This is a genomic window from Bacillus sp. UMB0893 (assembly GCF_002858905.1).
Classification (GTDB): Bacteria; Bacillota; Bacilli; order Bacillales; family Bacillaceae; genus Bacillus_P.
In genome coordinates, this window is sequence record NZ_PKLB01000009.1 from 112,628 (window position 1) to 170,298 (window position 57,671).

Below are 57,671 nucleotides of genomic sequence, written 5' to 3' on the forward strand. Positions count from 1 at the left end.
TCAACCTGTGTGAAGAAAGCATATCCCCCAATTTTATGGCCTTCATTTGATAGATTTTCTCCGTACAAATCAAAAAGAGTGATCTCGTGTCCATCATCATCTACTCCTGCATGCTCTTCAAAGTCCAATTGCTCATAGGAATCTTCAAATGCACAATCAGTGACTGATACCGCCTCATTTTCTAAAGCAAAAGAAATCTTAAGCTCTTTTTCTATTGGAAAGTATTCTTCGCCAAAACTGTTCATATATGAGAAATCAGTTATAATTTCGTCTTCCTTTACGATTTCATCGTAATATACAAGCCTGAAATTTTGTTGATTCGTTTGTTCGTTAAAATCAAGACCCATGACATCATGGTCTCCTGCAAGAAAAAATTGCAGCATCCCTTTTAATGGCATATCTATTAATTTATTAGGAAGTTCTTCACAATTGATCTGTGCTAATAGTTTCATATATTTTCCTACTTCATCTCTTGGGTGCTCAGAAGCTTTAGGCAAATAGGGGTTGCCTGCAAATTTACTTTGAAACAAAGTCGGCGTATTCGTTGTTGCCGAGATTTTAATCGTAGGCTGCAGAGTTGCTTCAATGTCTTTCTTGAATCTCTCTAATTCTTTAGGTAAAGATAAATGCTGCATATTGGTTGACTCCCTTTCAAACTATTATTTTGTTGTACAAGGGGTGTATAACAAGAAGATGCTGAATTCCAAATGAGGAAGTCTCTTATTAACTTTTTAAAAACAATATATTCTAAAAGTGCAACATAGGGAGCTGTTAGCCGTTTTTCTATGTATAAATAGTGTCAGATAAATGATGCCTTAGGGCCATCCGTTAATCTAAATTCTTCGACCATGGTATATCCCCCTCGTAACATAAAAAAGAAATCAGGCAGCCTACAGAAGCCCTCGATCCAATTTCAAACTAAAAAATTCCTACCTATTCATTTCTTTTATTGCATAACCTAAAGCATCCCAAATGATTTCTACATCGTTCTCGTCCGTACGCCAATTACTGAATGCTGCACGGACAGCAGGGGTTCCTTGATAGATGGTTGGTGTCATAAATACACGCCCATCCTGTTTTAATGATTGGAGATATTTCTTAATATCTTCCATCGTTACCCCTTCATATGCTAGAGTAAAGCAAACGACATTAAGTCTCGTTGGAGCAACCAATCGTAAAAATGGACTTTGTTCCAATCGATTAGAAAGTAATTGAGCCATTTCTGCGTTTCGTTCAACGACTTCCTTATATCCTTCCTTCCCATATGCTTTTAATGTAAACCATGCAGGCAAAGCACGAAAACGTCTTGAATTTTCAGGTGTTAAATGAATAAATTCCGGATTTTGAATTGAACTTCCCAGATAAGCGGCATTATTTTGAAACACCTCAACTTGTAATTGCTTATGACGGGTAAACTGCATGGCAGAATCATACGGAACATTGAGCCATTTATGTGCATCGATCGTGATTGAGTCAGCTTGATCCATACCCTGTACCAATTCTTTGTATTTTGGGGAGCAAGCGGCAAATCCGCCAAAGGCTGCATCGACATGAAGCCAAAAAGAGTATTTATCCTTTAGCTTAATTACTTCTCTTAGATCATCAAAATCTACTGTATTGACTGTACCTGCATTAGCTACGACGATACAAGGCTCACCTTGATTTTTTCTTAGAAACTCCCGAAGTTTTGATATATCAATAGCTTCTCTGTCTGACAAAAGTGGAATCGTTTGAACAGACTCTCTTCCCATACCAAGCATTGATAGAGCTTTATAGATGCTGGAGTGCAGAGAACCGCCAACCACATTCATTCTCGGAAGACTGTAAAGGCCTTGTTGTGAGATATTAATCCCATGCTGATGCGCCACCCATTGCCTTGCTAAAGCAAGACCAACAAAATTCGCCATTGTGGCTCCGCTGACAAAAGCTCCGCTATATTCATCAGGAAGATGAAATAATTCCTTCAACATGTCAATAGTCTTCATCTCTAGGTTGACAGCAACTGAGTCTTCTTTAACGACAACATTTTGATCATATACACTAACAAGCCAATCTCCTGCTATGGCCGCTGGTGTTGAGCCGCCTGTTACAAAACCCAAATAACGGGAACCAGCACTTCCACTAAGATAAGGAGCATAGATTTCCTTGAAGGTTTCTAATGCAGATATAGCCCCAAGGCCTTCAGAAGGAAGTCGATCCCTTTGAAAAAGTGGCGGCTGGACAGCTGCTGATCGAAATTCAAGCCCCTTAAGAAAACTCGTAGATTCTTCAGTAACCTGCTGTAATATGTTTTTAATATCTTCAAAATCATCTTTCATTTTTCTCACCATGGCTTCTATCCTCACATCAGATGATAATTCATCGATCCTTCTCTACTTTTTTCTATTATTTTACTATTTATTTTTTAAAAATGGAACATGGTTCCTATATAACACCCTCTCCAAATCCAAACCTATCTTCATTCGAAATGAAGTTCAATCTAGACATATAGATAGAAAAAAACTTATGACTGTTTAATTTCATTGCATTTTTAAAGTCCTCTTGAATTCCTCTTCAAGCTCAGTTAATGTCAGTTCAAATAAATGCAGATCATTTTTTTTGTAAATGCCATTGCTTAACAGCTTACTGATTAAATGACTCTTTCTTTTTTCAATAGCCTGCCGAATAATAGTTCCCATTTCGCGCACCCCTTTATCATGTTTTCAAATGAAGGGTTTTTATCAGTAAAAAACCCCTTCCGTCTTTAAGAAGAGGTTTCATAGCTTTCCAGCATACCTCTTCTCATCTTCCAAGCATCATGCTTGATGGATTTAGCACAGTCTTCTAGTGATAGAATCTGCTGCTGAGGTTTCATCGGGCCATTCCCTCCGCCTCTCTTGATAAGAAGAAATTCAATTTAATTGTAAATAGATCTCCATTCTATCTTACTGGTAATCCAGAAAAATATTCCTATAAATATACTCGTATTAAATGTCATCCATTAAATAAAAATACTCGGTACTATCTAATTGGGTAATTTCCCCATTATAAAACGTGATGATTAATGATCCATCTTTTATTTTATTTATTAATTCAAGTACCTGATAAATCGTTTCATTCTGGTCCTTATCCAACTGCTAACACCTCCTTTTGAATAAAAAAGCTCATACCTTTTGAGGGTATGAGCTTTCGGATGACCGATCAGCAAAATCATGAATCCATCTTATCAAAATTGAATTTGTTATGAATCAATCATCCTCTTAATCTCGGTTGAAATCGAATTCCACGAACGATTGGAGAAACAAATAGGAATTGATTTTTCCTGAGCTTTCTTTTTTACCACCCTGGAAAGATTATGATTAATATAATCAGTGATGATTAAAACGATGTCCACTTTACTTGGTATTTCCTTTAATACAAGTTTCGGTTTTCTTCCGTCAATGTGAGTTACGACTTTAACTCCATGCTGCTCCAGCCGCATACTGATTTTCTCAATATTATCTCCTCCGGCAATTAACAAAGATCTCATAAGATATTTTCCTCCCTTTGTGATATGCGAAGAGGCTCTAACTCTGCTCATTGATTGAACAAAATTAAAGCCTCTAGTGATCTAGTCGACGTGTATATATAATATAATTATTTTATTCTGATTATTCAGATTAGTCAAGGTGGATTTAAAATAATTCCAACTTGACTAATCTGAATACTAAATATTATGATGATTATAATAAATAAAATAATTGAGCCGATCAGTCAACCGAAGGCCCTGTCTTTTAGTAATTTCATTTGCTAATGGATAGGGCCTTTCCTGTTTCTGCGGCAAAGGAAGTGATCTACCAAATTAGCTGTCAGATTATCACATCATAAATGGGGGAATGAAAATGAGTTCTAATAAGTACACTTTTAATCTATTTATCTTCATATTTATCTTTGCAATTCTTGCAGGCTGCCAATCCGAATCAGCGAATTCAGCTGACAAGAAAGATGAGGTAACCGTCAACATTGGGATTCAGCAAAGCATTTGGCCAATTTTAATCGCTAAGCAAAAAGGGTGGTTTGAAGAAGAATTTGAAAAAGCAGGTGCTAAAGTCAACTGGGTTGAATTTCAAAGCGGCCCTTCCTATTTTGAGGCCATTGCATCGAACCGGCTTGATTTTGGACGTGTCGGAAATATCCCTGTCCTTTCCGGTCAAGGTGCAGGTATTTCTTTTACTGAAATTGCAACGGCAAGCACTGGCGAAAAAGGAGATGCTATTCTTGTTCCTAAGGATAGTTCCATCACATCTCCTAAAGATCTAAAAGGAAAGAAAATAGCTGTTGCAAAAGGAAGCAGTGCTTTCGGTCTTTTGTATCGCTTATTGGAAAAGGAAAACATCAAGCCTGCAGAAGTTGAAATTATTCAGCTTCAGCCAGATGAAGCACAGGCTGCCTATGAGACAAAGTCAGTGGATGCATGGGCGATTTGGGAGCCTTATCAATCCATTCAAGTTGTAAACAATGAAGCAAAGATTATTTCAAATGGAGAAGCGATCGGAACCTTCAGTCCAGGCTTCCAAATCGTCAGAACTCAATTTGCTGAGGAACACCCTGAATTAGTTGAGCTTTATTTAAAAGTAACTGAAAAAGCAACAAGATGGCAAAATGAAAATAAAGATGAAGCGATTGCTATCTATTCAGAGCTTAAAAAGACTGATAAGGAAGTAATTCGTAAAGTATTAGAGAACTCTGTTCCAGTAAATACTCCAATTGAGAAGAAAATCGTTAATGAACAGCAAAACACAGCAAATCTTCTGTTAGACCTTGGCGGACTTAAAAAGGAATTGGATGTAACTGAAGTGGTGGATAATTCATATATTGAGAAGGTTTTGAAGGAATATGAGTAAAAATTAATATGAAATAACCTCCTTATTTCAACTTAGAGGAGGTTTTTTCAAAGAATGTTTCATTTTAGAGTACTCGAGTGATGATACCGCCTTCCTCCAAATATACTCTGCCAAAGATTACAAATGCAGAAATCTATTAATATACATAAGATATCTTTCATTAACCCACCTTAAGTAGTCCTAATCAAAAAAAGAGAGGATGCTGAAATAAGCATCTTCTTTTAATCTGCCAGAATAATTCTCATTTGTTATCCTTTTTTAAAGCTTGTTCAACAAACCGGTTTTCTATCACTTTAGAAGTATCAATTTCTTTCGTAATCCCACCTGCTTCATACAGAAAATCAGCTTGTTCTTGGTGAGCCTTTTTAAATTCGTCTGTTGTTGGGGATAAAATTGCTGTTGTATTAGTTAAGACCGTTTTAATAATATCCACTTCTACATGTTCAGAATCAGCAATTTCTTTTGATACTTCATCTATGTTTTCAACAAAGTGCTTCCTAACCTCTTCATAAGTTTTTAAAAAAAGGACAGTCAGCTCCGGATTCTCTTCTGTAAATTTCGTTCGTGCAATAAGAAAACCTGGCGCATTAATATTCACGTCTTCCCCGCTGACCAAGACTTCTGCTCCAGTTTGGAAGACCGCAGTTGTGACATAAGGCTCCCATGTTGACCAAGCATCGATTGATCCGTTATCTAAAGCAGGTCTTGCCTCATCTGGCTGCAGCTGAACAATTTTAATATCTTCATCTGTTAGTCCTGCCCGTTCAAGCGCCATATACAGAAAATTATACGCACTGCTTCCTTTAGCTACTGCTAATTTCTTTCCTTTTAAATCCTTTAAATCTTTTATAGTGCTTCCTTTTGGAACTACAATCGAGTTTCCTTTTTTACCGTCTGTTGTAACAGCAATTGCCTTAAAATCGACTCCGCCAGATTGTCCTGCAATTAAAGGGGTTCCACCCGTTGCTCCAAAATCAAGCCTGCCAGACGCTAATGCTTCAAAATGGGGCGGCCCGCTAGCAAACTCATGCCACTTTACTTCAGCACCAGCCTTCTCAAATGCTTTTTCAAACGACTTTTTCTCTCGTGCGTATGGCAAGACTCCAGTGCTTCCCTGAACACCTATATGAACTGTTATTTTACCTTTAGGAGATTCAGCTTCCTTTCCAGCAGAACTTGTTTGAGCTCCGCATCCTGACAACATGACTTGAATGAGCAGCACTAGGCTTATGACTCCTATTGGTTTTGATTTGCGAGCTGATATCATAATTGGTCCCCCTTTTTTTCCTAGTTAAGGACTTTTGTTTTTTCACCGGGAACCGAGAGACCAAGATTTCCTCGAAGTGTATCACTTGTATACTCATTTCGAAACAGTCCTCGGCGCTGGAGTTCAGGTATCACCAATTGAATAAAATCATCAAAGCCTTCGCTCATAAGCTGAGGCATAATGTTAAATCCATCTGCTGCACCATTTTTAAACCACAATTCAAGTTCATCCGCTATTTGGTTTGGCGTACCCGCTATTGTGAAATGGCCGCGGCCTCCTGCAAGACGGATGAGAAGCTGCCTTATCGTTAATTGTTCCTTATTTGCAAGATCTCGGATGAGCTTCGTTCTGCTTTGATGGCCTTTGACTTCTTTCATTTCAGGCAGCTCTGGCAGCGGACCATTCAGCGGATATGATGTCAAATCAATGCCGATACGATTAGAAAGCTGCAGAAGGCTGTATTCAGGATTGGTTAATTCATGAAGTTTTGCCTCTTTTTCTTTAGCTTCCTCTTCCGTTTCCCCTATGATTGGGCAAATTCCAGGCAGGATGATGACTTCTTCTGCAGATCGACCATATTTTAGTGCCCTGGATTTCAAAGTCTGATAAAAAACTTGAGCATCTTCTAATGACTGCTGAGCTGTAAAAATCACTTCCGCAAATTGAGCAGCAAAATCAATTCCATTTGTTGAAGAGCCCGCCTGAACAATAACAGGATGACCTTGTGGAGATCTTGCACTGTTCAGCGGTCCTTTGACAGAGTAATACTTGCCTTTATGATTTATTTCATGCACTTTATTGTTTTCTGCATAAATTCCTGATGATTTATCTTTTACAAGAGCACCTTCTTCCCAGCTGTCCCATAGTTTTTTCGTCACTTCTACAAACTCTTTAGCACGTTTATACCGGTCTTCGTGTGCCGGAATTTGCTCGAGATTAAAGTTGCGAGCTTCTTCATCTGTTCCAGAAGTGATGACATTCCACCCTGCTCTCCCTTTGCTTAAGTGATCGAGAGATGAAAATCTTCTGGCGACATTATACGGTTCATTAAAAGACGTAGATAATGTTGCAATCAGACCGATTTTCTTAGTAACGACAGATAATGCAGACAGGAGAGTAACAGGCTCTAATCCACCTCCTCCAAGTTCTCCATATCTAACGGCTTTTTTTGAAACCGAATATCGATCCGCGAGAAAAATAGAGTCTAATTTAGCAGCTTCTGCTTTTTGTACAATTTCTTGAAAATAACGAAAGTCGAGCGCACTTTCTACATCTGATGACGGATGTCGCCATGCAGCCTCGTGATGACCCATGCTAGTCAAAAATAAATTCAAGTGCAGCAACCGTTTTTTTTGATCCATACTCTTTAGCCTCCGTATTTAGCCTTTATAGCTATCCCGCCATTTCAGCAATCTTCTCTCAAAGAACCTAACAAACGAATCTGATGCTTTCCCGAATACTGCAAAAATAATGATCCCCACAAACACGACAGTAGTCTGGGAGAATTGTCTGGCGTCTGTAATCAAATAACCGATTCCTTCACTTGAACCCATGAGCTCGGCTGCTACCAAAGCCAGCCAAGCAGCTCCTAGTGCAAGGCGTAAACCGAGCAAAATGTTAGGAAGGGCTGATGGAAGAATTAAATTTTTTATTTGCTTCCATTTGCTGAATTCCAACACCTTAGCTACTTCAAACATTTTTGTATCTACGCTGCGTATGCCAAGAAATGCGTTGACATAGAGAGGAAAGAAAGCTCCCTTTGCAATGAGCAGCAATTTTGATACTTCACCGAAGCCAAACCATAAGATAAATAACGGAATAACCGCCAAAGTCGGGATTGTTCTAAGCATTTGCATAGTTGGATCGAGCGTTTGCTCTGCTTTACTGGAAAACCCAACTGCCAGGCCTGCAATTAATCCAAGAGTTCCCCCAATCAGAAATCCGCCTAAAGCACGGAGAAAACTGACTTGAAAATGATAGAGCAAATTTCCTGCAGTAACCAAATCAACAAACGTGAGGAAAATGCTGCTCGGTCTTGGAAGCAGGGTATCTGAAATCAAACTGAAATATCCTGCTAATTCCCAGATTGTTAAAACGATAAGAGGGAAAATCATACCTCTGATAAAAACACTTACTTTATCATTTTGTTTCACTCGTTTTATTTTTTGTTTTTTTATGTCTTTTTCATGATCAAGTGATGGAGAATAAATCCATTCTGCTTTATTGCTCAACGATTTCACCTCCGCTAAATTCCTGCGCTATTAACCAGTTCTAATTCGTCTGTCTTTTCAAACTCATTCAGAATGAGATGACGATACTCTTGAAAGGTTTTATTTGATTTTTTTCTTGGATGCTGTAATTCAATATTAACGATTTTCCGAATCGAGCCAGGTCTTGCATTCATGATTACCACTCGTCCCCCAAGATATATGGCCTCATCGATATCATGTGTCACAAAAAGCATCGTTGTCCGGTTCTTCTGCCAGATATTAAGGAGTACTTCCTGCATGTGGGATCTAGTAAATGCATCAAGAGCGCCAAACGGTTCATCAAGCAGCAGGACCTTAGGATTCCGCAGCAGGGCTCGTGCTATCGCAACTCGTTGGGCCATCCCTCCTGATAGCTCTTTCGGATATGCTTTAGCAAATCCATCTAACTTAACAAGCTGAATCAATTCATCCACTTTATCCCTAATCACTTTGTCACGGAGAGAGTAGTTTGCTGCTATATTTCTCTCAACGGTATACCATGGAAAAAGTCTTGGTTCTTGAAAAATAAATCCTTTATCAATGGTCGGCCCTTCCACTTCTTCACCGTCAATTCTGACGCTTCCAGATAACTCAACATCTAATCCTGCAATAATTTTTAATAACGTGCTCTTCCCGCACCCGCTCGGACCGATAATGGTGATAAACTCTCCATTGCTAACGGCCAGTTCAATATCTTTTAACGCATGAGTCTGTCCTTTTTCCGAATCAAACCTTTTGTTTAAGCCATTTATTTCTAAAAGAGCCATATATATCTCCTTTCCATTAAATATTTTGAATTACATTTGCTTTTTCTTTAAGTTTTTCTTTCACAAGCGGTAAAAGAAGCTTTCCTGTTCTTTCAGCTTCTTCTAAATTGGGATATCTAGATAGGATAAAAGAAGAAATGCCAAGGTCTGCATATTCTAATATTCGATCAGAAACCTGGTCAGGTGTACCCACGAGTAAAAGTGAACCGCCTCCTCTTACAGTCGATAGTCCGGCCCATAAATTCGGACCAGCAAAGTAATCCTGGTTTTCAGATTGTTTTCTGAGCTGATTCTGTCTTTTTTGATTTGTAGCATCTGTTCTCGAGAAGCGCTGATTCGATAAACTAATAGCTTGTTTATCTACTTTACTGATGATTTCCCATGCAGCCTCATATGCCTTATCTTCTGTCTCGCGGACCAATACTTGGGCTCTAAGTCCAAATCTGAGGCTGCGATTCAACCCCTTTTCCTCATTCACCTCTTTTACAATTTGATTGACTTCATTTATCTGTTCTTTTATCCAATCCAGAGGTTCAGCCCACATGAGGTAAACATCAGCTGATTCTGCAGCAGTCCTCTTCCCTGCTCTCGAATTTCCGCCAAAATAGATCGGGGGATACGGTTTTTGAATCGGGGCAGGATGGCTCGCACCGTTTTCGATCGCGTAATATTCACCTTTGAAAAATATTCCTTTTTCGGTTCCGCTGCTATTGCGGGCACCTAAAAACTCATTGTCATTCACACTCGCATTGGTGTTCCACAAGCTTTTAACAATTTCTAAAAACTCCAATGTCCGGTCATAGCGCTTATCATGATGTTCCGCAAGCGGGTCACCCGTTGCCTTTAAATCATCAGGCGAACCGCCCGTTACAACATTGATCAAAGCCCTGCCTTCAGAAATTACATCAAGAGTGGCTGCCATTCTTGCAGCTAAAACCGATGCGATTAAACCTGGCCGCATCGCCACCAGCGGTTTCAGAATACTAGTATGTGAGGCAATAACAGACCCAACAATCCAGGCATCCAGGCAAGATCCTCCTGTAGGGATAAGGGCAAAGGTAAAACCAGCTTTCTCAGCCTCCTTTGCTACTTGAATCATGTATGCTGAAGTTGACTCTCTTTCTGGTGCTACACCAATATATTTGCCATCACCAGTTGTTGGAATAAACCAGCCGAATTCTACATTTTGATAAGTTTGACTCACTATCATCCATCCCTTCGCTATTTTTTATAAAAAAAAGACACGTTCTATTAAATAGAAATCGTGTCTTCTCCGGGTGACCGGTCGAATGACTGTCAGCTGCTTAATCTTAGATATTTCATTTGAGTGCGGCTGTCTTTGGTTTTGTAAACCGATTTTTTTCTGTGCTATCCAGCTGCGTAATTTCCCCCTCATGGATCGTGATAAGGACAGAGCCATAATTAATTTTCTTTAAAGCTGTTAAAATTTGCTGGACTTTCGTTTCATTTAAGTTTGCCATCTTCATGCCCTCCAAATAAATTTACTCAAACCGTGATCCTGCTAAGTTTTTTTGTGATACCCAGAAATTGTTCTAATTGAGCGGAAACTTTTGATTGAACCTCTTCATCTTGAATAGGTTTTTCAATGTTGCCTTTATCAACGTATTTATCAATGAGATAAACGCCCTTTAAAATGGTCTGTGCACTTAAAGCAGTCAAAAGCGGTTTTAGAGAATAATCAATGGTCAGTAAATGCACAGGACTTCCTCCAACCATTAAGGGATAAACAGGTTTATCTTTAAATGCATCCTGAGGCAGGATATCAAGCAATGTTTTCAGAGCCCCAGAGTATGCTGCTTTATATACCGGAGATACAATCACAATCCCCGCTTGCTCCTTTAATTTCCTCTGACAGCTCTGCGATCGAAGGATGATTATATTGTCCTTGAATTAAAACTTCTGGCTGAAAATCAAGAACTGATACCTCTTGTACACGAATTCCTTCTTTTTCAATCTCGCTCTTTAAATAGCTTACAAGAATCGAAGATCTAGACTCACTTGAGGGACTTCCTGATATCGCAACAATGTAACTCAATCTTACTCACCATTTCTTTAAAATAAAGAAGGCTCCAATTCCTACTTGACAGTAAGATCTGGAGCCTTCGGTTTTCCGATTAGCTTTTTTCTAAGTATTAACATTTTCTTAATTGTCTGTATTTTAATATACATTAATCCGATAAGTCAACTAGGTTTAACGAAAAAATTTCTTTTTCCTAAGGATCTAATCGAAGAATGAATAAGTTGAGTTTGATTCCTAGTCCCTATAATCCTGTTGTCCACACCTAAAGCATTGTCTCTTACACCATTTTTAATGGCTTAATGATGAAAATGATAATCTGTCAAAGATTTGACTTAGTTAGTACAAATCCTGTAATAATTTCATTAAATGAGTTCCACTTCTTTGTAGGGAGCTGGTGGTTTTCATTTGTAAACAAAAAGAATTCTGCATGTTTGCATATTTTTTTATAATAGTTTAAATAATGTTTTGTCCAGTCACCTTCTCCTCCATACATAAACAATGTAGGCATTGTTAAATGATGAAGCTGGTCTAAACAGCTATATTGCAATGATTGGAAATAATACTGACTCCATACATTTTTGTCTGCTTTTTTCATATGAACCGCAAGAGTCTTTCTAACATTTTTATCTTTTGTATGGCTTTTAGAAATGATTTTTATTAATAAATTCAGATGATTTTGCACCATATATATTCCCAGGTTATGCAGCAATTGGCCAGAGAAATCTTTCACTAAAGGATAAGCTCCTGATAAAATGAGCAATTCTATTCTATTTGGGTGACAAATAGCAAGATGCTGTGCAATTAAGCATCCTGCTGAGTAACCGCATAATACGGCTTTTTTTAGATTTAAAGCATCCATAAAATCTAAAATTTCATTTGCATAATACGGAATCGATACTCCTTGTTCTGAAGGATTACTTTCTCCGTGACCGCTTAAGTCAGGTAAAATGACTCTCAAATGCTTGGATAAAGCGTGCTGATAATAGAACACCTTATTTCCCATGCCAGGCGGATGAATAAATATGATTGGTATACCTTGGCCAAACTCTTCAAAATGTAAGTATTTCTGGCTATTTAACTTGATTAAAGGCATTATAGATTCTCACTCCAAAATCATTTAAAACCAGCTGTTTAAACAGTTAAAGGTTTTTCACTTACTTTTCCCTTTATAAAACTCCCTTATTCTTTTTTGTTAAACCATCATAAACCTTTATTTTTTCGACTTCCGATAATGAATGCGAAGCAATTGTAGATAATAAGGATAACTTATAAAACGAAGGTGGTGTCCCGAATGAATTATCGTTTTATTGCTCTTTTATCCATTTCAATCATATTGATTATTAGCTGCACGAATGATAAAAAAGAGGAAACCTCTCCAATCGTTATGCATACAAGTGATTCCCCTTCGCCAAAAGTAATCCTTCTTGTGGTTGACTCGTTAATGGACAAACCATTAAAAAAAGCTATACAAGATGATAAAGCTCCAGCCTTGGAATTTTTTCTAAAGCATGGTCAATACAGTAATGAATTGGTAAGCTCTTATCCTACAATGTCTGTTACAATAGACAGTACTTTACTTACAGGAACAAATCCTGACCGGCATAAGATTCCCGGTCTTGTTTGGTATAAGGAAGATGAAAAGCAGATTATCAGCTACGGGAATGGTTTTTTAGAAACCCTGAAGTATGGAGTTACTAACATGGCACAAAACAGCCTATCCCAATATAATAATGCAGATCTTGATAAAAATGTTAAAACGATTCATGAAGAATTAGACGAGAATGGAAAACAAACGGCATCTATAAATGCTGTCATTTACAGGGGAAATTATAAACATATCCTTAAAATTCCTAAGATCTTAGCGAAAACGACTTCCTTGCCTGCTCAATACAAAACGAATGGACCTGAAATTTTATCTCTAGGAGATTTTATCAGTTTGGATCCTGAAAACAACCATGTGATAAATCGATTAGGACTTAATGATGCATTCGCAGCTCAAGAACTAAAGTATCTATTAATAAACGATTTGCTTCCTGAATTTACAATCTTGTATATGCCGGAAAATGATCATACCGTTCATAGAAAGGGACCTATGGCAACGAAAGGAATTGAAAAGCTGGATAAACACCTTCAGGAAGTACTGAATGTTTATCCAAGCTGGGAAGACGCCCTTGATAATGTGATATGGATCGTTATGGGAGACAGCAGTCAATCTGCCGTAAAAAAGAACAAAAAGAAAGCTTTAATTGACCTAAGAGAGTCCCTTTCCAATTACAATGTTTTAAAACTTGGAGAGACTGTTGATAAAAATAATGAAATCGTCATTACAGCAAATGAACGAATGTCCTATGTTTATAAGATAAATGAGGAGATCTCAATTAAAAAAATAGCCAGTAAATTGCAGGCAGATTCACGGATTGCCTGGATCGCATGGAAAAACAATGAAATGGTTCAGGTTATCTCAGAAGGACACAAAGGAATCTTACAATTTAAACCTGGTGGGCCTTATAAAGATATTTATAATCAAACATGGTCAATAAATGGGAATCATGACATCTTAGATCTTGATATAGATGAACATTATCAAATTAGCTATAGAAATTATCCTGATGGATTATCAAGATTATACGGGGCAATCCATTCGCAAAAAGGCGATTTTCTAATAGCTGATGCTAAACCAGGCTACGAATTTATAGGAGAAAGTTCACCAGAGCATGCTGGGGGAGGAGCTCACGGTTCTATGCATAAAGATGATTCACTTATTCCTTTGATCATTACAGGAACCGATAAAGGCATTAAACATCTGCGGATTGTTGATTTAAAAAGTTGGATTTTAGAAATATTAGAATAGAAAGTGAATAGTATATGAACCATTTTTTATTAATGGCAAGCACACTTGATGGTTCGGACTTGAAGTACTAAATGACAATAAGCAATGCAATGGTGAAAATCGCGAATGAATGTTATAGACGTAAAAAATGCTCAGAGTTTGTACTCCGAGCATTTATTATAGGGATTAATTCTATTTAGGTCTTATATACGGATGATCAAAGGCAAATAAGGATCACGCCTTTAATATTTACCCGTGTCAAATTAAAGTATAAATATCCAAAACACAATAGCTAGAACAAATCGATAAATAGCAAAGGGAATTAACTTTATCTTATTTATTAAATTCAAGAAAAATTTGATCGCGATAATCGCAACTATAAAGGCTGTGACAAAGCCAGCAACGAAAAGCGGTATGTCTCCAACAGTTAAATAGCTAAAGCTTTCCAATAAATCTTTTCCTGAAGCGGCAAACATAATCGGAACCGCCATAATAAATGTAAATTCAGAAGCAGTCCTATGATTCATTCCGGCTAACAGACCTCCTGATAATGTAGCACCTGACCTTGAAAATCCAGGGACTAAAGCTAAACACTGAAATATTCCAACTGTTAAAGCTTGTTTATATGAAACTTGATCAAGTGTCTCAGAAACAGAAACAGGTTTGAATTTTTCAGCTACAATCATAAGAATTCCGCCAGCAACTAATGTTATTACAACTGTTTGTGGAGTAAATAATTCATTTTTAATATAATCATAAAAAAATACTCCGCCCAACCCAAAGGGCAGTATTCCAATTGCGATATGTATAATACTTAGGCTTCCAGTACCTTCATTATTTTCATTTTTATGTATCCCTAAAATAGTTAAAATTCTTTTCCAAAACAGAGCAACAACCGCGAGAATAGAACCCAATTGAATGACAACCTCAAACGTAGTAGCTCTAACAGTACCTTCAAAACCAAGTAGATGGCCAACTAAAATTAAATGTCCAGTAGAGGATACCGGTGCAAATTCCGTTAACCCTTCTACTATCCCCATAATTATGCCAATAATTATCTCCATCATATTCTCCTTCCACCCAGTATGAGGACCTCGAATCGGCGGGATCACAAATCCAGGGTACCATTGACTCTGTATGGGACCCTCGAATCGCGAAAATCTCAAATCCAGGATTCCATTGACGCTGTATGGGACCCTCGAATCGCGAAAATCACAAATCCAGGGTACCATTGACGCTGTTTGGGACTCTCGAATCGCGAAAATCATAAATCCAGGGTGGGTGAGCCTTTAAATTCATGTCTTCTTAAAACAGGAATCACAACTTTCTTTAAGGCAATATCCATCATTTTTCTTTTATTCGATGACATTTTTCCGCCTTCCATTTGGTATTTTGTTTAGGTATTGAAGAGCGGCTAACTTATACAGCAATCATGCCTTTTGAATATTAGAGTGATTTGGAAAATATTAGAATTGGGTATTAAATTATAAAGGACCTCCTCCAGTAAGCAAGCCAATCATTTTATTAATGTGATAAAATCGACTCTTTTTCTTGACGTCTTCTGTTAAGGGAATCATTTTATATTGAAAAATGTTTCCCAACGATTGTTCCTGGTAGCGGTATTCTCCCATTTGGTCAAAATTCGTTCCAGTCGACAGAACAAAAGCTCGATTTTCTTTAATAGTAGAAATTTTGGCAGAGGAATAATTGATTGTGTTCCCAATTCCTTCAATCTCCTCGATGACTCCTACTTCATCTCCAACTTGTAAGGTATTTAACCATTCTAAATATTGTTCTTTCTCCATTTACCTTTTCCCTCCTTGTGATTTTACTTTTTTATCTCTATTTACAAAGACTTCCATAAAAAGTCTTAATAAGAATACGATCTTGATGAGTAGTAGTTTCAAATAATTTTACTAATAGTTAATATTTTGCAAAAATAATTTTACCAAGTCTTTTAACTTTTAGCCATAAAAATCCAATTTGCTTTAGCGAATTAATGATTTTTTCGCTGTTGTTGACCTCCAACTCGATCGTATCAAGCCTTTTAGCACCAACATCCCCACCAATAAAGACATAGAGTAATAATATAACATTAGCTTATATCACAGAAATCAATTATGATAGAGAAAATTAAGAAAAAGTGGGGTGATCTCATGAAAAGCAAAATGAACCAGTTGTTTGAGGACCAAAGAAATGTTCATGTGCTATATGCCTATAATGAAATGAAGGATTACATTGAACAGGTTGTAAATTATATCCAAGCTGGCATATTAGCGGGAGATTATATTCTTCTAATTGAAAATGAACGTGTTTACCATAATATTCAAACCGAACTGAAAACGCGGTTAACAAAAGAGCAATTGAAATTCGTTCACCATGTAAACAACTTTGATTTCTATTATTCAAGCGGCAGTTATCATCCTCCTGCAATCGTTGATTACTTTAATAAAACGATCCAGCCATACATAGAAAATAAAAACACTTTTCGATCATGGGCACATGTCGAATGGGCCTCAATGAAAGAGCCGCTGCATATAATAGAGGATCTTGAGAAGGTTATAGACGAAGCAGTAAATCTGTTATCATTCCATTAATTTGTGCGTATGAAGCAGAGAGAATGCCAGACTACCTCAAAAAGATTTTAATGGAAACACATCCTTATGTTCTAATTGAAGATGATGTTATCGTCTCTGAACAATACCAGCTATTGAATGAAGTGAAAAACTAGAAAAACCGCTTAGAAATTTTTCTAAGCGGTTTCGTTTTGGAAGGGAAAACCTTACATTCTCATACTAAAAATAACAGTATAATTCGCTACCTAAATTGCACAGTTTTAAGAGTTACAGCCAGTCATTTCTTCCGATCCTGCTGACACCATCATTTAACCCCAACAACCGCAAATCTGAATGCTAATTTTACATTTCTATAATAACTCCATTACGGTTTTTTGATATCAAATTTCTGTAATTCATTCACCGTTACAAATTCGTATCCTTCTTCAGATAACGAATTTATTATTCCCTCTATCACTTTTAACTCGTTACCCGTCTCATCATTCATTGGATGCAGCAATATGATAGATCCAGGTTCTGCATTTTTATTTACATAGTTTACTTTGTCAAAAACCGAGGTATAGTAAGTGTCTGGTTCTAGATTCCATGTAATCGTATCCGTGTGATGTTCCTTTAAATAATAGGGTAACCCAACAAGTTTCTTGCCATTTGGCGGACGGAAATCGATTTCTCCCTCATAGCCTGTTTTGCGAATAAGTTTGTTGGTCTTTTCAATTTCTTGTTTGATAAAGGACGTTGATTTAAAAATCATCCGGTTATGGGAATACGTATGATTTCCAATCTGGTGTCCTGCTTCTGCTATTTTTTGTCCTTCTATTGGATTTTTCTCAAGCTCATTTCCAATTAAGAAAAAGGTTGCCTTTACTTGATATTTTTCCAAAAGGGACAATATTTTGGTAACATTTTCAGATGGTCCATCATCAAATGTCAGTGCCACAACTTTTTTATTCGTTTCTGCCTGGCTGGTTAACCCTCCAAATAATTGGTATGTTCTAGAATTCATTAGTTTATATGAGCCGAATAATAGGAGGATACATGAAGCGGTCACTATAGAAGCAATTATTAAACGTTTTTTATTCATAAAAACCTCTAATCCCTTATAGGAAATTTTTTTCTTTAAATGTCACTGATCCTATTAAAACGCAAATAGTGAGTTTAGAAAAGATCTGGCAAGCAATTTGCAGATATTAAATCATTGTTTATTGCCTGATTCATTTTAATAATTGCTAAATTGGATAAAGGCTCATAGTCTGCGAGGGAATTTTTTAAATAAAGCCCTACTTTGTTAAAACAGTAGGCCCCTCAAACAAACATTTTACTCTTTTAACGTCTGAGCTCTAATTAAAATTTGATTATTTAGAACATAGTTTTATTAAAGAATTTTGTAGTTTTTTCTATTAAATAAGAACGATTCCTATTATACGGTCAATCATACATTTTAAATCATATTCTCTTTTATGAAGGCAATTTTCGACTGTCAGACCGTAAAAAATGATGAAAATTGTTATTTCACTCCTAAACGCATTCGATAACTGAATAAAATATCTTGAGAGGTACCGGCAAATGCCTCTGTCACATTTTTTCTGAAGATTTCTGCTTGTGTGAGCAGCTCATCCGCACCTTTTTTTAGAGCAGTTTGCAGACCGCCTTGACTTAAAGCAATATTTGTATATCGATCTGCATCGCACGATTCCCAATGATGAAAGACGATTTCTCTTGAAAAACGAAATAAGCCCGATTCTTCAATATTCTGCAAATGTTTATTTTTATCCCACTTGTATGAGTGTTCTTCCATCGGCGCTAATTGTTGTATCAGTTTATCGGCATGACTGATTAATTTTTTATATTGGTCCTCTATCGTCCAGTCGAAGGCAGGAGGCCAATCACAATCATATGCAGCAAAAACTCCCCCTGGCCTTAGAACACGGGCAAACTCTTTTAGAGTACTTTCCGGTTCCATCCAATGGAAGGATTGGGAACATGTCACAACATCAACGGATTCTGATGCATACCCCAATTGATTGGAAAAACCTTTAATAAATTGAAGATTTGAAGGCTTTTTGATTTTTTCCCAATTGGCAACTGCTGCTGCGCGCATGTCATCATTTGGCTCCACTCCAATAATTTGAGCTGCCTCATTCATCCATATAAAGGAAGATAGACCTGTTCCACATCCTACATCTATAAGTTTTTTTGGCGTATCTCCCAAGTATTTAGTTATAATTTTAATGACTTCAAGCGGCGGTCTGGGCCGATTCCTATCGTAAAGTGACGCAAAACCTGTAAATCGATCCACGTTATTTAAGCGAATATTTTCCTTCACAGCAGGTTTTCCTCCTATTTAACGATTTGAGAAAGAATCACTGTTTATAATTCATAGAGTTTCCATCCTTTATAAAATATACCAATTTTTTCAATTAAAGAATATCTAATATAATTAAGTACCAGGTTAAAATGTTCTCTTCAACATGACTTAAGCCCTTAAGCTAATGTTTCTCCCAATATGTTAAGCCCTTGCTTTTGATGTATGACAAAAGCTTATCCTATTTGAAATAAGAAAGGCCGGATTTTCTTTGCTTAGAAAAACCGGCCTATCTTTTCATATTCCTATAATAAAAATTCATAACGCTTTTCAAGGTAATTCTGCAAAACTGTCAAAAGTGAACAAATCCCCCAATAAATAAGAGCCACAAGTATATACATTGTCATATAATCGAGTTCTCTGCCGCCGACAATTTTTGCCTGCTGAAATAGCTCGGGCACTGTGATCATGGCGGCTAAGGAGGATGCTTTTGTTAAATCGAGCAGCACATTTGAGAGCGGCGGCAATGCAATTCTGAATGCCTGAGGCAAAATAATGCCTCTCATCGTTTGCCAATAAGAAAGGCCTAGTGACTTAGATGCCTCCCACTGTCCGCGATCAACCGAAGCCAATGCAGAACGATTGATTTCAGCCATATATGCAGCACTATTTAGGCTAAATCCGATCAATGCGGCAGTAATAGCTGTAAACTCAATTCCGATAATCGGAAAGCCAAAATATAAGATAAACAGAATCACAAGGATCGGTACTCCGCGCATAAACGAAATATAGATTCTTGATGGCCAGCTGAGAAATGCATATTTAGAAGTTCGGCCAAGTGCTAGGAAAAAACCAAGCACTAAACCAATCGCCATACTGACTAAGGAAATGAGCAGCGTATTCCATATTCCTTGGATAACATATGGAAAAGACCGGGCAGCTAATTCATAGTTAAATACGTATTCCCACTGAATATCACCCATCGGAGCTCTCCTTCTAAATCAGTCATTACTCAAAATCAACGTCAGGTTTTTTGGAAACATCTGCGCCATCAAAGAATTTTTTTGAAATCTCGGAAATCGTTCCGTCTTCATGCATTTCTTTTAACGTTGCATCAATATTCTTTTTCAATTCTGTATTGCCTTTTTTCATAATAATTCCCTGATTGTTCGGGTTGAACTTGATATCAGGATGAATCGCAATGTTTAAATCAGGAAAAGCTGCAATCGCCAGACGCTGCAAATAATAATCGTTTAAAATGACATCTGTTCTTCCAGTTGAAACATCTCTTAAGTACTGATCGTTTGTTGCGTTATCATAAATGACTTCCTCTGCTCCGTATTCACGGGCAATGGCCATGTATGTTGTCGTTGCTTCGCCTGCTGCTTTCTTTCCTTTAAGATCTTCCATTGTTTTAATGCCTGAAAGATCATCTTTCCGGACCATCGCTGTTCCGAATGAATATTTATAAGGAGCTGCGAAATCGAACTTTTCTTTTCTCTCCTCATTGATCATAATATCGTTGGCAGCGATATCAACTTTACCGCTTTGGATTGAAGTTAGCATTCCGTCAAATGCCATCTCTGAAAATTCCACTTCTAAATCCATGCGTTTTGCCATTTCACGAACAACCTCTACCTCATATCCAGTCAGTTCATTCAATTCCGAATCGTGGTAAGAAGTCGGATAAAGCGTGCCAGAAGTAGCAACCGTTAGTTTGCCTTCTTCTTTTATTGTATCCCAGGCTGTTGGTTCTTCTTTTTCCTGAGAAGAGCTGCTGCATCCAGCCATCACCATTGCAAATGCCATTAAAAATAGCGTTGCGGTTAGCTTTTTTGAAGAAAATAATCTTGTCATATGAATCCACCTTTTTTCTATAATCCTATAAAAGCTGCATTACACATTTGATAACAATAGTACTTATTCAAAGGAATTAACTCCTTGTGATATCAGTGCTTCAAACATGCCATGCAATAAACTAAAAACATTATAACACAACACATTTCAAATTAATTACGGATAAAAAAGATTGCCCCATATCTGTTAAAGCAGCAAACTAAAAGCCCTCTCATGAAGAGAAGGCTTTATCATGTATAATGTCATTTTTCTTTTCTAATACGATTCTCTGTGGATGCATCAAAGAAATGTGCTTTATTCATATCTAGTGAAAGTAAAATCTCTTGGCCATGGCCTGCCGGCAGATCTGATGAAACGCGAGCGGTAATAGATTGACCTGATAGATCACAATACAGCATTTTTTCTGCACCTAACAGCTCAGCCACTTCTATAACTGCCTTAATTGTTGAATGATTCTCTTTTTGCATTGCACCGCGCTCATGTATATCCTCTGGACGGATTCCCATAATGATCTCAGAATGGTTATAGCCCTGCTTGTGAAGCTCGCTCAATTTATCATCGGGAACATCTATTGCCATAGCTCCTGCAGTTAATTTTTCACCTTCTAACTTCCCTTTAATAAAGTTCATCGCAGGTGAACCAATAAAACTTCCGACAAATACGTTTTCTGGGCTTTCATAAACTTCCTTCGGCTTTCCAATTTGCTGAATAACTCCATCCTTCATGACTACAAGACGTGAAGCCATTGTCATAGCCTCTGTTTGATCATGAGTAACGTAGATGGTCGTTGTATTCAAACGGTTATGGAGCTTACTTATTTCTGTCCTCATTTGGACTCTGAGTTTTGCGTCCAAATTTGATAAAGGCTCGTCCAATAAGAATACCTTCGCATCCCGTACTATCGCACGTCCTAAAGCAACACGCTGACGCTGCCCCCCAGAGAGAGCTTTTGGCTTCCGATGTAAATACTGTTCAAGACCAAGAATCCTTGCAGCTTCTGTTATACGTCTGCGAATCTCATCCTTAGGAAACTTTCTTAGCATTAAACTAAATGCCATATTATCGTAAACATTCATGTGAGGATATAAGGCATAGTTTTGAAACACCATTGCGATATCTCTATCCTTTGGTTCTACATCATTCATCCTTTTACCATCAATAAAAAAGTCACCTTGTGAAATTTCTTCTAATCCGGCAATCATTCTGAGCGTTGTTGATTTACCGCACCCAGATGGCCCGACAAATACAATAAATTCCTTATCCTGGATGTGAATGTTAAAGTCTTTAACGGCTGTGACTTGTTTGTCATAAATTTTGTGTATTCCCTGAAGGCGTAATTCAGCCATGTTCGATCCTCCCAGTACCTATTTTAAAACCTCTCACCTTATACTTTTTAAAAAATAGTGTGGAGTAAGGCCAATGATAATTATTAACACAAGTAAGATCTTCAGCAGCCATAGTTCCTCATTGGTAGAATAAACAAGATATAATAGGAAGACGCTTGCTATTCGACCGACACTTATTGCCGCTTCTCTCACCACAACCAATTCTATCCTCAGTTTTCCATTTTGATCGAAGTCTTCAATATTGTTTAAGGCGATTGTGTGAAATGGCAATTCGAACAAGGGAATGCAAATACCTGAAATGACACCATAAATTAATAGCCATTCCCAGCTCACTTCAAACACCAAACCTATTAAGGCTGCACTAAAAAGGATGTTGCCATAAAGCATATATTTTAATCGATGCTTTGACTTACCATATCTTCCAATAAGATAGTACGAAAGCAACGACAAGGATGTAGTCATAAATGAAAACATCCCCAGAGAGGATTCATTTCTAGTTACACTATAAACCCAGACAAGGATGGCAAAGGAAATAACTCCGCCCCGAAAAGCGTTTGCCATAAATGCGTAAGTTAACGATCTCCATGCTTTTGAACGATGAACGAGCATCATTTCTTTCCAATAAAATGTTTTATCACTAGAGCTTTTCGGTAAATAAAATCCTAATAGAAACGTGACGAAAAAAAGAATAAATGACGTTCCAAAAATATAAGAGTAGCCTTTTAATCCAGAATAGCTGACTATAAGCCAACCTGAAACCAATGGACCAAGCATTTGAGAAATCGTATTCACCATTCCATTCACGCTATTAAACCAGTCTCTATTATGAGATTGTGTATAATCAACAGATAAAACATTTACTGCCATCCAATAAAATCCTGAGCCAAATCCAAATAGAATTCCTAAAGAAATAATATATTCAGTTGATTTCTCCTCTAAGAAAAAAACAAACAGATAAAATAGGAACTGAGCTAATCCGCCAATCATTAACCCGTTTCTTTTTGATACCCTCTTGCTTAGCCATCCTGCAAAAATAAAAGCTGGCAGCCAAGCGATATACATCATCAGGTTAAAAAGCGCTACCTTTTCAAATTGCTCTGTAACCCTAAAAAGAAAGACATTGATAAAAATAGCAGATAAGCTATTTGCTAGAGTATTTAAAAAACAAACAGCTAATAATAATTTTGTTGCATGAGAAAGTTCGGAAAGTGTGTTTGTCATCGCTGCCGCTTGTTTCATCTTAGACTTCGTCCACTATGACTCATTTATTTCATTTTCAATGAAATAAATAGGATTGCTCAGCAAAGCAAGGGAATGTTCTTTGATTTCATCAAAGTATCTCCACACTTCAACTCTTACAAATCTCTGAGTAGAAATTGAAACGGTTTCTACTAATGAATCTTCTGCTAACACCTTTTTATCAAGTTCTATGCCTTTGTCTGAAATTATTTTCACAATGTCATACTTAGATAGGTTTCTTAGCTGTATGACTAATTGTGTATGACATTTTATCGTTGCTGTATCACCAATAATATACTCACCATATTTCATATCCACAGTAGGACCAAGAGGACTAAAACTCATAAATACATGTCCCTTATCTATTGCATGTAAAATAGATTCAATCTTTTTCTGGTCAGAAAACACCCATGTTGTAGGCATGCCGTGTTGGACAAACGGATCTGGTCTATGAACATCACTTCCGCCAATAGCTATTATTTTCTTACCAAGGAGAAGCTGCTCATTCCACCAATCAAGGGTCCGTTGATTGCCTGCCCGCCAAGGACCATTCCAAACCTCAACCCAATCATAAGGCATATCAAAACTCCATTCCCATGGACAATGTGAGCAATGTGGGTGATTCAATGAAATTTTCGCACCTTTTTCCTTCGCTTGGCGTAATCCTTTTTCCAGCTCTATGTTTGAATCATATCTGAAATCAATCCCTGGATCCTTAACACCCAAAACATTACAATGTCCGGTATTTGTCGTTAGCTCTAATCCGGGAATAAATAAAACATCCGTGTTTCTGGGATAGCTAACGTTTTGACTGATTGTATTATGATCTGTTAAGGCGATAAAATCTAAGTCCCTCTCAGCAGCTATTGATACTACATCCTCAAGAATATACTTTCCATCACTATGAACGGTATGGGTATGTAAATCTCCTTTTAACCATTTTTTAGACTGTGGTATCATATGAACGGTTACCTCAACCTCACAGCCATCAGCGGGTATTTTATACAAGCCTAATAACACGGCCCAGTTCCCGCATGGCAGTTCTCCTGCAAGATAACCTGGTGTGGCATGATTATACTCAATATAGAAGCCATCTCTTGCACCGCCGCTCCAGCCTCTTAATCGATCGGGATCTATTAACCCCAAATCCACAACCGCTTGTTTATTAAAAACTTTATAAGATACTTCTAATCTTTCAACATAATCTGGCATTTCAAAGGGTAACTCTAAATATGTTCCTGCCTGATCTGGCAGGAAGGATTTTTCAATTGTTATTTGCTTCAAAAATGAACACTCCCCGAATCATTCTTTTGTTGAACCCAGCATAATTCCTTTAACAAAATACTTTTGAACAAAAGGATAAATGAATAGAAGCGGGATAAGAGCAATCATAATCCCTGCCATCCGAACATTATTCGTAAAAAAGTCACTGCTGGATGTAGAATCTGATGTAATAATTAACGATCTTAGTGCAATTTGAAGTGTGTATTTATCTGGATCATTAATATAAAGCAATGCCGATGTAAAATGATTCCAGCGGCTTACAAATTCAAACAAAGTAATCGTTGCTAATCCAGGTAAAGACATTGGCATATAAATTTTCCTGAAGATTTTAAAGTCACTGGCACCATCAATTTTTGCCGATTCTGCTAAACTATACGGCACAGATAAAAAATAATTGCGCATAAGAAGAATACTGAATCCAGAAACAAGTCCTGAAATAATTAAGGATGATAAAGTGTTTAATAGTCCTAGTTCTTTATTTACAATGTACAACGGAATCATAATAGCTTCAGTTGGAATCATCATCGTAAACATGATAAAGGTAACAATGAATTTTTTTCCTGCTACTTTAGGCTGAATAAGCACATATCCTGCCATGGATGCTAAAATGACATGACCGATAGTGCCAAAAACAGTGACGATCGTGTTATTTAAAAATGGCTTCCATAGCTCTAATCGTTTCCAGATTGTTTCATATCCACTTAAGCTGAACTCACTTGGCCAGAGCTTTATTCCTGGCTGCATAGATGTTAGATTTGATGAAAATGAAACCGCCCAAGTGTTTATAATTGGTACAATCATAAATAGTACTAAGAATAGTAAAAAACATGTATTGAACAAGTTGAAGATACGCAATTGAAAATTTTTCTTTTTATTCATCACAAATTCTCCTCGTCATACCGTATGAGTTTTCTTGTGACAAATGTAAGGATCATGGTCATAAGCAAAACTAAGAAGGCGGCAGCAGACGCAATTCCCATTTGAAATTGCAAAATGCCTTTTTCATACGTATAGGTCATAAAAACATTGATTTCATTTGCAATGGCTGGGTTTACTAAAATAAAGATTTGATCAAAAATACGGAGAATCCCCATAATATTTAATAAAAGAACAATTTTCATCGTTGGAACAAGCTGTGGTAAAGTGACAAAACGAATTTTATGCCAGCGATTGGCTCCATCGATGCTTGCTGCTTCATATAATGCGGGATTTATTCCGACAATAGCAGCTAAATACAGAATACAAATATAGCCCATGTCCTTCCAAATGGCAGTTAAAATTATAATTGGCTTTGCCAAATCCTCTTTAACAAGAAAATGAACAGACTGCTCATTTCCAAAAAACATCAGTAATTCATTCACAAGTCCGCCATCTGGCGAGAGAAGAAAAATCCAAATCCCTCCAACAACCACCCAAGAGAATAAGTGAGGTAAATATATCACCGTTTGAGTGAATCTCTTAAACGTTTGATTGATCACTTCATTTAAAGAGATTGCTATGATGATAGGAATAATAAAGCCAAGAATGAGAATCCCTCCGCTAATGGCAAACGTGTTGATGCTCGCTTGAAGGAACGCGGGATCTTTAAGTACTGTCAGATAATTATCTAAGCCTACAAAAGGACGATCACCAATGATGCGAAAATCTTGCAGACTAATGATAAACCCCCGAATTAAAGGATAATAAGAAAATAGAACAAAGTAGATAAAGATAGGGATGAGCATAAGATATAACGAATAGTTCCTTTTAATAGCTTTCATAGTCAACACCTTCACGCTAAGAAGTTAGGTAATTGCATAGTATGGCCTGCAGTTCTTTTGAAATTATGGGCCAAAGAAATTTACCGCTGAACAGAAAATAAAGGAGGGAATTACGGTGAATTCCCTCTTCCATTTTTTATTTATCAATAAGATTTGCGCTTAACAATTCATCATGCATTTGAGCTACTGCTTCCTTAGCTGGCATTTCGCCCATCATTGCTTTAAATGCATAATTCGTAACAATTTTTTCAGCCTCTGTCCAGTCTGCTGTAGAAACCTCAACTGTAGCATTGTTATCTAATATAACTTGCTGTGCTTCTTCTACACCAGGGAAAATCCCAATAGGATTTTTAAACTTTCGGTTACTTGGGAAAGGTGCGCCATGATCCATCCCGTGCTCCTTTCCAATGTCAGTAAGCTCGTATTTCCCATCTTTTTCTGTATAATCATGATCTTTAATTCCTAATGTTCCTAAAATATTTCCTTCTTCTGAATGCCAGAACTCTAAGAATTCCATGGCAAGCTCAGGGTTTTCTGCATTCACTGGAATGGACCATAGGCTTGGGTCTCCGCGGCGAAGCATAATTTTCCCGTCTGGACCTTCTGCCCCTGCGATTCCTTTTGCTTCAAAGCTCGCCTTATTTTCTGTTTGGGCGATATTATTAAATAATCCAACCCATGCATCCCAATAAGTCACCATTCCGACGCGATCTGTTAAAAACATATCTCTCATTTTACCCGAATCATTTGTTGCAAAGTTAGGGTCTAAAATGCCTTCTTTATAAAGCTTCGCAAACCATTCATAGACTGGAATAGCAGCTTCTGATGCATATGGGATCGTACGATTCCCTTCTTCGTCAATAACATAACGGTATTTCACACCTGCAGCACTCATAAAGCCTTGAATATCATATAGACCCGCAGTTGATAAACCGTATGTGTCATCCTTCCCGTTTCCATCAGGATCCTTTTCTTTGAACGCCTTTAGGACGTTATAAAAATCATCAAGACTTTTCGGCTGCTCTAATTTCAGCTTGTCCATCCAGTCTTGACGGATCGTTGGCAATGTACCACCTTCAAATTTATTAAAAACTCCATATATTTTTTCATCTTCTGTTTTGACTAATTCCCATTCTTCTTTTGGAATAATAGAAGTATCAGATAAAATGTTAGAATCTTTTACTTTATCCGTTAAGTCAGCTAATACACCTTGCTCAACTAATACATCTAACATAGGCTTGGTTAAGTATACTAAATCATATTTTTCACCTGAGGACATGGCAGCCAGAAGTTTTTGATCATAGTCAGCAGGCGGCTTGTCCATCTTTACCTTCATTCCTGTTAATCTTTCAATCTCTTTTTCAAACAGCTCTTGTTCTTCAGGATCTTTTCCTCCAACAACATTTGTTAAAATACGAAGCTCCTGATCCTTCTTTTCATCAACTGAAGCAGCATCATTTGTTTCATTAGATTGACACCCTGTTAATAAGACAGAAAAAATAATTCCGCATGTTACCAATTTTGAAGCTAGAAATTTTTTAACAGGCATTGGATTCCCTCCATAGATTAGGTTGAATGAGTCATTAATTTTTCAGTTGAACCTCTGTGAATAAGTTCCGCTGGAATAACAATTCGTTTAATTAACCAGTCTTTAGCTTGGATTTGCTCAATTAGTAATTTTGCCGCTTCACGGCCTAATAGCTCGGAGTTAAGCTTAACGCTCGACAATGGCGGATCAAATTCTGGTGCAAAAATCGAATCATCACTAAAAGCAATAACAGATAAGTCGTTAGGGATAGAAAGCTGTAAATCTTCTGCAGCACGGTAAACACCTAAAGCCATTTTGTCGTTATCTGCAATAATTGCCGTGATATTCGGATTTTGCTTCAACATTTTGACTGTTTCAGTGTGTCCAAACTCTACAGATGTCATGGAAGCTTTCTTATGTACAATTAGCTCTGCTGAATGAGGTATATTATTTGCAATAAATGCACGTTTATAACCTGCTTCACGATCCTCTGATACGGTTCGATGTTTCGGAGCATTAAGGAAAAGAATCTCTTTATGACCTAGTTCTAATAGGTACGCTGTCACATCAGTTGCTGTTCCAATATTGTCGTTATCAACATATGAAACGATGTTTTCATACAGCTCAGGCGGCTTCCCAATAATAACAAACGGTCGTTCTTTAATAACATCACGATTTAATCGGCTGTCATCATTCGCTGGGTCCATTAAGACCTCACCGTCCACCGGGCTTGATACTTGATTTTGTATTTCATTTTTAAATTCAGATGAAAGAGTATTAATCAATAACTGAAACCCTTTGGAATAGCACTCCTGTAAAACACCATTGATTAAAGACAGATGAAATTGGCTAAACTTAACATTTTCAGCCTGCATGTTTAAACCAATGATTCTTGTTTCCTTTGTCGCAAGCGTTCTAGCCCAATAATTAGGCTTGTAGTTTAACTCCTTTGCAATCCTTAACACATGTTCAGAAACCTCTTTACTAATTGGTCGTTTTTTGCTAAAAACACTGGAAACTGTACTTTTTGACACCCCAGCAGCTTTTGCAACATCGTCAATTGTTGCCAGCGTACTTCCCCTCCTCACAGAATTTATATTAAACCGGTTTTGTAAATTTTGAACATGCATTATGAAAATAACATGTTAACATACATTAATTCGATGTAAATTAAGGTAAAAACATCTAAATATTATGCAGATAATTGATAAAATTTTAAAAAACCGGTTTTGTTATACTAGTTAGATTCTAGTAATTTACAGATGAAATATGCTTGTTTTCATTTATATAATACTTAGTAGAGAAAAATAATATTTGGATTTTTTTAATAATGCAGGGGGAATTGTGAATCAATCTTTATAATAGGATTTCGCACTATTTTCGTTAAAAAAGAGCTTACTGACGTAAGCTCCGAATAGTTAGTATATAATTCCCGCCGACTTATGATCACACTGCTCAGTCGGATAGCCTTTGTCATCTGTGCACCATGATTGTGAAAGAAATGCAAGGAACACTGCGACCCAGTAGTTCTCAAACTGAATAAAAAGAGCGCCATCATGCCAGGTTCCATTATCTTCAGCCCAGTCTTTTTCTCTGCCTGGTTTATCTTCATTGCCCTGATTCATGTGCACATTGTGCATCCCGTTTGTCGGCTGAAAACCAAATATTTTGTCTTTCTGTTTTTCAGGACCAAACCTGGATCCAAAAATATAAACGGCCGCCTTTTCCTGAATTGCTTTTTGAATATATTTGTCCAGCATGTCATTTAAATCATTATCCGGTCCGGTGACATCGTGCGGCAGCGGGTTCATTTCAGCAGGATTAAATAATTCATCCCGAATATAATCGATAGCTGTTTCTTTATTTTCATGTCCTAGCACTGTAAAACCGTAAGGCAATGCAAGAAGATCGCTTGTCTTTGGTGCGGAAAACTGCTCATCTACTAAATACAGAACCTCTGATTCCTCTGAACTTGACATGACATTCACGGCAATCCGGTAGTGAGTGTCCTCTTCATCAATCATATGAACCTGGTAGTGCGGAGTGTTATCATCTCTTTCCATTCGAGATTCAATCGCGAAACCTTTCAGTACTCCATATTTTTCGACAGCCATTTTTTCCCTCCTCAAGATATTTTCATTAAGGAGTTCGATTAAAAAGGAGCAACTCCTCTTTTTTAATTACCTTTTAATCTGTCTTTCAAGTGCATACAGATCTTCTTCCATCGTCTGCATTCTTTGCTCGACTAAGCTTTTTGCATCCTTAATCGCCTGATTGTAAAAGTGCGGCCCGAGTGAATCTTTGATGAATTCTAATAGATTCTCGGCTGCAAGCTCGCCGATTTCATCCCCATTTTCACGGTAATAGTAACGCTGTATGTCCTCAATCATCATCATTTTTTCTTCTTTAGTAAATTTAATAAACATCCGAATCAGCCTTTCTGCTTGGAATTTTCACTTCTTTGATGATATCAGGAAAGAAAATAGAATGGCAGACTGGTTTTTTAAAAATTTGTGTGTACAACATGTTTCTTCATATTTACACTTTTGTTTCAAAAATAAAAACTAATTTCAGCTCATGAAAGGTTTTCTATTCAATCATTCCTTTAACAGGCTATCATTGTTAAGAAGACAAATTGAGTCATTCCAATTAGACAGAATGAGTTCTTCATTTCCGGTCTCCACTTGTGATATTCCGATTAAATATATATGAGAGGATATACAAAATTATGGTCAAGAGAGACAGTGTCAAAACTAGATAATCTTGAATCATAAAAGAATGAATGGTCAGCCAAATCAACAGAATGGCTGTAATAACTATAGAAACAGCCCTGCTTTTTTCAACATATTTCTCACTCCCTTTTAAGTCCTATCTTAATTTCGTTTACAAATGGAAAAAGTTTCATATTAAAAGAGCTTTCCTATTTACGGAAAGCTCCTTCCTGAATTTTTATAATACCTCATCTATCACAGATTCACCCTCTGTTTGATCACGGTCAAACCACTTCCAATTTTCATGAAGCCGGATTCTTCCATCTGATAATACTTCAGGTTTAGAAAAACAATGACCGCCTCTGATTTCATCTTTTACATTTACATGATTATATTTGAATTCTAATGTGCCGTCCGCTTTTACGATACCAATTAAGGTCCCTTTTACAATCTCTCCCCCTTTATAGACTGCTGAAAGGATTTGACCTTCTTGTTTATATGTGAAAAAAGTTTCCGAGGAGACTTCTCCATTTGCAGTGTTTTCAACTGAGACAAAGCGGCGATTGTTATAATTGATCATATGGATTCTCCTTTTGTTTAAATTTTCTGTAATTTTATCATACCTATAAGAACTTTCCAATATTGTATTTCAATTTTAGGAATTTTCCGTATAATAATTAGTACCGAATGTATAATATATTGCACGGCTTATTGGTAAGGGAGAGATTTTTTATGAAAGAAATTTTACTCGGTATAATTGCTTCTATGTTTTTTGCAGTGACCTTCATCTTAAATCGGTCAATGGAACTCTCAGGAGGAAGCTGGCTATGGAGTTCATCACTAAGGTTCATTTTTATGGTTCCATTTTTAGTGATCATCGTTCTGTTTCGTAAAAATTTAAAACAGGTATTTTTAGAAATGCGAAACCAGCCAATCCAATGGCTTTTATGGAGTTTTACCGGATTTGTTTTATTTTATGCTCCGATTACATACGCTGCTGCTTACGGACCCGGATGGCTTGTAGCCGGTACATGGCCATTAACTATTGTAGCCGGAACGTTATTAGCTCCGCTTTTTTATGAAACGAACAGTCCGGTGAAAACAAGAAGACGCATTCCCCTCCGCTCCCTCTTTTTTTCATCGATTATTATAGCAGGTGTCGTCCTCATTCAAGTAAGGAATGGAGCGGATATAAGCATAAATCAAATGGCTGCAGGCGTACTGCCTGTTGTTCTGGCTGCGGTTGCCTATCCTTTAGGTAATCGCAAAATGATGGAGGTATGCGGGGGCAGATTGGATACATTTCAAAGAGTGCTGGGAATGACACTTGCAAGTCTGCCTTTTTGGCTGATTCTTGCTGTCTATGGCATGATCGAAGCTGGCCTTCCATCTGCTGACCAGGTCACACAGTCATTCATTGTCGCGGTATCATCTGGCGTCATTGCTACAACTCTATTTTTTATCGCGACAGATCGTGTTCGGGATCATGAAGCCAAATTGGCATCAGTTGAGGCAACACAGTCCACCCAAGTGCTGTTTGTATTATTCGGTGAAGTGCTGCTGCTTTCAAGTCCTTTCCCTGGCGGACTTACGATGATAGGTATTTTCGTGATCATGTTCGGAATGTTACTTCATAGCTTTTTTTCGAATCCTGTTCGAGTGAAGGTTATTGCTAAATTATAAAGCAGTAATACTTATTAATTATTACGTACTGCGAAGGGACAACTGAATTCATACTAAAAAAGCTGAAGATTTTCTTCAGCTTTTCCATTTTCCTAATTTACGGGAAGGTCCCATTATTCAATAACCCTCTTAGATGCAATCATAAAATAAACAAAAAATATACTGCACATGAATCCAACAAACCCAAATCCCCCGAAAACATCAAAAATAGAAGAAAAATAACCAAAACCCAAACCTGAAATAACCAATACTGCATTAAGACCAAGTGACTGAAACGAATCAATGGTTGCTCTCATCGATGAATCGATTCGATGATGCAAGTAACCAGCTGTAATCGGTTCTAAGATGCCTGAAAACAAACAAATGAGAAAGATTGCCGCTAACCCGCTAAAGTCCTGAGTCACCGATACATAGATATATCCTCCGGCAAAAACCGCTGTAACGCCTGAAAGGATCGTTCTGTAACGGAATCTGCTTTTAATAGCATGTGCGATAAGATTTCCGGGAAGTCTCAAGATCATAATAACAGCCGAAAATAGGCCAAAATAAAATACCGGTATTTCTAATCTGTTTAAATACAGCTGCCAAAACTCATCGATAAAACTTAATGCCGCACCCAAAACCATGCCAGATAGAACGACAAGAGAAACATCTGAATTCATTTTAAAAACACGCACTGACGTTTTTAAATATTCTTTGATCTTTATTGACTCATCAATTCTGTTATGAAAAGCTGGTTCAACCAGCATAAAAGATAGACTTACAGCAGTAAACATACTGACAATAGATAACCAATAATTGAACTCAAACCCAAATCGGTTCGCTAAAAAACTGCCGAACAATGCTGCGAGAATCGCTGCTGTAAAATCACACACATTTAAACGGCCAAGATATTTTTCAAAATCCTCCTCCATGCCATTTTCAAGCAATGAGTCGTAAAGCAATGCATTTTCCGATCCGCTGCTTGCCGAACGGGCAATGCCTGCAAGAAAAATGGCAGCGGCAAAATGCCAAAACTCTGTTGCAAACAGGAGTATTAAAAACATGCAGCATTCCAATACAGCACTCCATACGATCATTTTCTTTCTGCCCCATTTATCCGCAATAATCCCTGTAGGAACTTCAAGGAAAACAACAGTAATCGCAAAAATAATTTCTGTGTATACGACCATTTGGATGGTCATGCCTCTCTGTTCCCAGAACAGCCTTTCAATCACATATGCAGGTATTAGGTTGTAAAAAAAACGTATCGCATATAGCTTCCATATATTCGTTTTGGCGTTCAAGACGAAGCTCCTCTCCATGTTTTGATTGACCTTGCCAATCAAAACATGGAGGTGCACGTGAACGATTTAATTCTAAATCTTAGCAGGGAGGTCTCGCGTATTTTGTCATCTCAACATCTCCTTTGCAATATCCAACAGCATTACAATCAATTCATTTAAGTAATGGAAGGCAAAGTTTTACCCGTTTCAAGCAAACTTTTCAGGTTGCTCAGGATAGCTGGCCAGCCATTATTATAGCCATAATAACCTTCGCTTTCATCTCGGAAATCTGAAGGCAGGAGATTTTCGTGTTTTAGCGTTAGCTTTACGGTTGACTCCATTTGCTTTAATTCATAAGTTACGATAGGTGGATGTTCTCGGACTGTTTTATCTTCCAGCCAGAAAAAAGTGTACGAAAGAAGATGAAAAGGCTCATTCAATAATACTTTGCCCTTATCGGCTGTATCTCCATTTTTGTCTAAGAAAGAAACGGTCGAGCCTTCTTTCCAATCTGATTGCACTTCATGCCCAAACCAATATTTTTTTGTGATGCTTCCTTGGGTCAGAGCTTCCCACAGCTTTTCTTGTGTTGTTGCGATGTAGGTAACATATACGAAAGTAGAATCAGTCATTATACTCCTCCTATTATACGTTTAAACTTTTCTGTTAGATCACAGGTTATATTCCTTTTTTCCACGCAGTCATATACTTTTTTCGATATTTGTTATCTCCTTCAATCTCAATCAAATCCATTGCTGTTTGTTTTATTTCTTCATCATTTACTTCATCATATAAGTTTTTTAGACCTTGAATAATATCAAAACGAATCAAGGTGTAATTCTTCTCATTCAGACAGTTTTTAAAACGAACGACTAGATGTTTCAACACCATCTCTTTCTGCTTAGGGCCAGCTAATCCAACTCTCCAAACCGATTGCAGGCTATGTCGCGCGGTCACAAATTTTGGATCTTTCGTCACATTCCATATTGCTGAAAAATCTTTAAGCATTCGATTCAGAGGGTCACTAATGGCCAAATTGGAAAGGAATTGAGCAGATCTTGATCTTTTGTGATTATCCGTATTTGTTAACCCTTCTATTAATTGATCCCAGATTTCATATGCCCAATCCACTTCTGCTTTTGTAGAGGTAAGAATGTTATTATATGCCTCATATTGTACGTCTTTGTCTTTAGATTCTAGTCCTTTAAAATAAGATTGGGTTATACTGTCCACTTTAAACATCTCCTAAATGATATACAGATAAATTTTTTTCAGTGATCCTCTTTTTTATATTCAATTTCCGTAATTGTCGGAAAATCAGGTGTTATTCTTACCTTGTCGTTGTGAGATCCAGTCGCCAGACGCTGCACCTCATCATATTCCCAGGCGGGTATTCGAAGTCGTCCTCACCGTTGAACATAAAGTCTAGCTTTCGACAAATGGCGTTCGACGCAGGGTTATTAACTGATGGGAATGCATAAATGTACTTGTGCTTCTTCTCTGAACAGGCTCTTGTGACGGCGGCAGCAACAGCCGCAGACGCAATGCCCCTGCCCTGGAATGATGGCAGTACGCTCCATCCGATTTCGAACACGGTCTCATCCTGCCAGTCGCTTTCCCAATAGCCGACAGAGCCAACGGGTTCGAGCTCCTGAAGCAGTTCAATACTGAACATACATCCCTTCCCGTGAAGATTGAGGTACCGCTTGTGGCGTGCGAGGATCTTATCCTCACTTTCCTGGCCACCGAGGTGCTTCATCATCTCAGGTGCATTCAAGCGACGGAGTAAGGCGTGACTGTCATCTGCCCAAGGCTCAATTCGTACTTCTAGTGAGTTTGTTAGCTCTGACATATCTTTCACTCCTTATCATAGCTGCCACAAAGACAGTTCATTTCCGCTAACTTAAAAAATAGAAAGTGTTTTAAATTTAATGCTAGCTTTCTCGTGTTATTAATTTTCCTTATATTAATCCCTCAGCACTTTTGCCAATTCGGCTAACTTGTTTACTGTTTTCCAGTTGCGCAATGTCCCTTGAACTTCTAACTTTTGAAGTTGAATCAATACCTTGGAATTGCGGACGCCCTGTCTTAAAATTAAATATACCTCTTTCCCTTTGATTTCACATTCTTCAATATCACTTTTATAAGTCAAAACATGGCTAATCGCATCCTGAGAGGGAGCTTCAGCCAAAAATGATATGTGCAGGCTTTCTCCTTCAGGCAAATTTTCAGCCTTGAACGGGCAGACTTTGATTATCTGTTCAAATTCCATAGCCTTCCTCAGGATCACTGGCACTGATAAGCCGAAGCCTCCGATGATTTCTTGTTCAATCCGTTCTCTTAGTAGGTCTTCTGGCTCATCCGATTCAAACAAAACATTCCCGCTTTGAATATATGTTTTCACTCTGTTTAATCCCATCGATTCAAGGAGGCTTTTTAAATCTGCCATTTTGATTTTATTGTGTCCGCCTACGTTGATTCCTCGTAAAAGCGCTATATAAATAGTCATTTTCTCTTGCCTCACTATTTCGGTTATAAGATCAAATACTTCATTGAATACTATTCAATTTTATTTAACCAAACTCCATATTTTTTTCAACTGTAAAAGTTCTGATTTTCGCGGTTATCTGAATCAATAATCTATTTATATTCTGTTAGAACCCGATCACCTTTGCTGTCCGGTTGGGATATTACCAGAAATTCCACATCTCCATTCGATTCATTAAGCATTTGATGAGAAATTTGAGGAGGTACTTCTATTCCTTCATTAGGGTTTAAGGTGATACGTTCACCCTGTATTTCTATTGTTGCAATACCAGATAAAACATAGAAAAATTGAGTGGAATGTTTATGATAGTGTCTTACTTCTGAAGTATTAAGGCGCATACGTTCATGAATAACGCTAAGATCTTGATTTTTCACTAAATACCAGCCATCACAATTATCTCCCCATATGTAATGTTCAGCGTTGTTTTTACTTATCTTCATTTGGATCACAGCCTTGTTTAAAAATTAAAATCAGCAATTAATTAATATTTTTTTACTAAAGGTTTCTCCTATTCCCGGTTTTTATTATTAGGTCATGCATCAATCTTTACTTTAATTCGATAGGAACCATACTATCTCCTTTGTCGCGTTGCATTAACCATGTTCAATATTCACTTCTCGTTACAGCTAAAAAGAAATCAAAAGCACGAATACAATCAGTCTAACCTTAATTCAATTATTGACCAGGTTTCCTCCTAAACTATAACCTTTTAATTGAATAGAGGTTTATCTAATCTCTAATATCTATAGATCAAACTTTTATTGAGCTAACTTGTCCTATTTGCTGCATAAAAAAAAGCGATACTTCAATTGAAGAAACGCAACCTTCGTAAAACAAACTTTCTCGTTTTAGTAACTTTCATAAGGCACATCTAATTCATGATCCGTACAAGAACTTTCTTTTTTCTTATTATTGTGATGTATTATTTAGACTTGCTTCAAACAAATCTATGATTTCAATAAACCTTTCTGCTTCCCTAAATACATGATCCGCCAGTAGAGGATGAATGTTGCTTTTAATACGGCATGCCTCAATTAAATCCTTTGCTGATTTTTTAAAGTCTCTTAATGACACTACTGAAACTCTGTTCTGATCTAGAAATTGATCTAACAGTGGAGGAGTTTCGGATTGTGGACGCATGTGATCTAAATCTATTGCCTGGAACATTAGTTGATCAAAATCATGACTAAATTCTCTTGCCTGTTCGACCAATTGTCTTTCACTAGGATCTAAGAGGTGTCCAATAAACTTGGCATGATCCGCCATAATTTTAAGGAAGAAAACATTTTCTTGTATGATTGCTTCTGGTAAAGGCTTTAATTTTCCTTCATTTAATTCTTTTAACCTATTTGCAAAATAAGCTGCTTCTCTGCTCGTATGATCAACCAGCAAAGCATAATTATTCGAGCGGATCTCACAGCGTAAAATCAGCCCTAAAACTTTTCTTTTATAAGCCCAAATAGATGCAACTGCTTGATAAACTTGATTATTAAAAGCTTTAACCTGCTTGGGGTCAGATGTTTCTGAAAACTTACTTAATTGCTCTTCTAACCTTTCAAAAACAGTGATAAATTGTTGTGCTTCTTCAATCAAGTTTTTATCATCGTAATTAAAACCTAAACTTAAAAATAAGGCATGTTCTTTCATAATTCTAGTCCAAAATTGAATTTCATCTAATGACCTAATAACAAATTGATTTGCTATTGTAAACTCCCCCTCACTAACACCTCTTCTCATCATAATTATGATTTCATTTTGAAATTCATTCTTGCTTTTGGATACAGTTGGATATGTCTTATTAATTTGACTATGTATCAAATGATCCTTTAGCCACTAAAGAAATGGTTTCAACTGATTCAACACTTCAACTAACCAGTTTAGTTTGAGACATAAAAAAGAGCTGCGATTAACAGCTCCAAATTAATTTTAGGTTTATACTAACACTACCCGTTTATGTTTGACACATGCTCAATTCTTTTTGTTTTCAACAAACTAAGTACACACGGGTCCTTTATTCCCTAGTTCCTAACACATCTGTATTCGGAGGTTCATACCCCATTTGCCGCGTCATTGCTGCAATTTGTCCTTTGTGATGGAATTCGTGGGTGATTACATGCATAAGCAATTTACCAGGTGTAATGGATAGGGTTTCTCCAGTATCTCTCCAAGTAATCTCCCTTTCAATCGGCTCAGTCATCTGATGTGAGAGTCCTTCAAAAACATCATTTACATATAAATCGGCACGTTCAAAAAGGGCTTTTATCTCAACTAAACCGATTTGCTGCAGTTTTTCCTTAGAAGTGAGGGGCTTCTTCGTTTTTAATAAAATAAATGAGCCAAGCCAGGCGTTATAACAGTCTGCGATGTGCACCAGTGTGTCACGGACACTTTGAAAACCGAACCCGTCAATTTGGCGAGTAAAGTCACTTGGTTCTAGTTCACTGCAAAAGTCTAGAAGTACTCCCCGAGTTTGTCTGACCCATTCATATTCTTTATGAAGCACTATATTCACTCCTTTTTAGTTCGGGCATTATTTTCAGGTCTTTTATATTATTCCATTACCTTAACCATAATCCTTTATGAAGCAGCTCAATATGGGATTTAAAGCAGACACAACTCGTCTTGTTAGATAGCATTTTCACAGATTCCGAAAAATGAACAAACAATTTAATAGATTTTCAACTTGAAACTGAATAGACAAATACATCTTTTCCCCATTTCTTAATCGTCTTTTCAGCTTTCATACCGATTCGTTCAGCAACTCTAGCAGATGGGAGGTTGTTTACATCTGGTAAAGAAACCATTTTTTTAAGATTCAGTTGCTCAAACCCATATTTCTTACAAGCTATTGCAGCTTCTGTAGCATAGCCATTTCCCCATACCCTTTTGGCAAACAGGTAACCAATCTCCATTTCAATCACATTATCTACTTCTTGAGGGACGATGCCGCACTGTCCAAGAAAATCACCAGTCTGCTTATCTTCTACTATCCAGAGTCCTGTACCATATTTAATATAATTGTTTAAAGTCCACTCAATCCACTCAAGAGTCTGCTTTTCGTCTTTTGTTGAGGGATAATATCTCATAGCTTCCGGATCAGAAAATATTTCCATAAGGTTTTTTACATCATGTTTGTTCATTTTTCTTAAATTTAATCTTTTGGTACTTAAGACAAAGGTATTCACATTTCTGCCTCCCCATATCTTTTAATCTCAATGATACTCCATAGATTCCATCTATTAACCTTCAATGCTGCGATAAGTAACGCTAGAAGTTAATGCCACTTGTCGATCTTTTAGTAGAGAACAATACATGTTAATCTTCCTGATGATATATCAAGTTATTATTTAGATTTTTATATTGATCATATTGTTTCCTAGCTATTCTAATTAGTTCTCTTTCATCATTTAATTCGATATTATGTAAATCAGCTTGCTTATTATCAGATATTAGGATCACTTTATTGGTTATCATGTTCTTTTCTGGATAAACAATAAAGGAAGCTTTAATAGATTGTTTTTTGTTATTAATGGTTTTTATTACCAAAAAACTAACAGCAATGCCTATAATTATTGGAGTTAAAAAGCCTGGATATTTTATCATTTATTCGTTCCTTTCTGAATCCCTATGGCTCATTCGGATATCTCAATTTTACTTGCTCTCGCTTGTGCCGGAAATGATTCTTGCACTCCGCCTGATATTGTTACAATTACTTTATCACCTTGTTTTAAATCATTAGTTTTACCATAGGAAAGATATATAAGTAAAGGCGGTCGTTCAAGAGATGTAGTAAGCTCATCCAGAGAAAGGTCTTTCAAATCGTTATATTCTTCCATTGAAATATTTTCAGCGAATAATACCCTTTCCTTTTCTATTTTTAAGATAAATCCTTCTTTCTGTATTTTCTCCTCTCCTGATGCACAACCAGTCGAGATTAAGACAAAAAACATCAAAACCAAAATCCTATTAATCTTTTTCAAAGATTCCCCTCCATTCCATATTATTTAACAGTAATCTCATGTCTACGTATTAAAATAAAGTCATAAAAATAGGCTTTTCAAAATGGCTGAAAATTTTAGTGAAAGATTTCAGATGCTTAAGATGATTTATTTTAATTTTCCCGTAATTTCCCTCTTTGCTTCAGAAAACATCCGCATATCCAATAAAAAACGTGTCCAGCTAGTTTTTACTTATAAATGTTTACTTCTCTAATTTGTTCTTTTTAAATAAAAAGTTTCAGCATTTCCATCCCATTTTATTGTTACCTTTTGTGGATGGTCTTCGTTAGTAACTGAGCAGCCTGAACAACTTGTGGACATTCGTACTGTCGCGCCTTCATGCTTTTCTGCATTCAATTCTGATTCTCCATCGTTTATTGTTACCTTTAAATTTTTAAAACTTATATCGCTTTTCGCTTCTTTATAACCAAATATATAATTTCCATATTCAGTATTGTCCGTAATATTTGCAGAATACTCTCCTCTCCAATTATCACTTTCCCCCTCAAGAAAAATGAATTTATTATTACATCCAGCTAAAATAAATATTGCAAGGCAAAAAAAGATTTTTTTCAATATTAATCATGACCTCCTTGATTATTATTTTTGATTAACTGTTAAATTTATCCTAATTCAAAGTATATTAAGCAAGTTAAATAAAATACAAACCTTATTCAACTCGCATTTAAATTAAGAAGCTTACTGAAGTAATCACACCAATTAGTTTGAAGAACCCATTCTTAAGATGTCTTTTTCACTTTCTTTTCAACAAAGCAATTACCAAATTCAATGTCCGCATAGGTCTATTAATGACAGGTATCTTGAAGTTCCCCGTTTTAAACTGGCCAAAATAAACAGGCGTCTATCTAATGAATAGCGCCTTTTAAATCATAAACTTAATTCTTGATTAATAATGCATTCAATTTAACTGAGTGCCATCATAGGAATAGGTGCCCCTAAGCATGATGAACGACCATCAGAGTAAAGCATTTTACTACTAACAAGATAATAACGAAGTATGAGATTAAATCTCAAAATACTCTTCTATCGCTTTCATAATTTGAAATGCTCCTGAACTTTTGTTTGAAGGAATTGCAAGTTTAATCCCGGACTTAGGATATATGGCTGAATGGAAGTTCACTCCGGGGTCGTAGCCCATCACATGAAACTTGAATATAGTATTGTTTCGTCGGTTGATCCAAATTCCATAGCCATATTCAACCCCGTCTTTAACCTGAATGTGTGGAGTCATAAGCAGTTTAGTATATTTTTCACTTAAGAGACGATAACTCAATAATGCTTCCCATAGTTTGATCATATCCGGTGCAGTGATATAAGCTCCTCCATCAGCACCCCCTTTGATTGGAATCGAATAGACATTCGTTTTCCATGTACCATCCTCATTGTCGATGTATCCGCAAGCTGTGTTCTTTGGGAGCCGATCTAATGAAAAGTATCCTGAATCATTCATTCCACATTTTCTAAAAAGGTTCGTTTCAATATAATCGGTAAAGGAAAGGCCTGTTTGTTGTTCAACAATCAACCCTAAAACAATGAATGCAGCATTATTATAATGAAATCTCTCTCCAGGTTTAAACAGCATTTTTTCGTTTTTAAACAATGGCAGAAAATCTTTTAAATCTTTTAATTGATACATAGGTGTTCGCTTCCAAAGATCTTCAAAGTTATCCATTGTCTCTTCGTCAAAATAGTCTGGAATCCCAGAACTGTGAGTTAATAGATGATGGATGGTTAAATGTTCATCAAAATGCGGAAAATCCACATCTAAACATTCTTTAAGCCGCGCATCAAAGGACAATACTCCATTCTCAACGAGTTGGCAAATCGCTATCGCAGTGAACAATTTACAGCCTGAAGCGATTCCAAAGCGTGTATGTAAGGTATTCAACTGTTCTTCAGCCCGATTGGAATAACCAGATGCTGACTCGAATATTACCTCATCTTCATTCTTCACAAAAATAACTCCTGAAAATTCCTCGTTTTTTATGACTTTTTCAAACGATTGACCTGCATATATTCTATTAGGCAAGTCTACACCCCGTTCTAAAATAAATTTTTAAAACCCCACAGCCTTTCTAATGAAGGTATCGCTGTTCCATTCCATGTTAAACCGAACTTGGTAACATCCTCTTTAATTTCGATTCATTTCCTAATAATTCCTTCTCTGATTCAAGAATTTGATCCAACAATAGTCTGATACATGCAAAAAGTCACCTTTCTTTTCAAGAAAGGCGACTTTTAATGGAATAACACCTGAGCTTCTAATAGCGAGTATTGTTGAGATACCTATAGAAATTTTCATAGAACGTTTGTTTAAAAATGATAGTTTTTTAACTAAATCAAATCAGACCCGACTTAGTTTGATCCGCCTATTTTCTGAACTTTGGCGATTATTAATAATAACAATGGAATCAGAAACCCGAATGTCAAAGCATAATACGGCCATATGTCTGAAATCATTTTATTATAATGGACGGTATTGGGCGCCATAATTATTGTAAAAACAACCAAAATCATGCCAATCGGAAAAACCAGATAACGATAATCCCTCAATTGTAACGTTTGCGCCAAACCTAAAACAGTCGCATAAAAAAATAAACTAAATCTAATAAAAATGGTAATAAACCAAATTATGGCCAGTATTGCTTCAAGTCTCGTCAGGAAATCTGCGATATTGATTTTCTTAGCCAAAGTATAAGTTGGATAAATTTCTCTTGCTGTTGAATCTGAACCAAGAACAAGAATGGCTAACATTGTGATAATGATCAAAACACCTCCAGCCAGGAACTGCCCGACTAAGAGGCTTTTTCTTATTCTGTTTTTTTGACTAACGAAAGGAAGGATCATCAAAACCGCAACCGGTTCTATAAAGGGAAAGACAATAAAAGGTATAGATCCCTTTATAACCGGTTTCAACCCTCCCTCCAATACGGGCTGCAGATTTTGAAATTGAATCTCAGGCAGGAGAAAAATCATCAGTGATAATAGTAATATGACAACAAAAGGAAACAATATTTCCGCGCTTCGGGCCAAAGGTTCCAAACCGAGTCGCGTGGCCATGAGGACGATACTCAAAAAAAGCACAATGATCACTTGAATTGGAGTATCAGGCATCATTTGAATTGTTATAAAATCTCCCATTTCTCTCAGGTAAGTCGCTGCGGTTATAAAAAAGTAGCTTATTAATAGAAGTGAAAGCGCTATTCCCAGCCACTTACCCAATATTTTTTGGCTGTATTCCACTACTGTTAAATCAGGATAGCATTTCCTTAAAGCGTCATATAAAAAAACCATTAATAAAGGTGCTATCGCTACGCTGACAATACCGGAAATCCAGACATCTTGTTCAGCTTCAGAAGCGACAATTGAAGGAATAACCAAAATAGAATCACCAATCGTATATAAAATCACTAATATTGTCAGCTGACGGCTTCCGATTTTACCATTCTCGAGCATTTTGATAATTTCCTTTCACGACAAAGCGGTAGGTTTATAAAAAGAACGCATATATATTTTCAGTAAAAAAAGAAGAGCTAAATAAGTTTTACTCACCCAGCTCATTTACGATTCTATAATCAGTATAGTCAGAAGAAGAATGTACGAACCCTGTTTTATTTTCTTGCCCGCTCCAAGCGAGATTTAGCCGTTTTAAGGGCAAGAAAATGCTATATTTTATCATTAAGAAGAAGTATTGATATCATTTTCTTAAGTGGTTTATATAATACAACAAGTTCACTATCGCTTATTATCCAAATGCAAAAAGGCGAGTTCTTATTTAAGAATCTCGCCCTTTCATATTTTTAGGTTAATCAATTATTTCTGGTTGGAAAATTTTTTATAGTATTCCGACCATTATCCTGTCCTTACAGCTTTATTCTTAGACTCCATAGTTCCGGGAAGAAGTGTTGGTCCAGAGCTTTCTTTAAATAGGTAACACCTGATGATCCACCTGTTCCTTGTTTATGACCTATTATTCTTTCGACAGTACTCATATGATTAAAGCGCAATAATTGCTGTTGAGTGCCGATGTCAACTAGCTTCTCTGCCAACTCATATAAATCCCAATATTGATCGGCATTGCGATAAACGGTAAGCCATGCTTCTTCTACACTTGCATTCGATTGATAGTTTTGCGACCAATCCCTATCAAGAGCTTCTTGATCAACTGGCAATCCGCGCATGGCAAGAGCGTTAATTGCTGCATCATAAATACTTGGTTCATGGAGCGCGTGATGCATTTGCTCGTTTAAGTATAAAATTTCTAACTATTCATTTTACTAATACATAATCTACCATATCAGTTTTTTGACGCTCACTTATGTAAGCGCCACCAATAAGTCTGTTTTAAACAGGAGGTTGTTATATGACTATCTTTTTTAACAGTGATTTTATGTGGGACAAGTATTTGCAGATGGGATCCAGGCAATTTTTTAAGGAGAAAGCAGTTATTTATACGCAGGGTACAACGGGAGAAGGTTTTTATTATATACACAATGGGTAAGTTAAAGTGATGTCCACTACTGCTGCCGGAAATGATCGGCTGCTGAACATCGCGGTTCCCGGTCAATTATTAGGCGTTCAGTCAATGGACCGGCAGCCCCATTTTACGACAGCCACATCAGTAAATGACACCATCCTTTACTACTTTTCTTGCGATCATTTTGAAAAGCTTATCAATTTACAGTCTTCGCTATTAAACTTGTTTATCAAAACGGTCATCCATAAAATGCACATTCTTGCAGATAAAATATATTTAAATACATTAACTCCTGAACACCACACCGGTCAGCACGAACATGGCCGCAAGACCGCCCCGAAGAGCAACCGTCCAAGGCCGTAAACAGCTTACCCCTGCGGCCCCTGCGCCGAGTAGCACCAACGTGACAACGACGAGTACGATGAGTGGTTCCATTAAATTGCCTCCTATACTTCCGATTTATTATGGATCTAGTTATTCAATCCAAAATGCTGCTTCTTTATCTCTTTGAATCTTCTGTTGTCGATCTTTTCTTTTAATTCCTTTCCATCCCTCCATTGTGTGTAGGATGTATCTGTTAACATTATATTTCCAGTATTAGTTCGTCTTGTGATTAAAGGACTTTTATTAAAGGGTGAATCTTGACTTTCAATAAGAATTTTTTGGATCTCATCAAATTCTGATACATCCTTAACAGGTAATTTAGAATCGAAGGCATATCCTGTTCTCCAAATAGTATCCTTATGTCTCATTTTTATTTCCAGAATATAGTCCCCATGCTCATTATCCACTTTCTTGATCCAAAATTCCCCACTATCAGAAGTGACGGACTCACCGTTTAACGGAACTGGCTTTAGTGGCAAATTCCCTCCAAATCCAGTATCGATTAAGTACATTTGATCTTCATACATTAACAAATTGGCAGCATGAGTCCTTCCCAGGGTAAGCCACTCGCGGGTTACATTATTGTATATGACTCCGCGAACCAGAAATACATTAAATCCATTTTCGGCTAAGAAAAAATTCAAGATCGAATTTAATTCATAACAAAGTCCGCCCTCATTTTTCACCAAAACTTTATGAATTAAATTTTCACGAGTTATATCACTTGTTTGATTTGAAATGATGCATAAATTTTCAAATGGTATGGTTTTTGCAGTTTTTTCCAAAATGTTATCCAAATTTTCAAATATGATCTTTTCGTTTTTTTGAAGGCCGATTCTTTTGCGGAATAAGGTGTTAAGCTCACTCATTATTAATCCTCCCCCACTTCGATTGTATTTTGCTCTCGTGTGATAATCTGATTACATCTACTTTTAAACCCAAATAGCTAAAGAAGAAAAGGCTACCTAATTTGGCAGCCTATCTTTTATGTATTGCATCGGATCTTCTACTGTTTAGAATTCGGTGCAGAAATAAGTCCTCGTCCAACTAAGTTAGCGGAAACAGGTTTCTTCCCAATTTCTCTTGCCCAAATGGATAATTGACCGATATGGTGGATTTCGTGTGCGATCACATGCCGTATAACTTCACCCCAAGTATCCGTAACAATGCGTCCATCAGGCATTTTCTCTTGAAGTATATTATTCTCCATACTCTTATCCCAGCTGCGGACAAACTCTTCAACTTCCGGGCGAAATTCAGCATCTAATTTCCGTATTTGTTTTAAGCTCCGATACTCTTCAAAATTTTCCTGAAAATCTGTATTTCCGTTTAGAAGGCGTATCCAGCTCCACTCTACATCAATAATGTGGAAAAGCGTATGGAGAATTCCCCCTACTCCACCGGTTCTGATGAGAAGAAGCTCATCCTCATTAACTTCCTCACACCACCGATACCACTCTTCTCTGACCATCCAATTATAGTGAAACATTGTTTGCAAGTTCATCCCTCCTCGTTAATCTGGTATCAAGAAGTCAATAGATCTTTCTCAAAAAAAACAGAAAATCCAAATATATAATACATAAATTTTAACATAAAAGTAAGTTTATTCAATCATTCTTTCATCTCAATTATTAGCTTCTTCCTATTAAAAACCCGACCACTTTGGCAGCCAATGGGTTAAGTTGAGTATTTATATACACTTTTAACTATCTATTATTGCTTGTAGATGCATGCCTTCGTGAGAAATAGTTCAAATTATCTTCCAGTTCCCTTGCTATACCCCGAAAATAAGTTTTCTGATAAACTTAATTGTAAATGAAACCGGATACAAAAAGTCTAACTATAAATCAGGAGAGATTCATATGAACCACTTTCATCCTTATATGACGATTGCGGAAGCTATTTCCATTTTCCCTGCAGGCAATACTGAAGTTGAAGTTTATAACGATGCACATGAATTTGTTGGCTATTTAACGTTAGAGTCTTTATCTACAGCTGTACAGCAAGGGGAATTAACAAGGCCGATCAGCAAGTTCATTTTTACAGATAGACCGACATTCACTTTGCAGCACCATTCTATTAATTACTCACAATTTAAGGCTTTTTTTGACAGTGAACTTTGCCGGATTGTTTTTAATTCTTTACACGATGGGGTCTATATAACAGACGGATCCGGGACCACTTTATTTGTAAATCAGGCTTATGAAAGAATTACGGGAATAAAAGAAGAAGAAGTCATAGGCAAGCATATGAGTTACCTGATTGAACAAGGGATTATTTCGATATCAGCATCATTAGAAACAATACTGTCCGGTAAGCCTGTAACCCTTATTCAAAAAATACGCAATAAAAGAAAGATTATTGTATCTGCAACACCAGTGTTTTCTGCTTCTAAAGAAATCATGTATGTCGTAAACAGTGTTCGGGATATTACTGAGCTGATTCGGTTAAAACATGAATTTGACAGCCAAAAACTCTCGTATCCAAGAATAGTGGAGCCTGCAGATCCCGAAACCATTCAAAATCTTGTTATTGGTCCTGCAACCCAGCCCATTTTCCAGCTGGCAGACAAAGTCGCAAAAACAGATGCAAAAGTTTTGCTTCAAGGTGAAACAGGTGTAGGCAAAAGCTTAATTGCCAAATACATTCATTCCAGAAGCTCTCGAAACAATGAAATTTTCATGGAATTAAACTGTGGCGCCATTCCTGAACATTTAGTTGAAGCTGAACTTTTCGGGTATGAACCGGGTTCTTTTACAGGAGCCTTAAAACAAGGGAAAATAGGGATTCTCGAAAATGCTAACAGAGGGACTTTATTTTTAGATGAAATTGGAGACCTGCCATTGGAAATACAGGTTAAGTTACTGAAAGCCGTAGAAGAGAACAGGTTTATGAGAGTAGGATCTGCTGAAATGAAGCAAGTAGATGTAAGAATAATTACTGCGACACACAGAGATTTGAAACAGCTGGTCAGAGATGGCTTATTTCGTGAGGATTTATATTACAGACTTAATATTGTCACTTTAGAAATTCCTCCATTACGTGAACGCAAGGAAGAAATCGTTCCTTTAATAGAAATGTATCTCACTCAATTAAATAATAAATACAAGGAAGAAAAGAAAATAACATTAGAATGCTTTGAATGGTTAACGAACTACTCTTGGCCAGGAAATATTAGGGAGTTAGCTAATTTAATAGAGAGGCTTGTCGTGACAACTTTCCATGAAACGATAGATGTCGGAGACCTCCCTTCTTTTATTCAGCCGGTTTTTCCAATCTCTAAACCCCGTTCACTTAAAGATGCAATTTCAAAACTTGAACGTACCCTCATAACAGATGCACTTAAAAAACATACTACAACTAGAGCTGCTGCTGCGTTTTTGGAAATAAGTCAAAGTGCAATCGTTCAAAAAATGAAAAAGCTAAATATCCGAGTAGAAAACGAATCAAACTCAAATTTTTGATTCGTTTTCTACTCGTTTTTCATCTTCATTTGCGATAACTCTTTTAAGAAAATTTTTAATTCTTCTTTATTGCAGCCTGTTGTTTCAGCATATTTCGCGTAAATTCATTTAAAGCGCTTACATCTGGCACGAAAATTGCATTTACATGATTAAACGAAAGGAGAGAAAATAAATGAGCATTTCTACTTTTTCTATGGCAAACAAACTTATTACAGGATCTGATGCACTTAGTCAGCTTCCAGATGAAATGATTAGGCTCGGAATGAAAAACCCTCTTATCGTAACAGATAAGATCCTTATACAAGCGGGTGTTGTTAAACAGGTTCAAGAACTATTGCCTATGGAAGCGGGATTATTTTCTGACGTAAATCCAGAACCGGAAATTGAAATCGTTGATCAATGTGTTCATGTAATCAGAGAAGGCAGTCATGATGGACTCATTGCTGTTGGCGGAGGCAGTGCCCTGGACATTGGAAAAGCTGCTTCGGTTATGGCTACGAATACTGGCCGGATTGATGAATACTTCGGTATAAACCAAGTAAAAGTCCATGGCTTACCATTAGTCGCAATTCCAACAACGGCAGGAACAGGTTCTGAAGTTACGAATATCTCGATCTTGTCTGACACTGCTGAGCAAGTGAAAAAAGGAATCGTAAGTCCATTCTTATTACCTGATGCTGCCATCGTTTCGCCAAAAATGACCCTTACTTGTCCGCCTAGCGTGACAGCTGCCAGCGGTGTTGATGCGCTCGTTCATGCGATAGAAGCTTATATTTCTAATTTTGCTTCACCGATCACTGATTCTCTGGCGATCGGCGCAATAAAACTTATTTCCACCCACTTGCCAATCGCATATGCGAATCCGGGTCTTATCGAATCCCGTGAGGCAATGAGTACAGGAAGTCTTATGGCCGGACTGGCCTTTGGAAATGCAGGTGTTGGGGCTGTACATGCGCTCGCATACCCTCTTGGCGGCCGTTTCCATATGGCACATGGTGTCAGCAACTCGTTATTGCTTCCTTATGTAATGAAATGGAACAAAACGGCTTGCTTAGAAAGATTTCGGGATATCGCTGAAGCTCTTGGTGTAAAAGCAGATGATTTAAGTGATGAAGAAGCTGCTGATGCAGCCATTGAAGCTATGATCCGGATTTGCCGTCAAGTCCAGATTCCACAATCTCTTCGTGAATTTAACATTCCGGAATCAGCTCTTTCTGAAATGGCACAAGAAGCTGCAAAGCAAACTCGTTTATTGCGAAACAACCCAAGAGAATTAAGTGTAAGTGATATGGAAGAAATTTATCGTGCAGCTTATTAATAGACAGGAGGAATACTCATGAAATGGAAAGAACGTCCTCATGGCGCTGAATCGCCTTATATTCCAGCTGGTCCTTTTAAAATAAGATTGCCTTTTGTGCATTATCGTTTTGAATGGCCTGATTATGCACAAGGACTGCTTATGTGTGCGGTTGATCTTGGTGCGATCACACTTTTGGCTGATTATTTAGGCATGCCATTTGAAGTTGCATTAGCGGTCGTAATTTTAAATGGGATCTTTTATTTATTTCATCATCTATTGGGAGACCCGGTCATCCCGGGATGGATTACTCCCGCTATTCCGTTAATTGTATTATTTGTAAAAGAATTCGAAGAAGGACCAGACCGGGTTTATGCCCTTATTGCTTTTCAATTAACCCTTGGAATTTTATCGATTTTTCTTGGCGTAACTGGACTTGCCAGTAAAGTAGTGCGCTTAGTTCCGGATGCGATAAAGTCAGGTATTATTCTAGGTGCCGGTATTGGTGCCATCGTATCCATTTTTGAAGTTGGAGGTAAATTTGAATTATTCCCTTATACCATTACCATTTGTATTGGATTTGCATTTTATCTCATTTTCTCTAAGCATTTTGAAAAGCTAAAAAAGAAAAACAAAGCATGGGGCTTTTTAGGTAATTTAGGAATACTTCCGGCTATATTGCTTGCAGTTATTGTCGCTCCCCTTTTTGGCGAAGCGAAATGGCCTGCTATTCAATGGGGTTTCAGTAATCCTGATTTCATGACTCTTTGGTCGGACTATACTGTTTTTGGTCTAGGGTTCCCTCCATTCGCTTTTTTTGCTCAGGCAATCCCTGCAGTGCTTGCGACATACTTAGTTGTTTTTGGGGATGTTTTGAAAACCAAAGCGTTGTTATCAGAATCTGATGTAGTACGTTCAGATGAAAAAGTTGACTACAATCCAAACCGCGCTCATTTAATATTTGGCGGCAGAAATGCCATCATGAGCATAATTGGTCCTGATATCACGATGGCTGGACCTATGTGGGCTGCTATGCAAGTTGTAGTAGTTGAACGATTTAAAGAAGGCAAAAAAGCCATGAATTCATTCTTTGGCGGTGCGGGTTCTTTCCGCTGGGGCACAAATACAGGGTTACTTCTATTGCCGATCGTCAGTTTAGTTCAGCCGATTCTGGCGGTTGCTTTGTCGTTGACACTTTTAGTGCAAGGATATGTAAGCGTTCGTATTGGTGTCATGCAGGCACGGAGTCAGCGTGATTTGGGAATTGCCGGTGTCGTTGGTGCTATATTAGTCATAAAAGGAGCAACTATGGCTTTTGCAGCAGGCATCATTTTATGTGTCCTTCTGTACGGAAAAGATTTTTTACGCGGGGAAAACGATTATATATTTACCCAGCACGCTGACAAAGAACTAGAAAAAAAGGAGAGAAAAGCCGTATGAATGAACAAACCTTAACAAAAGCCCTTTATATTAATGGACTCGACCATTTTACAGAAGAAACGTTTGCTGTCCATAATCCAGCTACGTTAGAAGTAATCGGATATGTCCCTGATGGAACGGCAAAAGAAGCGAAACTTGCAGTTAATGCCGCACATGATGCGTTCAATACATGGTCTAAAACCACGGCTTACGAACGTGCAGCCTTATTAGACCGCTGGTTTCATGCGGTTGAAGCAAGATTGGATGAAATCGCGCTTACGATGACGAAAGAGCAAGGAAAACCTTTTGCCGAAGCAAAAGGTGAAATGCAATATGCGAACAGCTTTATCAAATGGTATGCAGAAGAAGCTAAACGGATTTATGGTGAAATGATACCTGCATTAGCAGGCAATAAAAGAATAATGGTTCAAAAACAAGCTGTTGGGGTAGTTGCAGCTATCACACCTTGGAACTTTCCTGCCGCTATGATCACCAGGAAAGTGGCTCCAGCACTTGCAGCAGGCTGCACGGTCATTATAAAGCCTGCTGAACAAACGCCTCTTACTGCATTACTACTGGCGGAATGTGCTCATGAAGCTGGGATTCCTGCAGGAGTTATAAATATCGTGACGACCCAAAACCCAGGAGAAGTCGTAGATGTTTGGATGGATGACTCCCGTGTTAAAAAGGTTACTTTTACCGGATCTACACCAGTCGGAAAATTATTAATGAAAAAAGCGGCAAATACAGTTAAAAAAGTTTCACTGGAGCTTGGCGGGCTGGCACCATTTATTATTGCAGAAGATGCAAATATAAAAGAAGCAGTTAAAGGTGTTGTTCAGTCAAAGTTCCGCAATGCAGGACAAACCTGTATTTGTGCAAACCGTATTTATGTCCATGAGTCCATTGCTGAGTCCTTCCTTGAAGAATTTAAAGAGGCCGTTTCATCTTTGAAAGTAGGAAATGGACTTAGTGAGAACGTTGATATTGGTCCTCTAATTGACGAAGAAGCTATGAAAAAAGTAAACAGCCATTTGGCAGACGCTATCGGAAAAGGTGCATCATTACATGAAAGTCCTGATGAATTATCTGATAAAGGGTATTTTATGAAGCCTGCCGTTTTATCAAATGTCACGGATGATATGATATGCATGCAGGAAGAAACGTTTGGTCCCCTAGCACCTGTCAGCACCTTTTCTAACGATGATGAAGCGATTCAGCGTGCAAATGCAACTCCATTTGGTTTGGCAGCATATGTTTACACCCAGTCTTTACAAAAGGCGTTCTTCTTTTCAGAGAATCTTGAATATGGCATTGTGGGAGTAAATGATGGAGCACCTTCAGTTGCACAGGCTCCATTTGGCGGCATGAAAGAAAGCGGACTTGGCAGAGAAGGAAGCCACTATGGCTTAGATGAATTTTTAGAAGTAAAATACGTTTCTCTTCAATTGCTTTAAATACCTTTATGGCGGATCCAACCGATTGTCACCTGTTGGATCCGCCTTTTTTTATAAACCTTACCAGATCTAGTATTCTAATTTGAGGTAAGCAGCCTCTTTATCTGGAGCTACTAAACTCTTCTTTATGACAGCATATCTCCTAAAATAGGAAACGCCTAAATATACCCAAAACGAACGAATATTATCTCCATCTTATCTTTATTCCTCAAAGTCTTCTCCGCTTAGAAGGATAACCGCGAATTAAGGAAGGTCCAAAAAAAACAGCTCGTTTGTTCATTATATTATTGTCTCTGTAAACACCTGAAAGGCTGCATCTATTCCTTTTTCGAAATCGGTATCCATATTTCACTTTTAAAAGCAGGTGATGTTACATCTTTATCTTTATTCCATAACATTTCTGGTCCTTCTGTTTGTTCATAGTTTGTCGATGGAAACCATTCTGAATAAATACGTCCCCAGACAGCTTGCAGAGTATCAGGAAATGGTCCAACTGCTTCAAATACAGCCCAGGTGGAGGCAGGAACTTCAAGCTGAGTCAAGTTATTGGGACACTTATGAGTCGTGGCCACGCCTATATAATGATCAAGCTCCCCTTTTTCCTCCAGGCGGCCTTCAGAAAAATTCGTAGATGCACTAAGAAGTCCCGCAGGTTCTATATTAGAAAGTTTCTTAAGTGTATTTATCGTCTCACCATTTATACTTTCCCACATAGAAGCAATCTCTGGATTCACTCCATTAAAAACAATTGGAACTCTTTTCTTGATTCCAATGATGCGAAATGCTTCTTTTTCTTCAATTCGATAGTTCATTTCACTTCCTCCTTTTATCGATAAGTGAAAGGTCATACGCGGATAGGCTTTTAGTGAATGACCGTTATTTCTGGCTTCTGACGGCGTTACACCATGCAAACTTTGAAAAGCTCTTGTAAAAGAGTCTGGTGAACTGTAACCATATTTAACCGCAGCATCAATTACCCTCATACTGCTATTATTTAGTTCGAGTGCTGCAAGTGTAAGGCGTCTGCGGCGAATGTATTCAGGCAACGTTACACCTGCCAGAAAAGAAAACATTCTTCTAAAATGATATTCAGAGCATAAAGAAATCCTTGCTACTTCTTTTAAATCAATATCATTTGTAAGATTTTCTTCAATATAGTTTAAGGCACCATTCATTTTATCAAGCAAATCCATTAATATGACCTCCATCTCAACTAAAGAATAACAGGAATCGTATGTATCTATCCGACATTTTAAGCACAATTATGCAGGGTAATTCAATAGTAATTTAGCATGGTATGATACAAAATGACACAATTAGTGTAATACCTTTTCAAACCTATCCAGTTAACAGCATTAAAAAGGCCCTTCCCTTAGTGAAGAAGCGCCTTTCTTTAACTGAATAAATGTAATTGATTCCCGTTTATCCATTACGTTTATTTGATCATAATGATAATCAGGTAAATCTTTTATTTCTTCATTTGACATTCCCTTATTACATAAAAATGAAATTTACATCTTATTGAATTAGTTATATTAATAATAGTAATATTATGACTATGAAAAATCCAATAAAAAAATCACCCATTGCTTTAGCTATACTTTGTCTCTTAATTGAAGAACCTATGCACCCTTATCGAGTGCAACAGCTCATTAAAGAGAGGGGGAAAGATGAAGTTATTAACGTTCGCCACCGGACAAGTGTCTATCAAACCATCGATCGTTTGCATCGAGACGAAGCCATTGCCATCCAAGGAAAGAAACAAAATGAAGGGAAACCGGATCTGATTGTATATGAAATCACAGATGAAGGTCGAAAAGCTGCGTATACTTGGTTACGGGAAATGCTTTCTGCACCTAAACAGGAATTTTCAGAGTTCCCTGCTGCCGTTTCCTTTATCGTGCTTTTAACACCTGAAGATGCGGTGAAGGAATTAATAAAACGAGCAAGCGCTATTGAAGACACATTGGCTCATATCGAAAACCAGTTTCAGATTGCAACAAGCAGGGAGATTCCTCGCTTGTTTTTGCTTGAGATCGAATACCAACGTGCTATGGCAGTAGCTGAATTAGCTTGGATCCGATCTATTATCAATGAAATCCAAACAAAACAGCTTCACTGGGATAAGGAATGGTTACGCGAGATAGCAGCATACCTAGCCTCTAAAGAAAAAAAATCGACCTGATTCGTTTGGTTGTTTCAAGGATTTCAGTGAGATTGTTTCCTCGAACCTCCTTAGTGTTTATGGGGGTGCCAATTTCCAATTTCAGAACTTAACGTTTATGAAGGATAATGAACACACGTACATTTTGCAATTTGAAGAATCAATTGGGATTGGAGCAGGCTGTGTTGCTTATGGCTTAAATAAACCAAATATATCTGCACCACAAGATACATTGGATTCTCATAGCTGGAATTCAAAGTTTACATTGAGAGAGGAATTAAGAAACATGAAAGCAAAACAAGGAAATTTGAAGATTGTATTGGCAGGTCTTTTACTAGCGATTTTGATGGCGTCAATGGACAACACAATTGTAGCTACCGCTATGGGGACCATTGTTGGCGAGCTTGGAGGTCTCGATAAGTTTGTATGGGTAACATCCGCCTATATGGTGGCAGAAATGGCAGGAATGCCGATTTTCGGCAAACTGTCAGATATGTTTGGACGCAAGAAGTTTTTTATATTCGGGCTAATCGTCTTCTTAATTGGTTCGATTTTGTGCGGCACAGCTGAAAGCATTACCCAGCTTAGCATCTATCGAGCGATTCAAGGAATTGGCGGCGGGGCACTTATTCCAATTGCTTTTACGATTATGTTTGATACCGTTCCAGTTGAACAGCGCGGCAAGCTCGGTGGATTATTTGGAGCTGTGTTTGGTTTATCAAGTATTTTTGGTCCATTGTTAGGTGCCTATATTACAGACTTTATAAACTGGCAATGGGTGTTTTATGTAAATATACCTTTAGGTCTTTTAGCTTTTGTATTTATCGTTTTCTTCTATAAAGAATCACCTGTTCACTCAAAACAAAAAATTGACTGGTGGGGCTCCGTTACATTAGTTGGAGCCGTTGTCAGTTTAATGTTTGCGTTAGAGCTCGGCGGTCATAAATATGAATGGAATTCTGGAATGATAGTAGGTTTGTTTACCATTTTTGCTGTATTGTTTGCTGGATTTATTTTTATAGAAAGAAAGGTAACAGATCCAATAATATCGTTCCCAATGTTCAAGGTTCGCTTGTTTTCCACAAGCAATCTCTTAGGTTTGTTAAGCGGTATGGCATTCATTACAGCTTCCGTATATATACCCATTTACATTCAAGGTGTGCTTGGAGGGACCGCGACTAATTCGGGGCTCGTTCTGCTCCCTATGATGCTGGGTTCTGTCGTCTCTGCTACTACCGGCGGTTTTTTGATGAATAAATGGAGCTACCGTAAGATTATGATTGTCTTTAGTGTGTTTTTTACAGTAGGCATGTTCCTTTTAACTACATTAACACCAGATACAGGAAGATTCTTGGTTACACTCTATATGATACTGACAGGCCTTGGAATAGGGGCTACTTTTTCTGTCTTAACCAACGCGGCAATCCATCATTTTGAACCGTCACAGCGAGGCTCTGTTAACTCTACTGTCTCTTTTATACGCTCGTTGGGCATGACACTTGGAATTACCGTTTTCGGGATTATCCAACGAAACGAATTTTCCGCTAAACTGAATGATATTTTTGCAGCAATGGGACAAGATCAGGGACAAATGTCCAATAATCCAGCGTTTACGGATCCACGTGTCTTGCTTGCACCTGAAGCTCGAGCTGCTATCCCGCCAGAGGTCTTAAACAAGATTACGTCAGCTCTCTCTACTTCCATCACTCAAACGTTTTTGTGGGCGCTCATTCCTACAGCTCTGGCATTTATTATAGCGATAATGATGAGCAAAGAAAAATTAGAATCCTCTGTAGAATATCAGAAGACTGTGAGTGAAAATTGATTAGGTTTTTGCTTAAATAATAATAAATGCTGCTAAAAAACCTGTTGATCTCAACAGGTTTTTATTTTTTGCAGAATGCCGATTCAGTCATTGCAAAAGCTCAGGCGCCTTGGTCAGCGCAGATAGATCCTTTACTGACCCATGAATTAGACGCCAGAGCAGAAAACTTTGTACTCCTATCGAAAAAAAATATCGGTTTTCTTTCCTTAAAAATCCCTATCAAAAAAGTCTCCAAAGCTTAGACTATTCTTCATAATTAAAGAGAATGTCCCACGTTTGCGGTCCGACAATTCCGTCTACTTTCAGCCCGAATTTTTTCTGGAATTCCTTTACTTTAAGCTGAGTGTTCGGTCCGAAAATACCATCAATTTTAATCGATCCCCCAGCATCATTTAGACGAGCTTGGATGTGTGTAACATTTATGCCCCGATCCCCAATTTTAATGACATAACCAGGATAAGGAAATGCGGTATGATAGAGTGCTGTCCAAGTAGAGGGTCCTACTATCCCATCTGCATTCAAATGTCTGCGCGTTTGAAATTCTTTGACCTTTTTAAGTGTTATCTGTCCAAATATGCCATCTACATAAATTGGGACATTGTTTTTGTTGAGCTGGGTTTGTACTTTTCTCACTTCAGATCCTCGATCCCCGTATTTAATGACATGTCCCGGGTAAGGATCACCCGCGGCTTTTACTTCATGAGTGGATTTGGAGCTCGCTGATGCTTCTGTCATTGTCGAAGGCAGTGCTTGAAAGGCTATAATTCCAGCTGCTGACAAACAGATAATGGTTTTTATTAATCTCATACTTTTTCCTCCTAAATATTTATATAAATCATCAACCGTGACTTTTACTTATCTGATACCTTGAGAAAGCGATGTGAATATGTGAAATTGATTTCCTCATAAGTTCCCCCTCTCAAATTCTTTTTTTATAAAACACAATTATTAAACTCAGTGAGAATGGAAAAAGTTTCAAATTTATTAAATTTAGTTAGATTTTTTAATTTTTCCTCTTGCTCTCTCGAACGCAACCTCATTTAAGTTGAC

General features: G+C 37.4%; 61 protein-coding genes, 1 pseudogene and 1 riboswitch (1 of these 63 cut by a window edge). Of the genes and pseudogenes, 13 read left to right on the plus strand and 49 right to left on the minus strand.

Features of this window, described 5'->3' with window-relative positions; all coding sequences use genetic code 11:
- From CYJ36_RS19235 to CYJ36_RS19255, 5 genes are all read right to left on the minus strand, one after another.
- Nucleotides 1–635, minus strand: partial view of a YwqG family protein gene (locus CYJ36_RS19235; protein WP_101568876.1) — the 5' portion only. 178 nt of this gene lie to the left of the window's left edge; only the first 635 of its 813 coding nucleotides appear in the window; it begins with the start codon at nt 633–635; the stop codon falls past the left edge of the window.
- A gap of 294 nt (nt 636–929) precedes the next feature.
- Nucleotides 930–2,330, minus strand: coding sequence for a pyridoxal phosphate-dependent decarboxylase family protein (locus tag CYJ36_RS19240; RefSeq protein WP_101568877.1), 1,401 nt, complete (start codon nt 2,328–2,330; stop codon nt 930–932).
- A gap of 189 nt (nt 2,331–2,519) precedes the next feature.
- Nucleotides 2,520–2,678 carry a Fur-regulated basic protein FbpA gene (gene fbpA / locus CYJ36_RS19245; RefSeq protein WP_101568878.1) on the minus strand — a complete coding sequence of 53 codons (159 nt, stop codon included), beginning with the start codon at nt 2,676–2,678 and terminating at the stop codon, nt 2,520–2,522.
- 100 nt (nt 2,679–2,778) lie between these two features.
- Nucleotides 2,779–2,886: riboswitch (SAM riboswitch) on the minus strand.
- A gap of 80 nt (nt 2,887–2,966) precedes the next feature.
- The gene (locus CYJ36_RS19250) at nt 2,967–3,113 is read right to left on the minus strand and encodes a DUF2292 domain-containing protein (protein WP_101568879.1); all 147 of its coding nucleotides are present in this window, start codon (nt 3,111–3,113) and stop codon (nt 2,967–2,969) included.
- Between the two features lie 107 nt (nt 3,114–3,220).
- Nucleotides 3,221–3,508 carry a DUF2325 domain-containing protein gene (locus CYJ36_RS19255; protein ID WP_101568880.1) on the minus strand — a complete coding sequence of 96 codons (288 nt, stop codon included), beginning with the start codon at nt 3,506–3,508 and terminating at the stop codon, nt 3,221–3,223.
- A 352-nt stretch (nt 3,509–3,860) separates the two neighbouring features.
- On the opposite strand from CYJ36_RS19255, the gene CYJ36_RS19260 reads away from it, so the two are divergent.
- The gene (locus CYJ36_RS19260) at nt 3,861–4,862 is read left to right on the plus strand and encodes an aliphatic sulfonate ABC transporter substrate-binding protein (RefSeq protein WP_142382726.1); all 1,002 of its coding nucleotides are present in this window, start codon (nt 3,861–3,863) and stop codon (nt 4,860–4,862) included.
- Nucleotides 4,863–5,103: 241 nt separating this feature from the next.
- On the opposite strand, the gene CYJ36_RS19265 is transcribed toward CYJ36_RS19260, so the two are convergent.
- The 9 genes from CYJ36_RS19265 to CYJ36_RS19305 form a co-directional block, all read right to left on the minus strand.
- The gene (locus CYJ36_RS19265) at nt 5,104–6,066 is read right to left on the minus strand and encodes an aliphatic sulfonate ABC transporter substrate-binding protein (protein WP_374702838.1); all 963 of its coding nucleotides are present in this window, start codon (nt 6,064–6,066) and stop codon (nt 5,104–5,106) included.
- Nucleotides 6,067–6,149: 83 nt separating this feature from the next.
- Complete coding sequence (locus CYJ36_RS19270) at nt 6,150–7,490, minus strand: LLM class flavin-dependent oxidoreductase (RefSeq protein ID WP_101568883.1); 1,341 nt, start codon at nt 7,488–7,490, stop codon at nt 6,150–6,152.
- 18 nt (nt 7,491–7,508) lie between these two features.
- Nucleotides 7,509–8,339 (minus strand): ABC transporter permease, encoded by an 831-nt coding sequence (locus tag CYJ36_RS19275; protein ID WP_374702839.1) that lies wholly within the window; start codon nt 8,337–8,339, stop codon nt 7,509–7,511.
- A 35-nt stretch (nt 8,340–8,374) separates the two neighbouring features.
- A complete protein-coding gene (locus CYJ36_RS19280; RefSeq protein WP_101568884.1) occupies nt 8,375–9,145 on the minus strand; it encodes an ABC transporter ATP-binding protein in 771 nt (256 codons plus the stop codon).
- A gap of 16 nt (nt 9,146–9,161) precedes the next feature.
- The gene (locus CYJ36_RS19285) at nt 9,162–10,349 is read right to left on the minus strand and encodes an LLM class flavin-dependent oxidoreductase (RefSeq protein ID WP_374702831.1); all 1,188 of its coding nucleotides are present in this window, start codon (nt 10,347–10,349) and stop codon (nt 9,162–9,164) included.
- A 115-nt stretch (nt 10,350–10,464) separates the two neighbouring features.
- The gene (locus CYJ36_RS19290) at nt 10,465–10,626 is read right to left on the minus strand and encodes a YezD family protein (protein WP_101568886.1); all 162 of its coding nucleotides are present in this window, start codon (nt 10,624–10,626) and stop codon (nt 10,465–10,467) included.
- A gap of 25 nt (nt 10,627–10,651) precedes the next feature.
- Nucleotides 10,652–10,987, minus strand: coding sequence for an NAD(P)H-dependent oxidoreductase (locus CYJ36_RS19295; RefSeq protein WP_180850475.1), 336 nt, complete (start codon nt 10,985–10,987; stop codon nt 10,652–10,654).
- Nucleotides 10,965–11,201, minus strand: a complete 237-nt coding sequence (locus CYJ36_RS19300) for an NAD(P)H-dependent oxidoreductase (RefSeq protein ID WP_101568888.1) — start codon at nt 11,199–11,201, stop codon at nt 10,965–10,967. The genes CYJ36_RS19295 and CYJ36_RS19300 overlap by 23 nt, the downstream gene beginning before the upstream one ends.
- Before the next feature lie 304 nt (nt 11,202–11,505).
- Nucleotides 11,506–12,279, minus strand: coding sequence for an alpha/beta fold hydrolase (locus tag CYJ36_RS19305; protein ID WP_101568889.1), 774 nt, complete (start codon nt 12,277–12,279; stop codon nt 11,506–11,508).
- A gap of 198 nt (nt 12,280–12,477) precedes the next feature.
- On the opposite strand from CYJ36_RS19305, the gene CYJ36_RS19310 reads away from it, so the two are divergent.
- Entirely contained in the window at nt 12,478–14,037 is a 1,560-nt protein-coding gene (locus CYJ36_RS19310; protein WP_101568890.1) for an alkaline phosphatase family protein, read from the plus strand.
- Between the two features lie 242 nt (nt 14,038–14,279).
- Here CYJ36_RS19310 and bacA read toward each other — a convergent pair whose 3' ends face one another.
- Nucleotides 14,280–15,083, minus strand: a complete 804-nt coding sequence (gene bacA / locus CYJ36_RS19315; protein WP_101568891.1) for an undecaprenyl-diphosphate phosphatase — start codon at nt 15,081–15,083, stop codon at nt 14,280–14,282.
- A 417-nt stretch (nt 15,084–15,500) separates the two neighbouring features.
- Nucleotides 15,501–15,821 (minus strand): hypothetical protein, encoded by a 321-nt coding sequence (locus tag CYJ36_RS19320; RefSeq protein WP_101568892.1) that lies wholly within the window; start codon nt 15,819–15,821, stop codon nt 15,501–15,503.
- A gap of 363 nt (nt 15,822–16,184) precedes the next feature.
- Here CYJ36_RS19320 and CYJ36_RS19325 point away from each other — a divergent pair, with 363 nt between their 5' ends.
- Nucleotides 16,185–16,613, plus strand: coding sequence for an MEDS domain-containing protein (locus CYJ36_RS19325; RefSeq protein WP_257962549.1), 429 nt, complete (start codon nt 16,185–16,187; stop codon nt 16,611–16,613).
- A gap of 343 nt (nt 16,614–16,956) precedes the next feature.
- Here the strand turns inward: CYJ36_RS19325 and CYJ36_RS19330 are convergent, their stop codons facing one another.
- The 14 genes from CYJ36_RS19330 to CYJ36_RS19395 form a co-directional block, all read right to left on the minus strand.
- Entirely contained in the window at nt 16,957–17,673 is a 717-nt protein-coding gene (locus tag CYJ36_RS19330) for a polysaccharide deacetylase family protein (protein WP_101568893.1), read from the minus strand.
- Nucleotides 17,674–18,096: 423 nt separating this feature from the next.
- Nucleotides 18,097–18,915: a class I SAM-dependent methyltransferase gene (locus tag CYJ36_RS19335; protein WP_101568894.1), complete on the minus strand. Its 819-nt coding sequence runs from the start codon at nt 18,913–18,915 to the stop codon at nt 18,097–18,099.
- A 284-nt stretch (nt 18,916–19,199) separates the two neighbouring features.
- Nucleotides 19,200–19,877: an amino acid ABC transporter permease gene (locus tag CYJ36_RS19340; protein WP_101568895.1), complete on the minus strand. Its 678-nt coding sequence runs from the start codon at nt 19,875–19,877 to the stop codon at nt 19,200–19,202.
- A gap of 25 nt (nt 19,878–19,902) precedes the next feature.
- Complete coding sequence (locus CYJ36_RS19345) at nt 19,903–20,691, minus strand: transporter substrate-binding domain-containing protein (protein ID WP_374702840.1); 789 nt, start codon at nt 20,689–20,691, stop codon at nt 19,903–19,905.
- A gap of 302 nt (nt 20,692–20,993) precedes the next feature.
- Nucleotides 20,994–22,097 carry an ABC transporter ATP-binding protein gene (locus CYJ36_RS19350; RefSeq protein ID WP_101568897.1) on the minus strand — a complete coding sequence of 368 codons (1,104 nt, stop codon included), beginning with the start codon at nt 22,095–22,097 and terminating at the stop codon, nt 20,994–20,996.
- Nucleotides 22,098–22,130: 33 nt separating this feature from the next.
- On the minus strand, nt 22,131–23,336 hold the full coding sequence (locus CYJ36_RS19355) for an MFS transporter (protein WP_101568898.1): 1,206 nt from the start codon (nt 23,334–23,336) through the stop codon (nt 22,131–22,133).
- Between the two features lie 15 nt (nt 23,337–23,351).
- Complete coding sequence (locus tag CYJ36_RS19360) at nt 23,352–24,620, minus strand: CehA/McbA family metallohydrolase (protein WP_101568899.1); 1,269 nt, start codon at nt 24,618–24,620, stop codon at nt 23,352–23,354.
- Between the two features lie 18 nt (nt 24,621–24,638).
- Entirely contained in the window at nt 24,639–25,499 is an 861-nt protein-coding gene (locus CYJ36_RS19365; RefSeq protein ID WP_101568900.1) for a carbohydrate ABC transporter permease, read from the minus strand.
- A complete protein-coding gene (locus CYJ36_RS19370; RefSeq protein ID WP_101568901.1) occupies nt 25,499–26,380 on the minus strand; it encodes an ABC transporter permease subunit in 882 nt (293 codons plus the stop codon). Before CYJ36_RS19370 ends, CYJ36_RS19365 begins: the two co-directional genes overlap by 1 nt.
- A gap of 136 nt (nt 26,381–26,516) precedes the next feature.
- Entirely contained in the window at nt 26,517–27,929 is a 1,413-nt protein-coding gene (locus tag CYJ36_RS19375) for an extracellular solute-binding protein (RefSeq protein WP_101568902.1), read from the minus strand.
- A gap of 17 nt (nt 27,930–27,946) precedes the next feature.
- Nucleotides 27,947–29,038 (minus strand): LacI family DNA-binding transcriptional regulator, encoded by a 1,092-nt coding sequence (locus CYJ36_RS19380; protein WP_257962550.1) that lies wholly within the window; start codon nt 29,036–29,038, stop codon nt 27,947–27,949.
- Between the two features lie 288 nt (nt 29,039–29,326).
- The gene (locus CYJ36_RS19385) at nt 29,327–30,022 is read right to left on the minus strand and encodes a YukJ family protein (protein ID WP_101568903.1); all 696 of its coding nucleotides are present in this window, start codon (nt 30,020–30,022) and stop codon (nt 29,327–29,329) included.
- 66 nt (nt 30,023–30,088) lie between these two features.
- Entirely contained in the window at nt 30,089–30,334 is a 246-nt protein-coding gene (locus CYJ36_RS19390) for a DUF2164 domain-containing protein (protein ID WP_101568904.1), read from the minus strand.
- A 523-nt stretch (nt 30,335–30,857) separates the two neighbouring features.
- Complete coding sequence (locus tag CYJ36_RS19395; RefSeq protein WP_180850477.1) at nt 30,858–31,199, minus strand: n-acetylglutamate synthase; 342 nt, start codon at nt 31,197–31,199, stop codon at nt 30,858–30,860.
- 152 nt (nt 31,200–31,351) lie between these two features.
- On the opposite strand from CYJ36_RS19395, the gene CYJ36_RS19400 reads away from it, so the two are divergent.
- A complete protein-coding gene (locus CYJ36_RS19400; RefSeq protein WP_101568905.1) occupies nt 31,352–32,302 on the plus strand; it encodes a DMT family transporter in 951 nt (316 codons plus the stop codon).
- A gap of 113 nt (nt 32,303–32,415) precedes the next feature.
- Here CYJ36_RS19400 and CYJ36_RS19405 read toward each other — a convergent pair whose 3' ends face one another.
- The 15 genes and pseudogenes from CYJ36_RS19405 to CYJ36_RS19475 all read right to left on the minus strand — a co-directional run.
- Entirely contained in the window at nt 32,416–33,588 is a 1,173-nt protein-coding gene (locus CYJ36_RS19405) for an MFS transporter (protein WP_257962551.1), read from the minus strand.
- 155 nt (nt 33,589–33,743) lie between these two features.
- On the minus strand, nt 33,744–34,199 hold the full coding sequence (locus CYJ36_RS19410; protein ID WP_101568907.1) for an SRPBCC family protein: 456 nt from the start codon (nt 34,197–34,199) through the stop codon (nt 33,744–33,746).
- A gap of 46 nt (nt 34,200–34,245) precedes the next feature.
- Nucleotides 34,246–34,800: a hypothetical protein gene (locus tag CYJ36_RS19415; RefSeq protein WP_101568908.1), complete on the minus strand. Its 555-nt coding sequence runs from the start codon at nt 34,798–34,800 to the stop codon at nt 34,246–34,248.
- 97 nt (nt 34,801–34,897) lie between these two features.
- On the minus strand, nt 34,898–35,419 hold the full coding sequence (locus CYJ36_RS19420; RefSeq protein ID WP_101568909.1) for a GNAT family N-acetyltransferase: 522 nt from the start codon (nt 35,417–35,419) through the stop codon (nt 34,898–34,900).
- A gap of 114 nt (nt 35,420–35,533) precedes the next feature.
- Nucleotides 35,534–36,076, minus strand: coding sequence for a DUF1697 domain-containing protein (locus tag CYJ36_RS19425; protein WP_101568910.1), 543 nt, complete (start codon nt 36,074–36,076; stop codon nt 35,534–35,536).
- A gap of 131 nt (nt 36,077–36,207) precedes the next feature.
- Nucleotides 36,208–36,555 (minus strand): cupin domain-containing protein, encoded by a 348-nt coding sequence (locus CYJ36_RS19430; RefSeq protein ID WP_101568911.1) that lies wholly within the window; start codon nt 36,553–36,555, stop codon nt 36,208–36,210.
- Between the two features lie 469 nt (nt 36,556–37,024).
- Nucleotides 37,025–37,855 carry a DUF2935 domain-containing protein gene (locus CYJ36_RS19435; RefSeq protein WP_374702832.1) on the minus strand — a complete coding sequence of 277 codons (831 nt, stop codon included), beginning with the start codon at nt 37,853–37,855 and terminating at the stop codon, nt 37,025–37,027.
- A gap of 271 nt (nt 37,856–38,126) precedes the next feature.
- Nucleotides 38,127–38,618 (minus strand): DinB family protein, encoded by a 492-nt coding sequence (locus CYJ36_RS19440; RefSeq protein WP_101568912.1) that lies wholly within the window; start codon nt 38,616–38,618, stop codon nt 38,127–38,129.
- Between the two features lie 175 nt (nt 38,619–38,793).
- Complete coding sequence (locus CYJ36_RS19445) at nt 38,794–39,300, minus strand: GNAT family N-acetyltransferase (protein ID WP_101568913.1); 507 nt, start codon at nt 39,298–39,300, stop codon at nt 38,794–38,796.
- Between the two features lie 130 nt (nt 39,301–39,430).
- Nucleotides 39,431–39,718 (minus strand): hypothetical protein, encoded by a 288-nt coding sequence (locus CYJ36_RS19450; RefSeq protein WP_101568914.1) that lies wholly within the window; start codon nt 39,716–39,718, stop codon nt 39,431–39,433.
- Between the two features lie 29 nt (nt 39,719–39,747).
- Nucleotides 39,748–40,095, minus strand: a complete 348-nt coding sequence (locus tag CYJ36_RS19455) for a DUF3221 domain-containing protein (protein ID WP_101568915.1) — start codon at nt 40,093–40,095, stop codon at nt 39,748–39,750.
- A 228-nt stretch (nt 40,096–40,323) separates the two neighbouring features.
- Nucleotides 40,324–40,689: a hypothetical protein gene (locus CYJ36_RS19460; protein ID WP_101568916.1), complete on the minus strand. Its 366-nt coding sequence runs from the start codon at nt 40,687–40,689 to the stop codon at nt 40,324–40,326.
- A 448-nt stretch (nt 40,690–41,137) separates the two neighbouring features.
- Entirely contained in the window at nt 41,138–42,163 is a 1,026-nt protein-coding gene (locus tag CYJ36_RS19465; RefSeq protein ID WP_101568917.1) for a serine hydrolase domain-containing protein, read from the minus strand.
- 326 nt (nt 42,164–42,489) lie between these two features.
- Nucleotides 42,490–43,590 carry a GerAB/ArcD/ProY family transporter gene (locus CYJ36_RS19470; RefSeq protein ID WP_101568918.1) on the minus strand — a complete coding sequence of 367 codons (1,101 nt, stop codon included), beginning with the start codon at nt 43,588–43,590 and terminating at the stop codon, nt 42,490–42,492.
- Nucleotides 43,591–43,997: 407 nt separating this feature from the next.
- Nucleotides 43,998–44,378: pseudogene (locus tag CYJ36_RS19475) on the minus strand (tryptophan 2,3-dioxygenase family protein); the annotation flags it as partial.
- A gap of 119 nt (nt 44,379–44,497) precedes the next feature.
- Here CYJ36_RS19475 and CYJ36_RS23870 point away from each other — a divergent pair.
- Nucleotides 44,498–44,635: a hypothetical protein gene (locus CYJ36_RS23870; protein WP_180850479.1), complete on the plus strand. Its 138-nt coding sequence runs from the start codon at nt 44,498–44,500 to the stop codon at nt 44,633–44,635.
- A gap of 6 nt (nt 44,636–44,641) precedes the next feature.
- Complete coding sequence (locus tag CYJ36_RS23875) at nt 44,642–44,974, plus strand: hypothetical protein (protein ID WP_180850481.1); 333 nt, start codon at nt 44,642–44,644, stop codon at nt 44,972–44,974.
- 107 nt (nt 44,975–45,081) lie between these two features.
- On the opposite strand, the gene CYJ36_RS19480 is transcribed toward CYJ36_RS23875, so the two are convergent.
- On the minus strand, nt 45,082–45,864 hold the full coding sequence (locus tag CYJ36_RS19480; protein ID WP_101568919.1) for an arylamine N-acetyltransferase family protein: 783 nt from the start codon (nt 45,862–45,864) through the stop codon (nt 45,082–45,084).
- Nucleotides 45,865–46,001: 137 nt separating this feature from the next.
- Nucleotides 46,002–46,493, minus strand: coding sequence for a DinB family protein (locus CYJ36_RS19485; protein WP_101568920.1), 492 nt, complete (start codon nt 46,491–46,493; stop codon nt 46,002–46,004).
- 364 nt (nt 46,494–46,857) lie between these two features.
- On the opposite strand from CYJ36_RS19485, the gene CYJ36_RS19490 reads away from it, so the two are divergent.
- The 4 genes from CYJ36_RS19490 (at nt 46,858) to CYJ36_RS19505 (ending at nt 52,632) form a co-directional block, all read left to right on the plus strand.
- Nucleotides 46,858–48,459, plus strand: coding sequence for a sigma-54 interaction domain-containing protein (locus CYJ36_RS19490; protein WP_101568921.1), 1,602 nt, complete (start codon nt 46,858–46,860; stop codon nt 48,457–48,459).
- Between the two features lie 172 nt (nt 48,460–48,631).
- Nucleotides 48,632–49,777, plus strand: coding sequence for an iron-containing alcohol dehydrogenase (locus CYJ36_RS19495; RefSeq protein WP_101568922.1), 1,146 nt, complete (start codon nt 48,632–48,634; stop codon nt 49,775–49,777).
- An 18-nt stretch (nt 49,778–49,795) separates the two neighbouring features.
- The gene (locus CYJ36_RS19500; RefSeq protein ID WP_101568923.1) at nt 49,796–51,196 is read left to right on the plus strand and encodes a hypothetical protein; all 1,401 of its coding nucleotides are present in this window, start codon (nt 49,796–49,798) and stop codon (nt 51,194–51,196) included.
- Nucleotides 51,193–52,632, plus strand: coding sequence for an NAD-dependent succinate-semialdehyde dehydrogenase (locus CYJ36_RS19505; RefSeq protein ID WP_101568924.1), 1,440 nt, complete (start codon nt 51,193–51,195; stop codon nt 52,630–52,632). Before CYJ36_RS19500 ends, CYJ36_RS19505 begins: the two co-directional genes overlap by 4 nt.
- Before the next feature lie 317 nt (nt 52,633–52,949).
- Here the strand turns inward: CYJ36_RS19505 and CYJ36_RS19510 are convergent, their stop codons facing one another.
- Nucleotides 52,950–53,825 (minus strand): AraC family transcriptional regulator, encoded by an 876-nt coding sequence (locus CYJ36_RS19510; protein ID WP_101568925.1) that lies wholly within the window; start codon nt 53,823–53,825, stop codon nt 52,950–52,952.
- 365 nt (nt 53,826–54,190) lie between these two features.
- Between CYJ36_RS19510 and CYJ36_RS19515 the strand changes: the two genes are divergently transcribed.
- From CYJ36_RS19515 to CYJ36_RS24140, 3 genes are all read left to right on the plus strand, one after another.
- On the plus strand, nt 54,191–54,817 hold the full coding sequence (locus CYJ36_RS19515) for a PadR family transcriptional regulator (RefSeq protein ID WP_257962552.1): 627 nt from the start codon (nt 54,191–54,193) through the stop codon (nt 54,815–54,817).
- Nucleotides 54,818–55,082: 265 nt separating this feature from the next.
- Nucleotides 55,083–56,621 (plus strand): MDR family MFS transporter, encoded by a 1,539-nt coding sequence (locus CYJ36_RS19520; RefSeq protein WP_101569027.1) that lies wholly within the window; start codon nt 55,083–55,085, stop codon nt 56,619–56,621.
- Between the two features lie 26 nt (nt 56,622–56,647).
- Nucleotides 56,648–56,863 carry a hypothetical protein gene (locus CYJ36_RS24140; protein ID WP_101568927.1) on the plus strand — a complete coding sequence of 72 codons (216 nt, stop codon included), beginning with the start codon at nt 56,648–56,650 and terminating at the stop codon, nt 56,861–56,863.
- Nucleotide 56,864: 1 nt separating this feature from the next.
- Here the strand turns inward: CYJ36_RS24140 and CYJ36_RS24535 are convergent, their stop codons facing one another.
- A complete protein-coding gene (locus CYJ36_RS24535) occupies nt 56,865–57,428 on the minus strand; it encodes a peptidoglycan-binding domain-containing protein (RefSeq protein ID WP_101568928.1) in 564 nt (187 codons plus the stop codon).
- Nucleotides 57,429–57,671 lie beyond the last annotated feature (243 nt).

Excerpts from the sequence above, each read along its gene's own strand:
- CYJ36_RS19240 (WP_101568877.1), bottom strand. The coding sequence starts at position 2,330 with ATGGTGAGAAAAATGAAAGATGATTTTGAAGATATTAAAAACATATTA.
- fbpA (WP_101568878.1), bottom strand. The coding sequence starts at position 2,678 with ATGGGAACTATTATTCGGCAGGCTATTGAAAAAAGAAAGAGTCATTTA.
- CYJ36_RS19255 (WP_101568880.1), bottom strand. The coding sequence starts at position 3,508 with ATGAGATCTTTGTTAATTGCCGGAGGAGATAATATTGAGAAAATCAGT.
- CYJ36_RS19260 (WP_142382726.1), top strand. The coding sequence starts at position 3,861 with ATGAGTTCTAATAAGTACACTTTTAATCTATTTATCTTCATATTTATC.
- CYJ36_RS19265 (WP_374702838.1), bottom strand. The coding sequence starts at position 6,066 with ATGTTGTCAGGATGCGGAGCTCAAACAAGTTCTGCTGGAAAGGAAGCT.
- CYJ36_RS19270 (WP_101568883.1), bottom strand. The coding sequence starts at position 7,490 with ATGGATCAAAAAAAACGGTTGCTGCACTTGAATTTATTTTTGACTAGC.
- CYJ36_RS19280 (WP_101568884.1), bottom strand. The coding sequence starts at position 9,145 with ATGGCTCTTTTAGAAATAAATGGCTTAAACAAAAGGTTTGATTCGGAA.
- CYJ36_RS19290 (WP_101568886.1), bottom strand. The coding sequence starts at position 10,626 with ATGGCAAACTTAAATGAAACGAAAGTCCAGCAAATTTTAACAGCTTTA.
- CYJ36_RS19305 (WP_101568889.1), bottom strand. The coding sequence starts at position 12,279 with ATGCCTTTAATCAAGTTAAATAGCCAGAAATACTTACATTTTGAAGAG.
- CYJ36_RS19310 (WP_101568890.1), top strand. The coding sequence starts at position 12,478 with ATGAATTATCGTTTTATTGCTCTTTTATCCATTTCAATCATATTGATT.
- bacA (WP_101568891.1), bottom strand. The coding sequence starts at position 15,083 with ATGATGGAGATAATTATTGGCATAATTATGGGGATAGTAGAAGGGTTA.
- CYJ36_RS19320 (WP_101568892.1), bottom strand. The coding sequence starts at position 15,821 with ATGGAGAAAGAACAATATTTAGAATGGTTAAATACCTTACAAGTTGGA.
- CYJ36_RS19325 (WP_257962549.1), top strand. The coding sequence starts at position 16,185 with ATGAACCAGTTGTTTGAGGACCAAAGAAATGTTCATGTGCTATATGCC.
- CYJ36_RS19330 (WP_101568893.1), bottom strand. The coding sequence starts at position 17,673 with ATGAATAAAAAACGTTTAATAATTGCTTCTATAGTGACCGCTTCATGT.
- CYJ36_RS19340 (WP_101568895.1), bottom strand. The coding sequence starts at position 19,877 with ATGGGTGATATTCAGTGGGAATACGTATTTAACTATGAATTAGCTGCC.
- CYJ36_RS19345 (WP_374702840.1), bottom strand. The coding sequence starts at position 20,691 with ATGGTGATGGCTGGATGCAGCAGCTCTTCTCAGGAAAAAGAAGAACCA.
- CYJ36_RS19350 (WP_101568897.1), bottom strand. The coding sequence starts at position 22,097 with ATGGCTGAATTACGCCTTCAGGGAATACACAAAATTTATGACAAACAA.
- CYJ36_RS19355 (WP_101568898.1), bottom strand. The coding sequence starts at position 23,336 with ATGAAACAAGCGGCAGCGATGACAAACACACTTTCCGAACTTTCTCAT.
- CYJ36_RS19365 (WP_101568900.1), bottom strand. The coding sequence starts at position 25,499 with ATGAATAAAAAGAAAAATTTTCAATTGCGTATCTTCAACTTGTTCAAT.
- CYJ36_RS19370 (WP_101568901.1), bottom strand. The coding sequence starts at position 26,380 with ATGAAAGCTATTAAAAGGAACTATTCGTTATATCTTATGCTCATCCCT.
- CYJ36_RS19375 (WP_101568902.1), bottom strand. The coding sequence starts at position 27,929 with ATGCCTGTTAAAAAATTTCTAGCTTCAAAATTGGTAACATGCGGAATT.
- CYJ36_RS19380 (WP_257962550.1), bottom strand. The coding sequence starts at position 29,038 with ATGCATGTTCAAAATTTACAAAACCGGTTTAATATAAATTCTGTGAGG.
- CYJ36_RS19385 (WP_101568903.1), bottom strand. The coding sequence starts at position 30,022 with ATGGCTGTCGAAAAATATGGAGTACTGAAAGGTTTCGCGATTGAATCT.
- CYJ36_RS19390 (WP_101568904.1), bottom strand. The coding sequence starts at position 30,334 with ATGTTTATTAAATTTACTAAAGAAGAAAAAATGATGATGATTGAGGAC.
- CYJ36_RS19395 (WP_180850477.1), bottom strand. The coding sequence starts at position 31,199 with ATGATCAATTATAACAATCGCCGCTTTGTCTCAGTTGAAAACACTGCA.
- CYJ36_RS19400 (WP_101568905.1), top strand. The coding sequence starts at position 31,352 with ATGAAAGAAATTTTACTCGGTATAATTGCTTCTATGTTTTTTGCAGTG.
- CYJ36_RS19410 (WP_101568907.1), bottom strand. The coding sequence starts at position 34,199 with ATGACTGATTCTACTTTCGTATATGTTACCTACATCGCAACAACACAA.
- CYJ36_RS19420 (WP_101568909.1), bottom strand. The coding sequence starts at position 35,419 with ATGTCAGAGCTAACAAACTCACTAGAAGTACGAATTGAGCCTTGGGCA.
- CYJ36_RS19425 (WP_101568910.1), bottom strand. The coding sequence starts at position 36,076 with ATGACTATTTATATAGCGCTTTTACGAGGAATCAACGTAGGCGGACAC.
- CYJ36_RS19430 (WP_101568911.1), bottom strand. The coding sequence starts at position 36,555 with ATGAAGATAAGTAAAAACAACGCTGAACATTACATATGGGGAGATAAT.
- CYJ36_RS19435 (WP_374702832.1), bottom strand. The coding sequence starts at position 37,855 with ATGATGAGAAGAGGTGTTAGTGAGGGGGAGTTTACAATAGCAAATCAA.
- CYJ36_RS19450 (WP_101568914.1), bottom strand. The coding sequence starts at position 39,718 with ATGATAAAATATCCAGGCTTTTTAACTCCAATAATTATAGGCATTGCT.
- CYJ36_RS19470 (WP_101568918.1), bottom strand. The coding sequence starts at position 43,590 with ATGCTCGAGAATGGTAAAATCGGAAGCCGTCAGCTGACAATATTAGTG.
- CYJ36_RS23870 (WP_180850479.1), top strand. The coding sequence starts at position 44,498 with ATGACTATCTTTTTTAACAGTGATTTTATGTGGGACAAGTATTTGCAG.
- CYJ36_RS19480 (WP_101568919.1), bottom strand. The coding sequence starts at position 45,864 with ATGAGTGAGCTTAACACCTTATTCCGCAAAAGAATCGGCCTTCAAAAA.
- CYJ36_RS19490 (WP_101568921.1), top strand. The coding sequence starts at position 46,858 with ATGAACCACTTTCATCCTTATATGACGATTGCGGAAGCTATTTCCATT.
- CYJ36_RS19495 (WP_101568922.1), top strand. The coding sequence starts at position 48,632 with ATGAGCATTTCTACTTTTTCTATGGCAAACAAACTTATTACAGGATCT.
- CYJ36_RS19500 (WP_101568923.1), top strand. The coding sequence starts at position 49,796 with ATGAAATGGAAAGAACGTCCTCATGGCGCTGAATCGCCTTATATTCCA.
- CYJ36_RS19505 (WP_101568924.1), top strand. The coding sequence starts at position 51,193 with ATGAATGAACAAACCTTAACAAAAGCCCTTTATATTAATGGACTCGAC.
- CYJ36_RS19510 (WP_101568925.1), bottom strand. The coding sequence starts at position 53,825 with ATGGATTTGCTTGATAAAATGAATGGTGCCTTAAACTATATTGAAGAA.
- CYJ36_RS19515 (WP_257962552.1), top strand. The coding sequence starts at position 54,191 with ATGAAAAATCCAATAAAAAAATCACCCATTGCTTTAGCTATACTTTGT.
- CYJ36_RS19520 (WP_101569027.1), top strand. The coding sequence starts at position 55,083 with ATGAAAGCAAAACAAGGAAATTTGAAGATTGTATTGGCAGGTCTTTTA.
- CYJ36_RS24140 (WP_101568927.1), top strand. The coding sequence starts at position 56,648 with ATGCTGCTAAAAAACCTGTTGATCTCAACAGGTTTTTATTTTTTGCAG.
- CYJ36_RS24535 (WP_101568928.1), bottom strand. The coding sequence starts at position 57,428 with ATGAGATTAATAAAAACCATTATCTGTTTGTCAGCAGCTGGAATTATA.